This is a genomic window from Pseudomonas sp. EA_35y_Pfl2_R111 (genome assembly GCF_963970955.1).
Classification (GTDB): domain Bacteria; phylum Pseudomonadota; class Gammaproteobacteria; order Pseudomonadales; family Pseudomonadaceae; genus Aquipseudomonas.
Genome location: NZ_CAXAOM010000007.1, coordinates 55,613 through 112,379 on the forward strand (window position 1 = coordinate 55,613; position 56,767 = coordinate 112,379).

Here is a 56,767-nt window from a genome sequence, read left to right on the forward strand (position 1 = left end):
GCTCGCGGCCACGCCCTTGCGCCCGCGTAGTTTGTCTTCGTACCAACTGATGATGCTCTGGTAGAGGTTGATCGCCCGACCGTCGCAGTGCAACACAGCCTCGTTATTGAACGGCGGCAGGCCACTCCAGCGTTGCATGGGTGGCGGCAGAATATGCCCGCCCTGCATGCCAAGCAGGCGCACATCACGCTCGCCCTGTTGCAGGCAATCACGAATCGCCAGGCCCTGATTGAGCGGGAACAGCGTGTCGCGCATGCCCTGGATCAGCAGGGCATCGGCTTGCGGGCGCTGGCCGCGTGAGCAGTAGCTGGTCAGGCTGTGGGCCTTGAGTTCGGCGCGCACCGCTTCACGCATACGACCGTCAGCGCTTTTCAGATAGGGCGCCTGAACGAACTTACCCAGATCATAGCCGGTGGAAAGCCCCAGGCTGAGCAGCACGCTGGTCCAGCCAACTTTCATATGGCTGTCCGGGGCCAGGGCTTCGCTCAGGTCGTACCAGGTGGCAATCGGCACAATGGCGTCGATACGTGGATCGGTCGCCGAAGCCATTAGCTGCACGGCGCCGCCATAACTTTCACCGAGCATGCCGACCTTGGGGTCATTCGGTGCGTCCATGCTAAGGCGCGGCAGATTGGCTGCGGCCCAGTCGATTATCGCCAGGGCGTCTTGCACCTCGTACTCAGGGTTCATCATTTCGATGTCGCCTTCGCTGCCGCCCCAGCCGCGCTGGTCGTAGCTGATCACCCAGTAACCGGCTTGCCAGGCTTTGACTGCGGCGCGCCCAGACATCATCTGAGTGCCGTAGAAGCCGTTCGGCCGGGTTACGCGCCAGCCGCCCCAGCCGTGGGTATGCACGATTACGGGCGCCTGTTCGCCGACCTTGAGCGCGGGTTGGAATACGGTGGCGGATAGCCGAGTGCCGTCGCGGCCATAAATCACGGCGTCGAAATAGCGGGCAGGCAGGTCCTGCTGCGCTCTGGTGCTGAAATCCGGTAGCTGGTCGCGGGCGGCGCAGGCGCTGAGTAGCAGGGCGACGAGGAGCAGGACAAGGCGCATATATGGCTCTTATTGGACTAGTTGGCGCTGCGCAGCCTGCCTGATCGGGACCTGGCTGCCTGCCCATCCAAGGTTGTGTTGACCTGTTGTCGGGTCAACTTCCACTCACGGCTGTTTTCCATCAGACGCTAGATGACCTTGGGGTCAGCTTTGCGCGAGAATAGCGGCCTGCTACTGGAGCCCGCCGATGTCTTTGCAAACCACCGCCATTCCCGATGCCACCCTCGACGCCACTGGGCTCAATTGCCCCGAGCCAGTGATGATGCTGCACAACAAGGTGCGCGACCTGCAGGCCGGTGGCCTGCTCAAGGTGATTGCCACCGATCCCTCGACCCGTCGTGATATTCCCAAGTTCTGTGTGTTTCTAGGCCATGAACTGGTGGAGCAGGCCGAAGACGGCGCGATCTACCTGTACTTGATCCGCAAGAAGCTCGATTAATGCCAGACGATGTGAGCACTACTGCGCTCGACCATGCTGCGTTTAAAACAGGCTCGGACGCTCATTTACAGCCAGTAAACTCGGCGTCCTCGCCTGTTTTTGCCTTGCCCGGCCTTCGCTCGTTACATGCTCACAGCGCCTCGGACAACTGGTACTTCGCCTACGGCTCGAATATGAATCCTGCGCGTATGCAGGCCCGCGGCCTGACTGTGCTGGAGGTGATGCAAGGACGTCTGCCGGGCTACAGCCTGTGCTTTAACAAGCGGGCGGCGGATCGGGCTCCGGGGCGGGCCTATGCGAATATCCGTTATCAGCGCGATGGGCTGGTTGAAGGGGTGCTTTATCGCCTGCAGTGCGCAAATGAGATCCGCAAGTTGGATCACTTCGAAGGGACGCCGATCTATTACAGCCGCGAGCGTCTAGCGGTTATCGCGCCCCACGGCGTACAGCCAGCGTGGGTTTATATCGCCAACCCAGCCTTTCGCGAAGAAGGTCTGCTGCCCAGCGTCGACTACCTGGCCCATCTGTTGGCGGGGCGCGAGCTGTTATCCGAGGCCTACTGGTCGACGCTATCGGCGTTGCCGTTCCATCCCGACTGACCGGGTGCCAGGCCACAGCTGTTTAGCAACTCCTGCCAACTGCGCACATGACGTGCAGTCGCCTGCTGAAAGTCCGCCCATAACGAAGCCTCTGGGCCGCTCAGGCGTTGCAGGTACTGACGGGTTGCGGGCGGTATCTGCGTCACCTCGCTGAGGGCGCGCAAGCTTCTGCTCCAGGCCTGCCCTTGTTGATCCACCTGCGCCAGATAGGGTTGCAGGCTGCCGGCGTAATACTTGACGAAGATGTTTTGCACTATGCGCCCGCGCTCGGTGGCCCCCCCTGTGGGGCAGAGCGGACGCTGCTGTTGGCGGATTTTTAACATATCGCTGCCTTGATTAAGGCTGTGGGTCAGGCTGGCCAGGCTGCTGATCAGCTGGCCGCCCTGATCGCTGGCATGCAAGGCGAAGAATAGTGGATCAAGCTGTTCGGCACTCGGCGGCAATGTGGCGGGCAGGGCGCCGCCGATAGCGGCCAGCTGCGCCAGGGCATCCAGAGCAGCGTTGTCTTCGCCTGCACTTGGCGGCAGGGCCTGGTCAGCAAAGCGCAGGTAGCGCTCGACTTCGGGGCTGGCATTCAGTGCATTCCAAAATACGCCGGGCAGTTGCGCACGTTTTTCCTGTGCCAGTTGCTCAAGGGTGTTGCGCAGGGGTTGCTGGTCCTGACTGCGCAGGTATGCGCTGCAGTCATCCAGCGCGCGTAGCAGATCCCCCTCGTAAGCCAAGCGGCTGCTGGGCGTCAGCTGTTTGCCCAGGCTGTTGTTGCGCAGGCTGATTTGCTGTTGCAGGGCTGGGCAATGACGCGCATCAACCAGCAGATCCAGCAGGCTGATGCGCACTTCGGCAATGTTAAGCAGACGGTCACGGCGGGCTGGCAGGCGGTAACGGGTTAGCTCGCTGGAGTCGAAAGCCGTTGCCGATTCGACGTCCAGGGCATTGCTCAAACGCTGCAGGTAATCGACCTGCAGCGCCAGGCCATCATCGGCGGGCGCGCAGGCACCTAGGGAGAGTACAGCGAGCAGAAGCAGTGAGCGGAAATTCATTAGGCCATCTTAGCGACTCGAATGCGTTTGCGCGCGCTGCTAGCCAGGCGCACAGCGAGCATGCCACCCGCGCAGGTCAGGCCAACCACCAGGCCTTGCCAGAGCCCGCTGGGGCCACTGGGCTCGCCGAACCAGTCGGTCAGACCGAGCACATAACCCACCGGCAGACCGATGCCCCAATAGGCGAAGAGGGTCAGGATCATTGTTACGCGGGTGTCCTGATAGCCGCGCAGCGCACCGGCTGCGGTGACCTGAATCGCATCGGAGAACTGGAACAGCGCCGAATAAATCAGCAGCGTGGTGGCTACCGCGATCACCGCGCGGTCCGGGGTATAGATCTGCGCAATCTCTTCGCGCAACAACAGCATCAGGCTGGCCGACAGGCAGGCGTAGCCCAGCGCCGCTGCCATGCTCACTCCGGCCGCAAAGCGTGCGTCACGCGGTTCGCCACGGCCCAGCGCCTGGCCGACGCGCACGGTGGCGGCCATACCCAGCGAGTAGGGGATCATAAACACCATGGAGCTGAAGTTAAGCGCGATCTGGTGCCCGGCTACCACGGTGGCACCCAGGCCGCCAATCAGCAGGGCAATCACTGCGAAGATGCTCGACTCGGCAAACACCGCGATGCCAATCGGCAAACCGACCGAGAGCAGGCGCTTGAGCACCGGCCACTGCGGCCATTCGAAGTGGCTGAAGATCTTGCTTGGCTGATAGAAGGGTGCCCATTTCACCCACCAGAGCATGCTCAGAAACATAAAGCCCATGACCAGTCCGGTGGCCCAGCCGCAGCCGACGCCGCCCATGGCCGGCAGGCCGAGCTTGCCGTAGATGAAGATGTAATTGAGCGGAATGTTCAGTGCTAGGCCGCACAGACCTATAACCATGCTCGGCCGGGTATGACCAAGGCCGTCACTGAAGCAGCGCAGTACGTGGTACAGCGCCACGGCCGGGAAACCGCAGGCCACCGCGCGCAGGTAACCCATGGCGGGCTCGATTAGTACCGGGTCGACGTTCATCAGGCTGAGGACGATTTCCGCATTCCACAGAAGCACCGCCGCCGCTATACCAACGGCCAGGGCCAACCACAGCGCCTGACGCACCAGTGGGCCGATCTCGGTATGCGCACCTGCGCCGAAGCGCTGCGCGACCTTGGGCGTGGTGGCCAGCAGAATCCCGGTCATCAGCAGAAAAACCGGCACCCAGATCGAATTGCCCAGCGCCACGGCGGCCAGGTCCTGCGGGCTGACCCTGCCGGCCATGACGGTATCGACGAAGCCCATGGCGGTGTTGGCCAGTTGGGCAATGATGATCGGCGTCGCGAGCTTCAGCAGGCCGTAGAGTTCGGTGCTGGCGCGTTGCAAGCGGGTTTGGGCACGCATGGATGAGTATCCGGCAGGGTGTCGGGAAACCGCGCAGTCTACGCCTTGACAGGGTGGTCAGGAATCCTAAAGGCGACATCTTTAAGCAATTGCTGATTGGAGGCGCAGCGTCCTAGCCAACCGCATATGTCAGGTTAGAATGCCCGCCTGATTTAGGGAGCGTGCCATGCGCATAGTCGCCGATGAAAATATCCCACTGCTTGATGAGTTCTTTGCCGGTTTTGGCGAGATTCGCCGCCTGCCCGGCCGCAGCATCGATGCGGCGGCCGCCGCCGATGCGGACCTGTTGCTGGTGCGCTCGGTAACCCAGGTGAATCGCGCGCTGCTCGACGGCTCGGCGGTTAAATTTGTCGGCACCTGTACCATCGGCACCGATCATCTGGACCTGGATTACTTCCAGCAAGCGGGCATTGCCTGGGCCAGTGCACCGGGTTGCAACGCCCGTGGCGTGGTCGACTATGTGCTGGGTAGCCTGCTGGTATTGGCCGAGCAACAGGGTGTCGATCTGGCGAGCCGCACCTATGGGGTGATCGGTTCGGGCCAGGTTGGCAGTCGTTTGCTCAAGGTGCTGCGCGGCCTGGGCTGGCGTGTGCTGGTCTGCGATCCGCCGCGTCAGGCTGCTGAGGGCGGTGATTATGTAAGCCTGCAGCAGGTGCTGGATCAGTGTGATGTGATCAGCCTGCATACCCCGCTGGAGCGTCTGGGCGAACATGCGACTTACCACCTGTTGGATGCCGCACGCCTGGCGGCCCTCAAACCGGGCAGCTGGTTGCTTAACGCCAGCCGCGGCGCGGTGGTGGATAACCAGGCTTTGCGCGAGTTGTTGTCGCAAGGCAGCGATCTGCAGGTGGTGCTGGATGTCTGGGAAGGCGAACCGCAGGCGGATGTCGAGCTGGCCGCCTTGTGCCGTATTGCCACGCCGCATATTGCTGGTTATAGCCTGGACGGAAAATTACGTGGCACCGCACAGATCTATCAAGCGTTATGTCGGCATTTGAGCGTTGCGCCCAGCGTTGAGCTGGCGCACCTGATGCCGGCGCCCTGGTTACATGAGTTGGTTATCGATGCCAGCGCCGATCCGGCCTGGGCTCTGGCTAGCATCTGCCGCGCCGTGTATGACCCGCGCCGCGATGATGCGGACTTTCGCCGTAGCTTGCAGGGTGATGCCGCGACCCGGCGTGCGGCGTTTGACAGGCTGCGCAAGCACTACCCGATGCGTCGGGAAATCGACGGGGTAGAGGTCTGCGTGAAGGGTAATGCGCCGGCGTTGGTCAGCCTGGTGCAGGCGTTGGGCGCGCAGCTGAAGGGGTAGGGTGGATGGCGCGTTACTCATCCACCATCAGCGGCCTCAATGGTGGATGAAAAACGTCATCCACCCTACAAAAGGCATGCTTACTTGGCTTGAGGTTCTTCTTTTTGAGCTTTTTCCAGCGTGTTGCAGGCCTGCTGGATCATCTCTTCGGTGATCGGGATTTCGCGGCCCTGGGCGTCGATGACGAAACCACCAATCGGCATTGTTGTGGCTTTTTGCGAATTCTGTTGTTGGCTGTGCATGGCTTGTCTCCTCATCGGTTAGCGCGATTTTATGAGTGTTAGATGAAGGCGCTATGACAACTGCGACGGCAGAAAACCGCCGCAAGACACAGGACAAGTTAGCCATTGCAGGCACTGTGCCAGGGCCGGCAGGCATTGAGCAGACAGGTATTGAATTAGAGGGTGTTATGGGGCTTTTCCATATTGGCTTGATCATCAACCCATTGGCCGGCCTGGGCGGCCCGGCTGGGTTCAAGGGTAGTGACGGCATGGCCGAGCAGGCCCTGGCTTTGGGTGTTGAGGCCAAGTCGGCGCTGCGTACGCAGACCGCCCTTGAGGTACTGCTGCCGCTGCGCGAACGCCTGGAGTTCGTCACTTTTCCCGGTGCCATGGGCGCCGATCTGCTGAGCGAGATGGGCTTTGCCCACCGCGTGGTCGGTGAACTGCAGGATGGCCCGAGCAGCGCAGCCGATACCCGCCAGGCTGTGGAGCTGCTGCAGGATGCTGGTGTAGCCCTGATTCTGTTCGCCGGTGGCGATGGTACAGCGCGGGATATCTGCGCGGCAGTGCGCGAAGGCCAGCCGGTGCTGGGGATACCGGCTGGGGTGAAGATTCAGTCCGGGGTCTATGCCATCAGCCCACGTGCTGCAGGAGAACTGACCGCGCGGCTGATCGAAGGCGGCCTGGTGCGACTGAGCAGTGGCGAGGTGCGCGATATTGACGAAAGCGCCCTGCGCGAGGGCCGCGTGACCGCACGCTGGTACGGCGAACTGACGGTGCCGCAGGAAGGCGGCTATGTGCAGCAGGTCAAGCAGGGCGGTGTGGAGTCCGAAGAGCTGGTCCTGGGTGATCTGGCCGACTGGCTGCAGGACAGCTGGGAAGACAATGTGCGCTATGTGTTCGGCCCCGGTTCGACCCTGCATGGCCTGGCGCAGAACCTCGGCTTGCAGACCACCTTGCTCGGCGTCGATGTGATCGAAAACGGTCAGCTTCTGGCAAGCGATGTAACCGAAGCACAGCTGTTCGAGCTGATTGATGGCCATCCCGCGCGGCTGCTGGTCACCGCCATCGGCGGTCAGGGCCATATTATCGGCCGTGGCAACCAGCAGATCAGCCCTCGGGTGCTGCGCGCTATAGGCTTGGACAACCTGCGGGTGGTCGCCACCAAACGCAAACTTGGCACGCTAGAAGGCCGGCCGCTGTTGGTGGACAGCGGTGACGTCACGCTGGACGATGCCTTTCCCGATGTCGTGCGTGTTTGGGCCGGTTATAAGGAAGAGCTGCTCTATCCCGTGGGCAAGTAGCCGCTGAACTATTAAGGAGGCGTTATGCGGGCGATTCTGCTGTTCGCGCTGAGTATTCTGTTGAATGCCCAGACCTGGGCGCTGCAGGCCGATACCTTGGTTACGGCCGCCCGCGAGCAGGTTGGCGTGACTCTGAGTTATGACCCGGCCTATCGCCGCCTGAGTTACCCCAATGGCGATGTGCCGCTGAATACCGGCGTGTGTACCGATGTGGTAATCCGCGCGCTGCGCCAGCAAGGCTTGGATTTGCAGCAGGCGGTGCATCAGGACATGCGCGCGAATTTTCGCCTGTACCCAAAGAACTGGGGGCTAAGCCGGCCCGACAGCAATATCGACCACCGTCGTGTGCCGAACTTGATGACCTGGTTTAAACGCCAGGGCTGGGGGCTACCAGTCAGCCAGGATGTGGCGGGCTACCGCGCTGGCGATATTGTCACCTGGGATTTGGGCGGCGGCCTGACCCATATCGGCATTATCAGTGATCGCCAAGCCGGCAGCGGCGTACCCCTGGTGCTGCACAATATCGGTCGCGGCACCCAGGAAGAGGACATTCTCTTCAGCTTCAAGATTACTGGCCATTACCGTATTCCCGCCGCCTAGCAGTGCGTTGAAAACGTAGGCGAAGCAGGCAAGCCAATACCGATGGCGGCCCCACAAAAACGGCCGAGGAAGCGGACTGGGCTCGCACGCGAGTTTACGGCTGTAAATGAGCATTCCGAGACGGCGCGTCCCGGGCCGTTTTTAACGCAGTATTGCCAACGCAGGTAGTTTTCAAAGGAGTTGGGTATGCAGGAGCAAACACTTCCACCCCTTATCCAGCCCGGCGAGCGCGTGGTGCTGTTTGATGGGGTGTGTAAGTTGTGTAACGGCTGGGCGAAGTTTCTGATTCGCCATGATACTGAGCAGCGCTTTCGCCTGGCTTCGGTGCAGTCGGCCGAGGGCCAGGCGTTGTTGGCGTGGGGCGGTTTGCCGACCGAGCGCTTCGATACCATGGCGCTAATCGAGAATGGCCAGATGCTGCTGCGTTCGGATGCCGTGCTGCGTATCGTTGCGCAATTGCCCAGTCCATGGCGTTTTCTAGCGTGGCTGCGGCTGATTCCGCGTCAGCTGCGTGACTGGTGCTATGACCGTATCGCGTTAAATCGCTACCGGCTATTTGGTCGCTACGACAGTTGCCTGATACCCAGCGCCGACCATGCCCGGCGCTTTCTGCATGACTGATCCCCGTCTACAGCAGATCGCCTGGGTCGCGCGTATCGCCCTGGCCCTGGTGTTTATCTGGCACGGCCTGGTGCCGAAGATTCTCTGGTTGAGCCCGGATGAGCTGGCGATGATCCAGGCCCACGGCTTACCTGCCCCCGAGTGGGTGGCGCGTATTGCCGGGCTGGCGGAAATCATTCTGGGTCTTCTGCTGCTTTGGCGGCGTCAGCTCTGGCCATTGTTGCTGGCTGGTGTGCTGTTGATTGGGTTGCTGCTTGATGTGGCGCTATTCAGCCCCCATCTACTGCTGCAGGCGTTTAATCCGCTGACCACCAATCTCGCCGCCTTGGCGCTGTGTTGGCTGGCCTGGCGGGCGGAAACGCCGCAATCGCCTCCTAATTAACCGGCGTTAGCGCCCCAGCGAGCCTTCATGCTTTCGATCCTGTCTTCTCGTCAGCGCAATGCCCTGTGCATGGCCTGGCGCTTTATTGCGCCGTACCGTGGTCGCGTGTTCGGGGCCTTGCTGGCGCTGATGTTTACTGCCGCGATCACCCTGTCCATGGGCCAGGGCATCAAACTGTTGGTCGATCAGGGCCTGGCGACCCAGTCGCCGGCGGCGCTGCAGCAGTCCATCGGGCTGTTCTTCGTGCTGGTGCTGGCGCTGGCCATCGGCACCTTTACCCGTTTCTACCTGGTGTCGTGGATTGGCGAGCGCTTTGTCGCCGATATCCGCAAGCGCGTGTTCAACCACCTGATCGAACTGCATCCGGGCTTTTATGAGAGCAACCGCAGCTCGGAGATTCAGTCGCGTCTGACCGCTGATACCACGTTGTTGCAGTCGGTGATTGGCTCGTCGCTGTCGATGGCGCTGCGTAACGTGATCATGCTGGTGGGCGGCAGCGTGCTGCTGGTGGTCACTAACGCCAAGCTCAGCGGGATCGTGCTGATGGCGCTGCCGCTGGTGGTCGCTCCGATTCTGATTTTCGGCCGCCGCGTGCGTGCGCTGTCACGGCAGAGCCAGGATCGGGTTGCGGATGTCGGCAGCTATGTTGGCGAGGTGCTGGGGCAGATCAAGACCGTGCAGGCCTATAACCACCAGAATGAGGACAAGCGCCGTTTCGGTCTGTCCGCCGAGGCAGCCTTCGACACTGCGCGCCAGCGCATTGCCCAGCGTGCCTGGCTGATCACTGTGGTGATCGTGTTGGTGCTCGGTGCGGTGGGGGTGATGCTTTGGGTTGGCGGCATGGACGTAATTGCCGGGCGGATTTCCGGCGGTGAGTTGGCTGCCTTTGTGTTTTACAGCCTGATCGTCGGCTCGGCCTTTGGCACCCTGAGTGAGGTGATCGGTGAACTGCAACGCGCCGCCGGCGCTGCGGAGCGCATCGCCGAGCTGTTGCAGGCGCGTAATGAAATCACCTCGCCGGCTACGGATGCTTTGCATCTGACCCAGCCGGTGCAGGGCCGTATCGAGCTGCAAGGGTTGCGCTTCGCCTACCCATCGCGCCCCGGCAGTTTTGCCGTGGACGGCATCGATCTAAAGGTTGCAGCGGGGGAAACCCTGGCGCTGGTCGGGTCGTCCGGTGCGGGTAAATCGACGCTGTTCGATTTGCTGCTGCGCTTTTTCGACCCGCAGCAGGGCAGTATCCTGATTGACGGCGTGCCAATCCAGCAGCTCGACCCTCGTGAGCTGCGCAGCAGCTTTGCTCTGGTGTCGCAGAACCCGGCGCTGTTCTTCGGCTCGGTGGAAGACAATATTCGCTACGGTAAAACCACTGCGACGCTGGCCGAGGTCGAAGCGGCGGCTAAGGCCGCGCATGCTCACGAATTCATCATGAAGCTGCCGGATGGCTACCAGACTCATCTGGGCGACGCTGGTCTCGGCCTGTCCGGCGGTCAGCGCCAGCGTCTGGCGATTGCTCGGGCATTGCTGGTGAACGCGCCGATTTTGCTGCTCGATGAAGCGACCAGCGCGCTGGATGCCGAGAGCGAACATCTGATTCAGCAAGCCTTGCCGCCGCTGATGCAGGGGCGCACCACCCTGGTGATCGCCCACCGCCTGGCCACGGTAAAAAGCGCTGACCGCATCGCCGTTATCGAACACGGCAAGCTGGCGGCTATCGGTACTCATAGCGAGCTGGTCAGCAGCAGCCCGCTGTATGCGCGCCTGGCTGAACTGCAGTTCAGCAACGAGGCCGAAACCGCAGTTTAGAGCGGCTTGGCTTTCGGCTTGATGGTCGCCGCCGCACCGGCCGAGGCGAGGATGATTGCGCTGATCGCTAGCCATTGGCTGAGGGTCAGGCGCTCACTAAGGAACAGCAGACCGGAGAGGGCGGCAATCGCGGGCTCCATGCTCATCAGGACACTGAAAGTGCGCGCGGGCAGGCGGGTCAGGGCGACCATTTCCAGGCTGTAGGGCAGGGCCGAGGACAGCACGGCCACGGCCAGCGCGATGGGCAGCAAGTCCATTGAAAACAGGCCACTACCGGCTTGCCACAGACCAATCGGAAACACCAGCAGGGCCGCGACTATGGTGCCCAGGGCCACGGTCTGCTTGCCGTGCTCGGCCCCGGCTTTTTGCCCGAAAACGATATACAGCGCCCAGCACAGCCCGGCCGCCAGGGCCAGGGCCATGCCGACCGGGTCCAGCGGCACATCGCTTTGTCCGGTCGGTAACAGCAGCCAAAGGCCGAAAACCGCCAGGGCAATCCAGACGAAATCCACCAGGCGGCGCGACGATAACAGCGCCAGGCCCAGCGGGCCGGTAAATTCCAGGGCCACGGCGATGCCCAGCGGAATGGTTTTCAGCGAGAGGTAGAACAGCAGGTTCATGCCGCCCAGTGACAGCCCGTATGCCAGTAACGATCGACTGGACTTCAGCGTCAGCCTAGCCTGCCACGGGCGCATCAAGATGCACAGAATCAGCGCGCCCAGGCTCAGGCGTAGGGCCGTGGTTCCGCTGGCGCCAATTTCCGGAAACAAGCCTTTGGCCAGGGACGCACCGCTCTGGATTGAGGTCATGGCGATCAGCAGCAAAATGATCGGCAGGATCACCAGTGAGAATTGCGTTGAGCGCGGCATGGGCTGTTCCTTGTGGATTTTCTATCCATTAATGAAAAAGCCGGCCACTGGGGCCGGCTTTTAAGCATCACGGCAAAGGCTTAGCGGTATTCACACAGGTAGGCAGTATCGGCTGCCACCTTGAGCTGAAATTTGCTGTCGGCCGGTACGGTGAATTTGCTGCCGCTGGTAAAGGTTTCCCAGTTTTCGCTGCCTGGCAGTTTCACGGTCAGGGCGCCGGCGACCACGTGCATGATTTCCAGCTGGCTGGTGCCGAATTCATACTCGCCTGCAGCCATCACGCCAATGGTGGCCGGGCCTTCAGCCATGCCGAAGGCGATGGATTTGACGGTGCCGTCGAAGTATTCATTGACCTTGAACATCTGCAGTTCCTCGAAAGGGTATTAAAAAGGCTGGCTGCCTTGAGCGGCAGACCATAAAAAGGGTGGCCAGTATGCCCAAGCGGTTTTTCTTCGTCATCTGCTTTGCACCGGCAATACCAGAGGTAGCAGCCGAGCGGTATTACGTGCGTCGGTCAGGGCGCGATGCTGCTGGCCCTGGAACTGCAAACCCGCCAGATTAAGTGCCATCTTCAAGCCAATCGGACTGGGCAGCTGGCGTGCTTCGGCGAAGCGTTTTTTCAGATTGATATGCGGGATCTGGCTCAGGTAGCTCTTCAGGCCATGTGTGCGCCATTCCTGTTCGAACTGGCGGCGGTCGTAGTCGCCCCAGCTGGCCCAGCCTGCTAGCTGCCCTTGATGGGCCAGCAGCCAGCGTTCGAATTGCACCCACACTGTACTCAGCGGCGCGGCGGCATCGACATCGGCCTGGCTGATTTGGGTGAGCTGGCGGCAGAAGTGAGTCAGGTACGGGCGCCGCGTGGGTCGCACAACGCGCTGGAAATACTCGACTTCATGGCCGTCGGCGTTGACCAGGCTGGCGCCAATTTCGATGATTTCCATATCTGTGACTGGCCAACCGCCTTCTTCGGTGGTGGCCTCCAGGTCGATTACCAGCCAATGCTGCATAAGCCCTCCTTAGCGTGCCCGCGAGTATGAAAGCAGGATTGGCATTGGGTAAAGCCTGCTAAGTGAGCCTATCCATACAGTTTTGCCCTATGGCTGTACTGGCGCTGGCCTTATGTGGCGGGCATGCTTGCAGCCGGGTTCGTATCTGCCGTGTAGCGCGGATATGCGGTTAAGCGAAAACGCGCGCTGTGATAGCGCTCGAAAGGTAGAGGTGGATATGGCAAAGCTGGCGTTTATCGGGCTAGGCGTGATGGGTTACCCGATGGCCGGGCATCTGGCGCGCGCCGGGCATCAGGTGTGTGTGTACAACCGCACCGCAGCCAAGGCTGCGCAGTGGGCCGCCGAATACGCCGGCAGCCACGCGCCAACCCCGCGTGAAGCGGCCGCAGGGGCTGAGTTTGTGATGGTCTGCGTGGGCAATGATGATGATTTGCGCGGCGTGGTACTGGGCGAGCAGGGCGCCTTCGCCGGCATGCAGGCCGGGGCGGTGCTGGTCGATCACACCACCGCCTCGGCGCAGGTAGCGCGCGAACTGGCCGAGCAGGCTGCCGCGCGCCAGCTGGGCTTTCTCGATGCACCGGTATCTGGCGGTCAGGCGGGCGCGCAAAACGGCGCGTTGACCATTATGGTCGGCGGTGAAGCGGCAACCTACGCCAAGGCTGAGCCGATCATTCAGGCTTATGCACGTATGGCTCGGTTGATGGGCGAAGCCGGCAGCGGTCAACTGACCAAGATGGTCAACCAGATCTGTATCGCCGGGCTGGTGCAGGGCTTGTCCGAGGCGCTGCATTTCGCTGAGTGCGCTGGGCTCGACGCGCATGGCGCGATGGAGGTGATCAGCAAGGGCGCGGCGCAGTCCTGGCAGCTGGAAAACCGCCACAAAACCATGCTGGCCGGCGAGTTCGAGCACGGTTTCGCCGTGGACTGGATGCGCAAGGATTTGTCGATCCTGCTGACCGAAGCCCGCAGCAATGGCGCGCAGCTGCCGGTTACCGCGCTGGTCGATCAGTTCTATGCCGATGTGCAGGGCATGGGCGGCGGCCGTTGGGATACTTCAAGTCTGTTTGCCCGCCTGCACAAGCCATGACTGGCAGCTGAGAACTGCCGTCTATACTGCGTTAACCCAGCCAGTATTTGGCGTTGTTCTCACCCTTCGTACATGCGGGTACTGTTCATGGATGATCAATTTGCATTCAGTGACGATGATTTACCCAGCATCCCCTCTCAGCCTGTATGGCGTGTGTTGGCCGTTGATGATGACGCCGATTTTCAGCGCGCCACGGCTTTTGCCCTGAGTGACCTGGAGCTGCTGGGGAGGCGCATTGAGCTGATCCAGGCCTTCAACTGCCGCGAAGCTTCGATGTTGCTGGCCAAGCACCACGACATTGCCCTGGTATTGCTTGATGTGGTGATGGAAACCGAGGATGCCGGCCTGCGCCTGATCAAGGCGTTACGCGAGGTGATCGGTAATCGCGAAACCCGCGTGGTGATGCTGACCGGTGAGCCAGGTCTGGCGCCGGCCCATGAAGTGATGCGCGATTACGACATCAATGACTATTGGACCAAGAGCGAGCTCAGCGCCGAGCGCTTGCTCACGGTGCTCACCGCTGCGGTGCGTGGATATTCCCAGCTTAAGGCGGTGGCCAACGCTCGGCGTGGCTTGCAGATGATTGTTGAGTCGAGCAATGCCCTGTTCTGCTCGAAGAACACTCGTGAGCTGTCGGCGAAAATTCTCTCGGAAATCTCCTCGCTACTCAATGTGCAGACCGAGGGGATTGTTTGCGTTCGGGCCGAAGAGAGGGATGCTAATGCGCCGCCGAATGCGCGAATTGTCAGTGCCAGCGGGCGCTTCCTCAAGAGCATTGATAGCAACCTCGATGCCCTCGATTATCCCCTGGTGGTCGCAGCCTTGCGTCGTAGTCTGCAGGAGCAGAAAACCTTGCGCCTGAGCGATTGCACGGTGTTGTTCTTCCCGCGCTTTCAGGCTGGTGCCGACTACGCCTGTTATATCTCCAGTGCACGTGCGCTGAACGACACCGAGCTGGAGTTGCTTAAGGTGTTCAGTGCCAGCATCAGTCGTGGGCTATATAACGTTGCGCTATTCAGCCGTCTTGAAGAAATGGCCTACCAGGACGATCTGCTGAAGATCCCCAACCGTAATGCGCTTATCCGCATGCTGGATATGACGCTGACTTCCGAGGCCAAGGATCAGCGTGTGCTGGTATTGATCGATATTGACAACTTCTCCGGTGCCAACACCGCCTTTGGTACCGGTTATGGTGATTTCATCCTCGGCCTGGTGGCGAAGAAACTCTGCGATGCCTTCTCCCATGATGTGCTGATTGCACGGGTGCGTGATGACCTGTTTGCCATCCTCGGCCCACAGGCGCAGGTCAATGCGGCGGAAGTGGTGGCATTGTTTCGCCGACATAAGCGCCCCTATGAGATGGGCCAGGTGCATAGCCTGAGTAGCGTGACCATGAACCTGGCTGATTTTACCGGTAGCGCCAGCGTGGCCTTGCAGGATGCTTTGCTGACCCTGAAGCAGGCAAAGCGCCTGGGTCATGATCAGCACGGGGTGTATGACCCGCGATTGCAGAGCGCACATGCCGAGTCTTACCGTCTGTTGCTGGCTTTGCGCGATGCGGTAGAAGCGGGGCAGATCAGCGTCGAGTTGCAGCCGCAGATTGACCTGAAAACCCGCCGTGTTATCGGTGTTGAGGCCCTGGCGCGCTGGCGCAAGGCAGACGGAAAAATGGTCCCGCCACTGAGTTTTATCCCTCTGGCCGAGGCCACCGGTTACATCTTGCCGCTGGGTGATCTGCTGATGCGTTTGGCCCTGCAAGCGGCAAAACAGCTGGCCGATGCGGGTTACCCGCATATCCGCGTGGCAGTCAACGTCTCTGCGCCGCAGCTGCTGCAGCATGATTTTATCGAGCGATTCAATTCGCACATACAGGCTGCGGGAGTAGCGCCTGAGCAGATCGAAGTGGAAATTACCGAGTCGGTAGCCATGCGCACCTTCGATACCGTTTGTGAAAAGCTGCGTGCGCTGCGCGCCATGGGTGTTGAGGTGGCCATTGATGATTTTGGCACCGGCTTCTCATCGCTCAGCTACCTGCGTTTGCTGCCGGCCGACCGTTTGAAAATCGACCGCAGCTTTGTTCTGGAAATCGGTGAGGTCAGCGACCAGCAGATGATTGCTGAAGCCGTTATCCAGATTGCTGCTCGGGTCGGCATGCAAGTCATTGCTGAAGGTGTTGAGACTCAGCAACAGGCCGACTGGATTCTTAACCATGGTTGCCGGCAGGCGCAGGGTTATCTGTTTGCCAAGCCGATGGCTTGTGCAGACTTACTGACCTGGCTGGATGGTTGGCCGGGGCGCCAGGGGTGATGCGCGAGCACTGGCGAAAACGCTTGTTCAGCGCGCCGGTTAGACGCAACTTGTTGTTGCTGTTTCTACCCTGGGCGTTCCTGATTCTGTTGCTGACGCTGCTGCTTCACGAGCGGTTGCTGGATGCCAAGCTGGCACCGTTGCTGCGTGACCAGCAGAGCAGCTTGAATGAGGGTGGCGGGGTGCTCAATCGGCACCTGGCAACCCTGCGCGGCAATCTTCAGTTTCTCATCCGCCAACCATTGTTTGCCGATGTCCTGGCCTATCCCAGTGCTGACAATAGAGATGCACTGGGCCAGCTGTTTATCGAGTTTGCGCGCAGCACTGAGTTGTACGACCAGATTCGTTGGTTGGATGAAACGGGTGTAGAGCAGGTGCGGGTCGACTGGCTGGAGGATTCGCCAGTGCTGCGTGACTACGCACAACTGCAGAACAAGGCGAACAATTACTATTTTGTTGAAGCTATGAGCCTGGGAAAAGGGTCATTCTATCTTTCGCGATTCGACCTCAATAAAGAGTATGGAGTGGTCGAGCAGCCTCTCAAGCCAACCTTGCGCAGTGCTGCGCCGGTATTCGATGGTGCGGGCAAGCGACGCGGCATTCTGGTGTTGAATTACCGTGGGCATGCGCTGCTGCAGCGCCTTAGCCAGGTTTCCGTCAGCTATGGTGGCAACCTGACCCTGGTCGATCATGAGGGATACTGGATGTTGGCGGTCGACCCGCAAGATGCCTGGGGTTTTATGCTGGGTAAGGCCGAGGCGACATTGGCCAGCCGTCACCCGGCCAGTTGGCAGCGTATGAAGGCGCAGAACAGTGGCGTGTTTAGTGATCATTCAGGTTATTGGGCGTTCAACCATTTCGACCCCTATCAGCGCGCAGATAAGAGCCTGGCTACGAGTGAGCAATGGTTATTGGTCTCGCATCTACCCAGTGAGCAGGTGCAGGGCTTGCGCGCCGAGGTGCTCTGGCAGGTTCTGCTGTTTACTTGTGTGATGCTGCCGCTGGGTTTTCTCGTGGCGCTGCGTCTGGGGTTGAGTGAGTTTGAGCGCGATCAGGTGCGCCAGGCACTGGAGGACAGCAGTCAGGCGTTGCAGCAGAGCAATGGCGAATTGCGCGAGACGGTAGAGCAACTGCAGCGAACCCGCGGTGCGTTGCTGCAGGCGGAGAAGCTCTCGTCGCTCGGTACGCTGGTTGCCGGCGTGGCACACGAGCTGAATACGCCCATCGGCGCAGCCAGCGTAGCGGCCTCTACGCTGGAGAAAGCAACTCAGGGGGTGCAGCAGAGTCTGAACGACGGGCTACAGCGATCAGTGCTTGAGCGCTTTTTGCAGCGCAACGGCGAAGGTATGACGATCATCCTCAACAATCTGATGCGTATGGCGCAACTGACGCGTGCCTTCAAGCAGTTGGCTAGTGATCGAGCCAGTACCGAACGGCGCCTTTTCGATCTGGTCGAGCTGGTGCACGAGGTCATGCTGCTGTTTACCCCTAAGCTTAGGCAGTCAGCGCATCAGGTGATTCTTGAGATGCCTGAGCGCCTGCAGTTGGATAGCTACCCTGGGCCGCTTGGGCAAATTCTGCAGAATCTGATCGACAATGCCTTGATTCACGCCTTCGAACCAACGGTGCATGGCATCGTTACCGTACGTATTGATCATGATGCACTGCGCCACGAGTGTGTGATCGAGGTGCAGGATAATGGCTGCGGTATGAGCGAAGACGTTTTGGCGAAGATCTTCGACCCCTTCTTTACCACCCGGCGTGGTCGTGGTGGTACCGGGCTGGGGCTGCATCTCACCCATCAACTGGCGGTGGACATTCTGGGGGCGGAGTTACAGGTGTGCAGTGCACTGGAGCAGGGCACACGGTTTCGCATGCGCCTACCGCTCGCCTGAATCTGCACTGCCAGGCTGCCAAGCCGTTTGTGCCCGCGTAGAATCGTCGACTTATGTTCGCGTGCTAATGCCTTTGAGGTTTCCTGTCATGAATTGCCGTGCCGGTTGCGGCGCCTGTTGCATCGCCCCCTCGATTAGTTCTCCCATCCCAGGTATGCCGGACGGTAAGCCTGCGGGTGTGCGCTGTGTGCAGCTGGATGCCAACAACTACTGCCTGCTCTTTGGCCAGCCTGAGCGGCCAGCGGTATGTTCGGCGTTTCATGCCGCCGAGTATGTGTGCGGCAGCAATACGGCGGAGGCCCTGCAGTTGATTGGCTGGTTGGAGCAAAGCACGGCGGTTGCAGTCTGATACTGTGGCGCAGGATTATCGGCTGCCGGAGGCATGATGGTGCGGTTTACAGGGTTGCTCTTGGGGGTTGCCGCGTTGCTGGCGGCGAGCGGGGCGCAGGCGGCGCAATGGCGCCTGGTCAAGGATGAAGCGGGGATTCAGGTCTATTTGCAGCAGATCCCGGGCTCAAGTTTTCAAGCGTTTCGTGGCATCACCCGTATACGGACCGATATGTCGCGGTTATTGGCCTTACAGGATGATGTCAGTGCAGCGTGCGCCTGGATTCATGCCTGTAGCGAGCAGAGGCTGCTCAAGCATGAGGGCGATCAGAGTTGGGTCTACAGCCGCTTTCATACGCCCTGGCCAGTACAGCCGCGGGACTCGATCCTGCGGGTGACAACCACACTCGACCCCGAAGGTCGGGTAACTCGAGCCCTGCACGGGGTTGCCGATTATTTGCCGCTGCAGCAAGGCTTTGTGCGGGTGAGCAAAGTGGAGGGTTTCTGGAGCCTTACGCCGCGCGATGGCGAAATCGAGGTGATCTACCAGGTGCATTCCGAACCGGGCGGCAGTGTGCCGGCCTGGTTGGCCAATAGCTTTGTTGTGGATGCGCCATTCAATACCTTGCAGGGTCTGCGTCAGTTGGCTGAACAGCCATAAAGCTGGCTTATTCAACGCAATAAAAAAGGCTGCCCGAGGGCAGCCTTTTTTGTCCGGCGAGAACTGAGTTACTTCTTCAGATCGCGCTGCGGATAGCCTGTGTACAGCTGGCGCGGACGGCCAATCTTGTACGGGCTGGAGAGCATTTCCTTCCAGTGCGAGATCCAGCCGACGGTCCGCGCCAGAGCGAAGATCACGGTGAACATGCTGGTCGGAATACCGATAGCCTTGAGGATGATGCCCGAGTAGAAGTCTACGTTCGGGTACAGGTTGCGCTCTTTAAAGTACGGGTCGGTCAGGGCGATTTCTTCCAAACGCATGGCCAGGGCCAATTGCGGATCGTTGGTTATGCCCAGCTCTTTCAGTACTTCGTCGCAGGTCTGCTTCATCACGGTGGCGCGCGGGTCGCGGTTTTTGTAAACGCGATGACCGAAGCCCATCAGCTTGAACGGATCGTTCTTGTCCTTGGCCTTAGCGATAAAGGTGTCGATGTTCGAAACATCGCCAATCTCGTCAAGCATGGCCAGAACGGCCTCGTTGGCGCCGCCGTGCGCCGGGCCCCACAGGGCAGCGATACCGGCAGCGATACAGGCAAATGGGTTAGCACCCGAAGAGCCGGCCAGGCGGACGGTGGAGGTAGAGGCGTTCTGCTCATGGTCGGCGTGCAGGATAAAGATCTTATCCATGGCCTTGGCCAGTACCGGGCTGATCGGTTTGATCTCGCACGGGGTGTTGAACATCATGTGCAGGAAGTTTTCCGCGTAGTTCAGGTCGTTACGCGGATACATCATCGGCTGACCCATGGAGTACTTATAGGTCATGGCGGCGATGGTTGGCATCTTGGCGATCAGGCGCATGGCCGAAACTTCGCGGTGATGCGGGTTATTGATGTCCAGCGAGTCGTGGTAGAAGGCCGAGAGGGCACCCACTACGCCACACATGATGGCCATCGGGTGAGCGTCGCGGCGGAAGCCGTTGAAGAAGGTCTTCAGTTGCTCGTGAACCATGGTGTGGTTCTTGATGGTGCTGACGAACTTGGCTTTCTCTTCTGCGTTCGGCAGTTCGCCGTTCAGCAGCAGGTAGCAGGTTTCCAGGTAATCGGATTGCTCTGCCAGCTGTTCGATGGGGTAGCCGCGGTGCAGCAGGATGCCCTGGTCGCCGTCGATATAGGTGATCTTCGACTCGCACGAGGCGGTGGACATAAAGCCAGGATCAAAGGTGAAACGGCCCGTGGCGGTTAAGCCCCGCACGTCAATTACATCGGGACCAACGGTGCCGGTTAAAATGGGCAGCTCGACGGGGGCTGCGCCCTCGATGATCAACTGCGCTTTTTTGTCAGCCATGTTTGGCCTCCTAGTTATGCTTGAAATCATCTGACTGCCCCCCACGCAGGGCCCGCACCACTATAGTGAGATAAATCCGAATGTCAATTTGCGAAAACCCAGGCGGCAGAAGGGTTTGCGGCTGGTTTTCGGGCTTTTAAAGCGGCTCTTTACGCCATTTATTAGAGGTGTGCAATGCGCTTTTAGGTAGGGGCCTTTGCGTTGTCATTAGTAACCTAACTGTCTATACTCTGCGCCCAGCTGCCAAGGGCTTTAGCCTGTCTTTTGGCGGTTGTCACTCCTTGGGTGATGGGTACCTGACCAGTGCACTTCCCGACAACTTTGCCCTGATAGTTAGGGGCTCTCAGTGTGATAAAAAAGCCGTGAATAGCCAAAGACCTGTAAACCTAGACCTTAGGACTATCAAACTCCCAATCACTGCTTACACGTCCATTCTTCACCGTATCTCCGGTGTCATCCTCTTTGTCGGTATCGCCATTCTGCTGTATGGCCTCGACAAGTCGCTGTCGTCCGCAGAGGGCTTTGCCCAGGTGCAGGAATGCTTGACCAGCCCGCTGGCCAAGTTTGTGATTTGGGGTCTGTTGTCCGCTCTGCTGTACCACCTGGTGGCCGGTGTACGCCACTTGATCATGGACATGGGCATCGGTGAGACGCTGGAAGGCGGCAAGCTGGGTTCGAAAATCGTTCTCGTCGTGTCGACGATCGTGATCGTGCTGCTGGGGGTGTGGATATGGTAACCAACGTTACGAACTTCTCGCGTTCGGGTCTTTATGACTGGATGGCGCAGCGTGTATCTGCTGTCGTCCTCGCGGCTTATACGCTGTTTTTGCTTGGCTACGTGGTATGCAACCCAGGTCTGGGTTACGCCGAATGGCAGGCGCTGTTCTCCAATAACGCAATGCGTATCTTCAGTCTGTTGACCCTGGTGGCGCTCAGCGTTCACGCCTGGGTGGGCATGTGGACAATTTCCACCGACTACCTGACGCCGATGGCGCTGGGTAAGTGGGCGACTGCCGTGCGTTTTCTGTTCCAGGCTGCGTGTGGCGTTGCCATGTTCGCGTTCTTCGCCTGGGGCGTGCAGATTTTTTGGGGTAACTGATCCATGACAAGCATTCGCACTCTTTCTTATGACGCCATCATTGTTGGTGGCGGCGGCGCCGGTATGCGCGCTGCACTGCAGTTGGCTCAGGGTGGTCATAAAACCGCAGTCGTGACCAAGGTCTTCCCGACCCGTTCGCACACTGTCTCCGCTCAGGGTGGTATCACCTGCGCCATCGCTTCGGCCGATCCAAACGACGATTGGCGCTGGCACATGTACGACACCGTCAAGGGCTCCGACTATATCGGTGACCAGGACGCTATCGAATACATGTGTTCTGTTGGGCCCGAAGCCGTATTTGAACTGGAACACATGGGTCTGCCGTTCTCCCGTACTGAGCAGGGCCGTATTTATCAGCGTCCGTTCGGCGGCCAGTCCAAAGGCCCAAACAACCCAACTCAGGCTGCCCGTACCTGTGCTGCTGCTGACCGTACCGGTCACGCGCTGCTGCACACCCTCTACCAAGCCAACTTAAAAGCTGGCACCTCGTTCCTTAACGAGTGGTACGCGGTGGATCTGGTGAAGAACCAGGACGGCGCCATTGTGGGTGTTATCGCCATCTGCATCGAAAACGGCGAAACCGTTTACATCCGCTCCAAGGCCGTGGTTCTGGCCACTGGCGGTGCGGGTCGTATATACGCCTCTACTACCAACGCCCTGATCAACACCGGTGATGGAGTGGGCATGGCCCTGCGTGCTGGCGTGCCGGTGCAGGACATCGAAATGTGGCAGTTCCACCCGACCGGTATTGCCGGCGCTGGTGTACTGGTTACTGAAGGTTGTCGTGGTGAAGGTGGTTACCTGATCAACGCTCACGGCGAGCGCTTCATGGAGCGTTATGCGCCGAACGCCAAAGACTTGGCCGGTCGTGACGTGGTTGCGCGTTCGATGGTTAAAGAAGTAATCGCCGGTAATGGCTGTGGCCCTGACAAGGACCACGTACTGCTCAAGCTCGATCACCTCGGCGAAGAAGTACTGCACAGCCGTTTGCCAGGCATCTGTGAGCTGTCGAAGACCTTTGCTCACGTTGACCCGGTGGTTGCTCCGGTTCCTGTGATTCCAACCTGCCATTACATGATGGGCGGCGTGCCGACCAACATTCACGGTCAGGCCATCACCCAGGATGCCAACGGCAACGACAAGATCATCGAAGGCCTGTTCGCTGTAGGCGAAGTGGCCTGCGTATCGGTACACGGCGCCAATCGTCTGGGCGGCAACTCGTTGCTCGATCTGGTGGTGTTTGGCCGCGCGGCGGGTATCCATTTGGAAAAAGCGCTGAAAGAAGGCGTGGAAGTCCGTGGTGCCAGCGAAACCGATATCGAGCTGTCGCTCAAGCGTCTGGCGGGCGTCAACGAACGCACCACCGGCGAAGATGTCGCGCCGCTGCGTAAAGAACTGCAACAGTGCATGCAAAACTACTTCGGTGTGTTCCGCACCGGCGAATACATGCAAAAGGGCATCGCCCAACTGGCCGACCTGCGTGAGCGGATCGCGACTGTCAAAATCGCGGACAAGAGCCAAGCATTCAACACTGCGCGTATCGAAGCATTGGAGCTGCAAAACCTTCTCGAAGTGGCTGAGGCCACCGCGATCGCTGCTGAGGTTCGTAAAGAATCCCGTGGTGCTCACGCTCGTGAAGACTTCGAGGAACGTGACGACGAAAACTGGCTGTGCCATTCCCTGTATATCCCAGGTGAAAAGCGCGTGAGCAAGCGTTCGGTCAACTTCTCGCCGAAGACAGTTCCAGCGTTTGAACCCAAGGTCCGGACTTATTAAGGGTGCCTGATATGTCGCAAGCCAATCTGTTGCAAGTAAGCGTTTATCGTTACAACCCGGAAAAAGATGCTGCGCCGTTTATGCAGGATTTCCAGATCGACACCGGCGGCAAGGACATCATGGTTCTTGATGTCCTGGCGCTGATCAAGGAGCAGGACGAGGGTTTCTCCTATCGTCGCTCCTGCCGTGAAGGCGTGTGCGGTTCTGATGGCATGAACATCAACGGCAAGAATGGCCTGGCCTGCATCACGCCGATCTCGGCGGCTGGCCTCAAAGGCGGCAAGCTGGTGATTCGTCCGCTGCCTGGTCTGCCGGTCATTCGTGACCTGGCTGTTGATATGAGCATCTTCTACAAGCAGTACGAGAAGGTGCAACCATACCTGCAGAACAACACACCAGCACCGGCCATTGAACGCCTGCAAACCCCGGAAGAACGTGAAAAGCTGGACGGTCTGTACGAGTGCATCCTGTGCGCTTGCTGCTCCACCAGCTGCCCGTCGTTCTGGTGGAATCCAGACAAGTTCCTCGGCCCGGCTGCATTGCTGCAGGCTTATCGTTTCCTGGCGGATAGCCGTGATACCCAGACCGAACAACGTCTGGCGTCGCTGGATGATCCGTTCAGTGTGTTCCGTTGCCGCGGCATTATGAACTGCGTCAGCGTTTGCCCTAAGGGTCTTAACCCGACTAAGGCAATCGGCCACGTACGTAACATGTTGCTGCAAAGCGGTACCTGATTCACGGTTGTTTGCTAGATCTGTAACACCTGCGGCACTGCTTTCAACCCAGTGCCGCGGTTTAGCCAGGGCTGCTGCTCACAAAGCGGTGGTTCTTAATTTGAAAAATATGACGACCAGCAGGGGCATCCGGGCTGGTGCCCGGACTATCTGCGGGATCCGTAGTGGCTTACCAGTCGCTGCTTCAGGACTGACAGCCATGCGGTTTCTTCGCCGGTGGTGTCCCCTTACCGAGGGTGACCAAGCATGCAAGAAAGCGTGATGCAGCGCATGTGGGACAGTGCCCACCTATCCGGTGGTAACGCTGCCTATGTGGAAGAGCTCTATGAGCTTTACCTGCACGATCCCAACGCTGTGCCAGAAGAGTGGCGCACTTACTTCCAGAAGTTGCCGACCGACGGCAGCGCCGCCACAGACGTATCGCACTCCACGATTCGCGATCATTTCGTCCTGCTCGCTAAAAATCAGCGCCGCGCCCAACCGGTGTCCGCTGGTAGCGTGAGCAGTGAGCACGAGAAGAAGCAAGTCGAAGTGCTACGCCTGATTCAGGCTTATCGCATGCGCGGCCATCAGGCTGCCCAGCTCGATCCGCTTGGCCTCTGGCAACGTCCTGTGCCGGCTGATCTGGCAATCAATCACTATGGTCTGACCGATGCCGACCTGGACACCACCTTCCGTACCGGTGGGCTGTTCATTGGCAAGGAAGAGGCTACTCTGCGCGAAATTCGCGATGCGTTGCAGCAGACATATTGCCGCACCATCGGTGCCGAGTTCACCCATATCGTTGATTCCGAGCAGCGCAGCTGGTTCCAGCAGCGTCTGGAAAGCGTGCGCGGTCGCCCTGAGTTCTCGGTCGAGGTGCAAAGCCACTTGCTTGAGCGCCTGACCGCAGCCGAAGGTCTGGAAAAGTACCTGGGTACCAAATACCCGGGCACCAAGCGTTTCGGTCTGGAAGGCGGCGAGAGCCTGATTCCGCTGCTCGATGAGTTGATCCAGCGTTCCGGCTCCTATGGCACCAAGGAAATCGTTATCGGCATGGCCCACCGTGGCCGTCTCAACGTGCTCGTCAACACCTTCGGCAAGAACCCGCGCGACCTGTTCGACGAGTTCGAAGGCAAGAAAACTGAAGGCCTGTCTTCCGGTGACGTGAAATACCACCAGGGTTTCTCCTCCAACGTGATGACTGCGGGCGGCGAAGTGCACCTGGCGATGGCGTTTAACCCATCCCACCTGGAAATCGTTTCTCCGGTGGTCGAAGGTTCGGTACGTGCCCGTCAGGATCGCCGCAACGACGCTATCGGCGAGAAGGTGCTGCCGGTTTCCCTGCACGGTGACGCGGCATTCGCCGGTCAGGGTGTGGTCATGGAAACCTTCCAGATGTCGCAGACCCGTGGCTTCAAAACGGGCGGCACCATCCATATCGTGATCAACAACCAGGTCGGCTTTACCATCAGCAACCCGCTGGACTCGCGTTCCACCGAGTACTGCACCGACGTTGCCAAGATGATTCAGGCGCCGATCCTGCACGTTAACGGCGATGACCCGGAAGCGGTGCTGTTTGTCACCCAGCTGGCTGTCGATTACCGCATGCAGTACAAGCGTGATGTGGTCATCGACCTGGTCTGCTACCGCCGTCGCGGTCACAACGAGGCCGACGAGCCGAGCGGCACTCAGCCGATCATGTATCAGCAGATCACCAAACAGCGCACCACCCGTGAACTCTATGCAGACGTTCTGACCACCGCCGTGCGTCAGTCGGTGGATGATGTTCAGGCCAAGATCGACGAGTACCGTACTGCGCTGGATAACGGTCAGCACGTGGTCAAGAGCCTGGTCAAGGAACCAAACAAGGAGCTGTTCGTTGATTGGCGTCCGTACCTGGGCCACGCCTGGACTGCGCGCCATGACACGCGTTTCGAGCTGAAAACCCTGCAGGAACTGTCCAACAAGCTGCTGGAAATTCCAGAAGGCTTTGTGGTGCAGCGCCAGGTCGCAAAGATTCTCGAAGACCGCCAGAAGATGAGCGCAGGTGCACTGCCGATCAACTGGGGCTACGCCGAGACCATGGCTTACGCCACCCTGTTGTTTGAAGGTCATCCGATCCGCATGACCGGCCAGGACATCGGCCGCGGCACCTTCTCGCACCGTCACGCGGTGCTGCACAACCAGAAGGACGCCGGCACCCATCTGCCACTGCAGAACCTCTACCAGGGTCAGCCGCGTTTCGACCTGTATGACTCCTTCCTCTCGGAAGAAGCCGTATTGGCCTTCGAATACGGCTATGCCACCACCCAGCCGCAGTCGCTGGTGATCTGGGAAGCGCAATTCGGCGACTTCGCCAACGGCGCCCAGGTAGTGTTCGACCAATTCATTTCCAGCGGTGAGCACAAATGGGGCCGTCTGTGCGGTCTGACCATGCTGCTGCCGCACGGTTATGAAGGGCAGGGGCCTGAGCACAGCTCGGCGCGTCTGGAGCGGTATCTGCAGCTGTGCGCAGAGCACAATATGCAGGTTGCCGTACCGACCACCCCGGCGCAGATCTACCACTTGTTGCGTCGTCAGGTGATCCGTCCACTGCGCAAGCCATTGGTCGTATTGACGCCGAAGTCGCTGTTGCGCCACAAATTGGCCATCTCGACGCTGGAAGATCTGGCCGAAGGCTCGTTCCAGACCGTGATCCCGGAGATCGATGCAATCGATCCGAAGAAAGTCGAACGCCTGGTCCTGTGCAGCGGCAAGGTTTACTACGACTTGCTGGAGAAGCGCCGCAACGAAGGCCGCGAAGACATCGCCATTGTGCGTATCGAGCAGCTCTATCCGTTCCCGGAAGATGATCTGGCCGAGGCAATTGCCCCGTACAAGAATCTCAAGCACATCGTCTGGTGTCAGGAAGAGCCGATGAACCAAGGCGCCTGGTACTGCAGCCAGCATCACATGCGTCGCGTAGCGACAGCGCACAAGAAAGCGCTGTTCCTCGAGTATGCCGGTCGTGATGCGTCTGCTGCACCTGCCTGTGGTTATGCATCGATGCACGCCGAACAGCAGGAAAAACTCCTGCAAGACGCCTTTACTGTTTAACGCCTTCGCGCAGCAGGCGGCCAACTGGGCCGCCTGCTAGAAGAAACCGAATTTAAGGAACCACACACAATGGCTATCGAGATCAAAGCCCCTACTTTCCCGGAATCGGTTGCCGACGGCACCGTGGCCACTTGGCACAAGAAGCCGGGCGATGCGGTCAAGCGCGACGAGCTGATCGTTGACATCGAAACCGACAAGGTAGTGATCGAAGTGCTGGCCGAGGCCGACGGCGTCCTCGCAGAAATCATCAAGAATGAAGGCGACACCGTCCTGTCCAACGAACTGCTCGGCACTCTGGGTGAGGGTGGCGCTGCTGCACCCGCGCCGGCTGCTGCCGCTCAGGCTGCTGCCCCTGCGGCTGCCGCTCCTGTCGCTGCCGCGGGCGACGATCAGATCCTGTCCCCAGCTGCTCGCAAGATTGCCGAAGAAAACGGCATCGACCCGAACAGCATTGCTGGCACCGGCAAAGGCGGTCGTGTCACCAAGGAAGACGTTGTGGCTGCCGTTGAAGCGAAGAAGAACGCGCCGGCCGCTGCACCGGCCGCCAAACCTGCTGCACCGGCTGCTGCCGCTCCAGTATTCGCCACCGGCGACCGTACCGAGAAGCGTGTGCCGATGACCCGTCTGCGCGCCAAGATCGCCGAGCGTCTGGTCGAAGCACAATCCTCTATGGCCATGCTGACCACCTTCAACGAAGTGGACATGAGCGAAGTCATGGCGCTGCGCTCGAAGTACAAGGACCTGTTCGAGAAGAGCCACAACGGCGTGCGCCTGGGCTTTATGTCGTTCTTCGTCAAGGCCGCTACCGAAGCGCTCAAGCGTTTCCCGGCAGTTAACGCCTCGATCGACGGGACCGACATCGTTTACCACGGCTACGCCGATATCGGTGTTGCCGTGTCCAGCGACCGTGGCCTGGTAGTTCCGGTGCTGCGTAACGCCGAGCTGATGAGCCTGGCTGAAATCGAGAACGGCATCGCCACCTTTGGCAAGAAAGCCAAAGACGGCAAGCTGTCGATCGAAGAAATGACCGGCGGCACCTTCACCATCACTAACGGTGGTACTTTTGGCTCGATGATGTCGACGCCGATCGTCAACCCGCCGCAGGCCGCGATTCTGGGGATGCATAACATCATCCAGCGCCCGATGGCAGTGAATGGACAGGTGGTTATCCGTCCGATGATGTACTTGGCGTTGTCCTACGACCACCGCCTGATTGATGGTAAGGAAGCCGTGACCTTCCTGGTAACCATCAAGAACTTGCTAGAAGACCCAGCACGCCTGCTGCTGGACATCTAAAAGCCAGTTTCTCCCACGGCGGCCCTCTCACCAGGGCCGTCCGGTTTATTCGAGAAGGAATACGTTATGACCCAGAAATTCGACGTGGTAGTCATCGGTGCCGGCCCTGGTGGCTATGTAGCCGCCATCAAAGCAGCTCAGCTCGGTTTGAAGACTGCATGCATCGAGAAGTACCAGGACAAAGAGGGCAAGATCGCCCTCGGCGGTACTTGCCTGAACGTCGGCTGCATTCCGTCCAAGGCGCTGCTCGACAGCTCCTGGAAGTATCACGAAGCGCATGAAGGCTTTGCCATTCACGGTATCGAAGCCAAAAGCGTGACTATCGACGTGCCTGCGATGATCGGTCGTAAGGCCAACATCGTGAAAAACCTCACTGGCGGCGTTGCCACTTTGTTCAAGGCCAACGGCGTGACCCTGCTTGAAGGCCACGGCAAGCTGCTGGCGAATAAGCAGGTTGAGGTCACCGGCTCCGATGGCAAGACGCAGATCGTTGAAGCCGAGAACGTGATTCTGGCCTCCGGCTCCAAGCCGATCGACATTCCGCCAGCTCCGGTTGATCAGGACGTAATTGTCGACTCCACCGGCGCTCTGGAATTCCAGAGCGTACCGAAGAAGCTTGGCGTGATCGGCGCTGGCGTAATCGGCCTGGAATTGGGATCGGTCTGGTCGCGCCTGGGTGCTGAAGTGACTGTGCTGGAAGCTCTGGACAAGTTCCTTCCAGCCGCTGACGAGCAGATCGCCAAAGAAGCGCTGAAAACTCTGACCAAGCAGGGCCTGAAAATCCGGCTGGGCGCTCGCGTTACCGGTTCGGAAGTGAAGAAGAAGCAAGTTACCGTCAACTTCACCGACGCCGAAGGCGAGCAGAAGATTGTATTCGACAAGCTGATCGTCGCGGTCGGCCGTCGTCCGGTGACCACCGATCTGCTGGCCGCCGATAGCGGCGTCGACCTTGACGAGCGTGGTTTCATCTTTGTTGACGACCAGTGCACCACCAGCGTACCGGGTGTTTACGCCATTGGTGACGTGGTGCGTGGCGCAATGCTGGCCCACAAGGCCTCGGAAGAGGGCATCATGGTCGCCGAGCGTATCGCCGGCCACAAAGCCCAGATGAACTACGACCTGATCCCGTCGGTTATCTACACCCACCCGGAAATCGCATGGGTTGGTAAAACCGAGCAGCAACTTAAGACCGAAGGCGTTGCCGTTAACGTCGGCACCTTCCCGTTTGCTGCCAGCGGTCGCGCCATGGCGGCCAACGACACTGGCGGTATGGTCAAGGTTATCGCTGATGCCAACACCGACCGCGTTCTGGGTGTACACGTGATTGGCCCAAGCGCTGCCGAACTGGTGCAGCAAGGTGCAATCGGTATGGAATTCGGTACCAGCGCCGAGGATCTGGGGATGATGGTGTTCTCCCACCCAACGCTGTCCGAAGCCCTGCACGAAGCTGCTCTGGCAGTGAATGGCCATGCCATCCACATCGCCAACCGTAAAAAGCGTTAAGTCGTTGTTTGTTTGAGCGGATGCCTTCACCGGCGTTGTGTACCGGTGAAGGTGCAGCTCAACAGGAAGAACCACGGCCGACTGCCCGCGTTGAACTCAGGTTTTGCGCGGAAGGTCAGCCGGATTGCTCCCGAAGCAGTCACAGGTGGTGCGGCATCACAAGTGCAGCACCGTATGCGCAATACCTAAACGAAGACGGTAGACAAGCATGAATCTCCACGAGTATCAGGGTAAGCAGCTGTTCGCTGAATACGGCCTGCCCGTATCCAAGGGCTTCGCGGTAGACACCCCGGAAGAAGCCGCAGCAGCCTGCGAAAAAATCGGTGGCACCGAGTGGGTCGTCAAGGCTCAAGTCCACGCTGGTGGCCGCGGTAAAGCGGGCGGCGTGAAGCTGGTGAAGAACAAAGAAGACGCCAAAGCCTTCGCCGCCAACTGGCTAGGCAAGCGTCTGGTGACTTACCAGACCGATGCCAATGGTCAGCCAGTGACCAAGATCCTGGTCGAGTCCTGCACCGACATCGCCAAGGAGCTGTACCTGGGCGCGGTCGTTGACCGTTCCAGCCGTCGCATCGTGTTCATGGCTTCCACCGAAGGTGGCGTGGACATCGAGAAAGTTGCGCACGACACCCCTGAGAAGATCCTCAAGGCGACCATCGACCCACTGGTCGGCGCTCAGCCGTTCCAGGGCCGCGAGCTGGCATTCCAGCTGGGCCTGGAAGGTGATCAGATCAAGCAGTTCACCCAGATCTTCGTTGGCCTGGCCAAGCTGTTCCAGGACTATGACCTGGCTCTGCTGGAAGTGAACCCGCTGGTGATCAAGGCTGACGGCAACCTGCATTGCCTAGACGCCAAGATCAACATCGACAGCAACGCCATGTACCGTCAGCCGAAGCTGCGTGCCATGCACGATCCGTCGCAGGACGATCCGCGTGAAGCCCACGCTGCCAAGTTCGAACTGAACTACGTCGCGCTGGAAGGCAACATCGGTTGCATGGTCAACGGTGCTGGCCTGGCTATGGGCACCATGGACATCGTCAACCTGCACGGCGGCAAGCCAGCCAACTTCCTCGACGTAGGTGGCGGCGCAACCAAAGAGCGCGTGACCGAAGCCTTCAAGATCATCCTGTCCGACAGCAACGTCGCTGCCGTACTGGTCAACATCTTCGGCGGTATCGTTCGTTGCGACATGATTGCCGAAGGCATCATCGGCGCAGTGAAAGAAGTCGGCGTGAAAATCCCAGTTGTCGTCCGTCTGGAAGGCAACAACGCTGAACTGGGCGCTAAAGTCCTGGCAGAGAGCGGCCTGAACATCATCGCGGCAACCAGCCTGACCGACGCTGCTCAGCAAGTCGTCAAAGCTGCGGAGGGCAAGTAATGAGCGTCCTGATCAATAAAGACACCAAAGTTATCTGCCAGGGCTTCACCGGCTCGCAGGGCACTTTCCACTCCGAACAAGCCATCGCCTACGGCACCAAGATGGTTGGCGGCGTGACTCCGGGCAAAGGCGGCACCACTCACCTGAATCTGCCGGTGTTCAACACCGTGCGTGAAGCAGTTGAGCAGACTGGCGCCACCGCCAGCGTGATCTACGTTCCTGCTCCGTTCTGCAAGGACTCGATCCTCGAAGCGGCCATGGGCGGCATCAAGCTGATCGTCTGCATCACCGAAGGCATCGCGACCATCGACATGCTCGAAGCCAAGGTCAAGTGCGACGAGCTGGGCGTGGTCCTGATCGGCCCGAACTGCCCAGGCGTTATCACTCCGGGCGAGTGCAAGATCGGCATCATGCCGGGCCACATCCACTTGCCAGGCAAAGTAGGCATCGTGTCGCGTTCCGGCACCCTGACTTACGAAGCTGTTAAGCAGACCACTGACGCCGGTTTCGGTCAGTCAACCTGCGTCGGCATCGGTGGTGACCCGATCCCAGGCTCCAACTTCATCGACATCCTGAAGCTGTTCCAGGAAGACCCGAAGACTGAAGCGATCGTGATGATCGGTGAGATCGGCGGTTCGGCTGAAGAAGAAGCTGCTGCTTACATCAAGGCAAACGTGACCAAGCCAGTGGTGTCCTACATCGCTGGTGTGACCGCTCCTGCGGGCAAGCGTATGGGCCACGCCGGCGCAATCATCTCCGGCGGCAAGGGTACTGCAGACGAGAAGTTCGCAGCCCTGCAAGACGCTGGTGTGAAAACCGTGCGTTCCCTGGCTGACATCGGCAAGGCTCTGGCCGAGCTGACCGGCTGGGAAGTGAAAAAAGCCTAAGGCTTTTTGATCTGAGAAAAGGCCACCTTCGGGTGGCCTTTTTTATTCAGCTGTCCAGTGGCCAACCGACGTAGAGCGAGTTCGTCGATGGTGGCGCTAAGCCGCCATCATCTATAACCACGGAGGCCGCACCTGGCCCTGAATACAAAACGCCCGATGCTGCGCATCGGGCGTTCTGAGGGGCAAGCCTGGCTAGAACCAGACACGCTTTGACTGCTTACTCTTCCATGGCGCCCATGGCGGTGGTGTTGAAGCCGCCGTCGACGTACATGATCTCGCCGCTGACGCCCGAGGCCAGGTCTGAGCAAAGGAAGGCACCAGCGTTGCCGACTTCATCGATGGTCACATTGCGGCGCAGTGGAGTCTGCTTCTCGTTGGCGGCGAGCATTTTGCGGAAGCTCTTGATGCCGGAAGCCGCCAGGGTACGGATCGGGCCCGCGGAAATGGCGTTGACGCGAGTGCCCTCAGGGCCGAGGCTGCCGGCCAGGTAGCGTACACCGGCTTCCAGGCTGGCCTTGGCCATGCCCATGACGTTGTAATTCGGCATGGTGCGTTCGGCACCCAGGTAGGACAGGGTCAGCAGGCTGCCATTGCGGCCTTTCATCATCTCGCGGCCGGCTTTAGCCAGGGCGACAAAGCTGTAGGCGCTGATGTCGTGAGCAATGCGGAAGCCTTCACGGGTGGTGACGTCGGTGAAGTCGCCGTCCAACTGGTCGCCCGGGGCGAAACCAACGGAGTGGACGATGCAATCCAGGCCGTCCCATTTCTTGCTCAGGGCTTCGAATACCGAGGCGATTTCCTCGTCGTTGGCCACATCGCACGGGAAGCACAGGTCAGCGTTTGAGCCCCAATCAGCTGCAAAACCCTCAACGCGGCCTTTGAGCTTCTCGTTCTGGTAGGTGAAGGCCAGTTCGGCGCCTTCACGGTGCATGGCTGCCGCGATGCCGGAGGCGATGGACAGTTTGCTGGCGACGCCAACGATCAGTACGCGCTTGCCGCTTAGAAAACCCATGGGTGTGATTCCTCTTCCTGTTTTCAAGAATTAATCAGCTGGGACCATAAAGGCCGCTTCCAGCAACTGCTGTGTATAGATGTCCTGTGGCGCGGCAAAGACACGTGCCGCTGGGCCTTGCTCCACCACTTTGCCCTGTTTGACCACCATCACCTGGTGGCTTAGGGCCCTGACTACTGCCAGGTCGTGACTGATAAACAGGTAGGTCAGGTTGTATTTGGCCTGCAGCGAGCGTAGCAGCTCGACCACCTGGCGCTGCACGGTGCGGTCGAGGGCCGAGGTCGGCTCATCCAGCAGAATCAGCGCGGGTTTCAGCACCAGAGCGCGGGCGATGGCGATGCGTTGGCGCTGGCCACCGGAGAACTCGTGGGGGTAGCGATGGCGGGTTTCCGGGTCCAGGCCGACTTCCACCAAGGCGTCGATAATCGCCTGTTCCTGCTCGGCAGCGCTGCCCATGCGGTGAATCTGCAAACCCTCACCGACAATCTGGCCAACGCACATGCGTGGGCTGAGGCTGCCGAAGGGGTCCTGAAACACCACCTGCATCTGTCGGCGCAGTGGCCGCACATCGTGCTGTGACAACTGCTCAATCGCCTGGCTCTGGAAGCGGATGCCGCCCTGGCTGCCGAGCAAGCGCAGAATCGCCAGACCCAGGGTGGATTTACCCGAGCCGCTTTCGCCGACGATGCCCAGGGTATGACCCTGCGGCAGGCTGAAGTTGATGCCGTCCACGGCTTTGACATGGTCGACCGTGCGGCGCAGCAAGCCCTTTTTAATCGGGAACCAGACGCGCAGGTCATCGATTTCCAGCATGGTTTTGCCAGGTGGCTGATCGACCGGGCCACCAGTGGGCTCGGCGCCCAGCAGTTCGCGGGTGTAAGGGTGTTGTGGGCCTTTAAACAGCGTTTCGCATTCGGCCTGCTCGACGATATGCCCGTGCTGCATCACGCAGACGCGGTGGGCAATGCGTCGCACCAGGTTTAGGTCGTGGCTGATCAGCAGAATCGCCATGCCCAGACGCGCCTGCAGATCCTTGAGCAACTCAAGGATCTTCAACTGCACGGTGACGTCAAGCGCAGTGGTTGGTTCGTCGGCGATCAGTAGTTCCGGCTCGTTGGCCAGGGCCATCGCAATCACCACGCGCTGGCGTTGGCCGCCCGATAGCTCGTGCGGGTAAGCCTTGAGGCGCTTGTGCGGTTCGGGAATGCCGACCAACTCGAGCAGCTCCAGGGTGCGCGCCGTTGCAGCCTTGCCGCGCAGGCCTTTGTGCAGGGCCAGCACCTCGTTGATCTGCTTTTCGATGCTGTGCAGCGGGTTAAGCGAGGTCATGGGCTCTTGGAAGACCATGGCGATGCGGTTGCCGCGAATACCGCGCAGCTTGTTCTCGTTCAGTTTGAGCAGGTCTTGCCCAGCGTAGTGGATGCTGCCGCTGGGGTGCTGGGCCAGCGGGTAGGGCAGCAGGCGCAGGATGGAGTGTGCGGTGACCGATTTACCCGAGCCGCTTTCGCCGACCAGAGCCAGGGTTTCACCGCGCTTGATGTCGAAGCTGACGCCTTCCAGCACACGCTGTTTCAAGCTGCCGCTAACGAATTCGACAGCCAGGTCGCGGACTTCGATGAGGGTTTTGGAGTCGGTCATGTCATTTCCTCGGATCGAAGGCATCGCGCGCCGCTTCGCCGATAAACACCAGCAGGCTGAGCATCAGGGCGAGTACGGCAAAGGCGCTGATCCCCAGCCAGGGCGCCTGCAGGTTGGATTTGCCCTGGGCCACCAATTCGCCGAGTGACGGTGCGCCTGGCGGCAGGCCAAAACCGAGGAAATCCAGAGCAGTGAGGGTGCCAATCGCGCCGGTGAGGATAAACGGCATAAAGGTCATGGTGGAAATCATCGCGTTGGGCAGAATATGGCGGAACATGATCGCGCCGTTCTGCATGCCCAGGGCACGGGCTGCGCGTACATATTCCAGGTTGCGCCCGCGGAGGAACTCGGCACGCACCACATCCACTAGGCTCATCCAGGAGAACAGCAGCATGATGCCCAGCAGCCACCAGAAATTCGGCTGCACGAAGCTGGCGAGAATGATCAGCAAATAGAGCACCGGCAGACCGGACCAAATTTCCAGAAAACGCTGGCCGACCAGATCGACCCAACCGCCATAGAAGCCTTGTAGAGCCCCGGCAAATACGCCGATTACCGAGCTGGCCAGGGTCAGAATCAGGGCAAACAGCACGGAAATGCGGAAGCCATAGATCACCCGCGCGAGTACATCGCGGCCCTGGTCATCGGTGCCCAGCAGGTTTTCCGCCGAGGGTGGCGCGGGCGCGGGCACTTGCAGGTCGTAATTGATGCTGGAGTAGCTGTAGCGGATCGGCGGCCAGATCATCCAGCCGTTCTTTTCCTTGATCAGATCCTGGATATAGGGGCTTTTATAGTTGGCTTGCAGCGGGAATTCGCCGCCAAAGGTGGTTTCCGGGTAGCGCTTGAATACCGGGAAATACAATTCGCTGTCGTAGCTCACCACCAGCGGCTTGTCGTTGGCGATCAGCTCGGCGCCGAGGGTGACGAAGAACAGCGCAAGGAAGATCCACAGCGACCACCAGCCGCGCTTGTGCGCCTTGAACAGCTGGAAGCGGCGTTGATTGATTGGGGAAAGTGTCATCTCAACCCTCCCGGCTTTCGAAGTCGATACGCGGATCGACCAGGGTATAGGTAATGTCGCCGATCAATTTCACCACCAGGCCCAGCAACGTGAAGATAAACAGGGTGCCGAACACCACCGGATAATCGCGGTTGATCGCGGCCTCAAAACTCATCAGGCCCAAGCCGTCGAGGGAGAAGATCACCTCGATCAGCAGGGAGCCGGTAAAGAAGATGCCGATAAAGGCCGCTGGGAAGCCGGCAATGATGATCAGCATGGCGTTGCGGAACACATGGCCATACAACACGCGGTTGTTGCTCAGGCCCTTGGCCCGGGCTGTGACCACGTATTGTTTGTTGATCTCATCGAGAAAGCTGTTTTTGGTCAGCAGCGTCAGGGTGGCGAAGTTGCCGATTACCAGGGCGGTAACGGGCAGCGCCAGGTGCCAGAAGTAGTCGAGCAGCTTGCCGGTAAAGCTCAGTTCATCGAAGTTGTTCGAGGTCAGCCCGCGCAGCGGGAACCAGTCCCAGTAACTGCCGCCGGCAAACAGTACGATCAGCAAAATGGCGAAGAGGAAGGCGGGGATGGCGTAGCCGACGATGATCAGTGAGCTGGTCCAGACGTCAAAGGCGCTGCCGTGGCGGGTGGCCTTGGCGATGCCCAGCGGAATCGACACCAGGTACATGATTAGCGTGCTCCACAGCCCCAGGGAGATCGACACTGGCATCTTTTCTATGATCAGGTCGATGACCTCGGCATCGCGAAAGAAGCTCGAGCCAAAGTCCAGCTGCGCGTAGCTTTTGAGCATCAGCCAGAAGCGTTCTGGGGCGGATTTATCGAAGCCGTACATGCGCTCAATTTCCGCCACCAGCTCGGGGTCGAGGCCCTGGGCGCCACGGTAGTTTGAACCAGCCACTGAGACTTCGGCACCACCGCCGGCAATCCGGCTGGTCGCGCCGTCAAAGCCTTCCAGCTTGGCGATCATCTGCTCGACCGGGCCACCTGGGGCGGCCTGGATGATGATGAAGTTGATCAGCAGAATGCCGAACAGCGTTGGGATGATCAGCAGCAGCCGACGAAAGATATACGCCAGCATCTTATTGCTCCACGTCGGCAGTGTTCTGCGCGGCAGCTTCGTCGGCCGCCGCTTCAGGTGATTTTGCCCGGGCCCACCAGGTGTGCAGGCCTATATCGTATTGCGGGGTGACTTTGGGGTGCTCGAAGCGGTTCCAGTAGGCCACGCGCCAGGTCTTGATATGCCAGTTGGGCACCACGTAATGGCCCCACAGCAGCACGCGGTCGAGGGCGCGGGTATGGGTGATCAGGCTCTTGCGCGAGTCGGCGTTGATCAGGCCCTCAACCAGCTTGTCCACCGCCGGGTCTTTCAGACCGATAAAGTTGCGGCTGCCAGGATTGTCGGCGCTGCTGGAGTGCCAGTATTCGCGCTGCTCGTTACCGGGCGAGTTGGACTGACCAAAGCCACCGACGATCAGATCAAAGTCGCGCGAACGCAGGCGGTTGATGTACTGGGAAACGTCAACGCGGCGGATTACTAGCTCAATACCCAGATCCGCCAGGTTGCGCTTGAATGGCAGCAGGATGCGTTCGAATTCGGTTTGCGCCAGCAGGAACTCGAAGCTCACCGGCTTGCCCGTGCTGTCGAGCATCTTATCGCCGTCCACGCGCCAGCCGGCCTCCTGAAACAACTGGTATGCGCGGCGTTGCTGCTCACGAATAATGCCGCTGCCATCAGTCACCGAAGGCTGATATTCGTCGGTAAATACCTGGGGTGGAACCTGCGCGCGCAATGGCTCCAGCAGCTTCAACTCATCTGCCGACGGTAGGCCGACGGAGGCCAGCTCGGAGTTGTCGAAGTAACTGCGGGTGCGAGTATAGGCACCGTTGAACAACTGGCGATTGGCCCATTCGAAATCAAACAGCAGGCCCATGGCTTCACGCACGCGGCGGTCAGTGAACAACGGGCGGCGGGTGTTGAAGATAAAGCCCTGCATGCCCGTGGGGTTGTGATTGGCAATCTCTTCCTTGATCAGCTGACCGTTGGCAACCGCGGGGGTGTTGTAGGCGGTGGCCCAGTTCTTTGCGCTGGTTTCCAGCCAATAATCGAATTGCCCGGCTTTGAGTGCTTCGAGTGCGACGGTGTTATCGCGGTAGTAGTCGATTTCCAGGGTGTCGAAATTGTAGAAGCCGCGATTGACCGGCAGGTCCTTGCCCCACCAGTCTTTGACCCGCTCATAGCGGATCGAGCGGCCGGCCTGCACGTCCGCAACCCTGTAGGGGCCACTGCCCAGCGGCACGTCGAGGTTGCCTTTGCTGAAGTCACGCTCTGCCCACCAGTGTTTTGGCAGCACCGGCAGCTGTCCGACGATCAATGGCAGCTCGCGGTTGCCGGCCTGCTTGAAGATAAAACGTACCCGGTGAGGGCTTTCAACCTCGACCTTGTCGACATCGGCGTAGTAGCCGCGGTACATCGGCGCGCCTTTGCTCATCAAGGTATCGAAGCTGAATTTGACGTCTTCGGCGGTCACCGGTTGGCCATCGTGAAAGCGTGCCTCGGGACGCAGGTAGAAGCGTACCCAGGCATTGTCTGGCGCTTTCTCGATTTTCTCGGCAAGCAGGCCGTACTCGGTAAAGGGTTCGTCCAGGCTATGGCGGGTGAGGGTGTCGTAGATCACGCCGATGTCGTCGGCCGGCACGCCCTTGTTGATAAACGGGTTGAGGCTGTCGAAGCCGCCAAAACCGGCCTGGCGTAGGGTGCCGCCTTTGGGTGCATCCGGGTTGACGTACTCGAAGTGCTTGAAGTCAGCCGGGTACTTGGGCGGTTCGTCATACAAGGTTTGTGCGTGCTTGGGGACGGCCAGTGCCAGGCTGGCGACACCAAGCAGGGCAATGCTGCTGACGTGGATAAACAGGGCGCGCAATGCATGGGTCATTCAGCGTTCTCCATGGATTTCAGCCACCAGGTACGCAGGCCCAGGGTGTAGGGCGGCGTGGTGACGAAGGCAAATCGGTTGCGGTAAGCCAGGCGGTGGTAGTCGATATACCAGTTCGGGATGCTGTAGTGCTGCCACAACAGGACCCGGTCGAGGGCGCGGGTGGCGGCAATCTGCTCGTCACGGCTCTGCGCTGACAGCAGTTTTTCAATCATTGCATCGACCACCGGATGGGTGACTCCGGCGTAGTTTCTACCGCCTTTGATCTTGGCTTGGGACGAGTGGAAATACTGCGATTGTTCAAGCCCTGGGCTGAGGGTTTGCGGCAGGGTCAGCAGAATCATGTCGAAATCGTATTGATCGAGGCGCTGCTTGTACTGGGCGCGGTCGACGGTGCGCAGGTTGGCTTGTATGCCAATGCTGGCAAGGTTGTCGGTAAATGGCTGGAGAATACGTTCAAGGTTGGGATTGACTAGCAATATTTCGAAGCGCAGCGGCTGCCCGTCACTGTTGAGCAGGTATTGGCCGGATGGCTTCCAGCCGGCTTCGGCCAATAGACCGAGGGCGCGGCGCAAGGTTTCCCGCGGGATACCCCGGCCATCGGTCTGCGGCATGCTGAAAGGCTCGCTGAACAGGCGCGCCTGCAACTGCTTGCGGTAGGGCGAGAGCAGCAGCCATTCCGCGCCTTCCGGCTTGCCACGCGCCGAGAACTCGCTATTGGGGTAGTAGCTTTTGGCGCGGGTGTAGGAACTGTTGAACAGGGCGCGGTTGGCCCACTCAAAGTCGAACATCAGGCCCAGCGCTTCACGCACCTGGCGGTCGGCAAATACCGCGCGGCGAGTGTTCATAAACAGCGCCTGGGTCTGGGTAGGAATCTGGTGCGGGATTTCCGCTTTGACGACTTCTCCACGGCTCAATGCCGGGAAACGGTAGCCGTTGGCCCAGTTCTTTGCTTGTTGCTCGATATAAATGTCGAACTCACCGGCCTTGAACGCCTCGAAAGCCACATGGCTGTCGCGGTAGAACTCCACGTCGACCCGGTCGAAATTGTACTTGCCGCGGTTGACCGGCAGTTTCGCGCCCCACCAGTCCTTGACCCGCTCGAACCTCAGGCTGCGTCCTGGGCTGACCTGAGTAATGCGGTAGGGCCCGCTGCCCAGCGGCGGTTCATAGGTGGTGGCCTTGAAGTCGCGGTCTTTCCAGTAGTGCTGCGGCAGCACCGGTAATTCACCGAGGCGCAGGATCAGCAAGGAATTACCGGCGCGTTTGAGAACAAAGCGGACGCTGTGACGATTGAGAATATCGACCCGTTTTACTTCCTGAAGATTGGTGCGGTATTGCGGGTGGCCTTCTTTGAGCAGCAGGCGGTAGGAGAAGGCGACGTCATAGGCGGTGATCGGCTTGCCGTCGTGGAAGCGTGCTTCGGGACGCAGGTTGAACACCACCCAGCTGCGGTCATCGCTGTATTCCAGCGATTCGGCGATCAAACCATAGCTGGAGGCCGGCTCGTCACCGGAAGGGTCATAGGCGCCGGTGCCGACCATCAACGGCGCGTTGAGCTCGTTGACTCCGTACTGCAGGAAATTGGCGGTGCTGATCGGGCTGCTGCCCTTTAGGGTGTAGGGGTTGAGCGTGTCGAACGTGCCGTTGGCCATCATCCGTAGCGTGCCGCCTTTGGGGGCTTCCGGGTTGACCCAGGCGAAGTGGGTGAAGCTCGCGGGATACTTCAATTCGCCAAACTGGGCATAACCGTGGCTTTTATACAGAGTGGCCCAGGCAGATGAACTGATGGCCATGCAGAAAAGTAACGGGAGGAGGGGACGTATCAAGTGAAATATCCGATCCGTGGCGTCTTGTGGGCTGCTGGTCAGGCACATTAACAGCTTGTATCGGCTGGAAAAAGGGTAGGCTCCGCAGCAGCCGATAGCGGCACTTTGACTACACTGAAATCACTAGAATATGAGGACGCCACTTTGGTAACAGCTTGCCATGGTTTGCAGTCATGGATTGATCGCTTCAACCAAGCCGAATTACCCGCCCTGGCCGCTGTGGTGCAGGACCTGCATCGTTTGACCCTGGGCGACAAATCGTCTGTGCAGCAACTGGCAGATGTGCTGCTACGCGATGCGGCCTTGACCACCAAGGTGCTGCGTATCGGCAATAGTGTGTATTACAACCCCTCTCAGGAACCCATCCGCACGATTTCCCGGGCCATCGTGTTGATCGGCTTCGATAACGTGCGGCAGATTGGCCTGTCGGTCAGCCTTATCGATGGCCTGCTGGCGCGCAGCTCACGCGATCAGCTTGCCGAACTGCTGGCGCGCTCGTTTCATGCCGCCGTGCAAGCGCGCAATATCGCCGGCTACGTGCTGACTAAGAATGATGAGGAAGTGTTTATCGCCGCCTTGCTGCATAACGTCGGTGAGCTGGCGTTCTGGGGCTGCGGCGGTGATGCGGCGGATGATCTGGCCAGTGCGCTGGCTCAGCCAGGTGTTGATGAAGATGAAGTGGTGATGCAACAGCTGGGCACCAGTTTTCGCCAACTAAGCCTGGCGCTGGTAAAAAGTTGGAACCTGGGCGACACAGTCAGCCTCGCACATCAATCGACCAGTCAGAATGATCCGGCCGTCAAAGCGGTAACCCTGGGAGCGAAGATCAGTCAGGCGGCGCTGGACGGCTGGGATACTCCAGCTATGGAAGCGCTGGTCGGGCAACTGGCGAGTTTTATCGGAGTGACACCGCAGGAGGCCATGCAGCAAGTTCTGGCTAGTGCCGAGGAGACCGTGAAAATGGCCGCGACCTTCGGTGCGAGTCAGCTGTGCAAGCTGATTCCTAATACCGATCCGGAACAGATTCGCTTGCAGCAGGAGCAGCGCAAGGCGCGCTTGCTGCAACCCAATCTGCTGATTTTGCAGCAGGCGTTGCAGGATCTCGGGTTGATGGTCTCGCGCCGCGCCGATCTTGGTCTGGTGCTCGACACCTTGTTCAAAGGGCTGCATCAAGGCGCCGGGCTGGAGCGCATCATGCTGGTGGTGCTGGCGGATGGGCAGAGCTGCTTTCGCGCCAAGCGGGTGATTGGTGAGGGAACCGCGAGTTGGAGCCAAGATTTCGTTTTGCCTGTGGCGCAGCACGAGCAGCCGCATATTTTCAGTTACGCGCTGCGCAATAAAGAAGCCTTATGGATGGGCGTGCCGGCCAGTTACAACCTCAATGAGCTAGTCACTCAGCCGATTCGCCAGCGCCTGGGGCAGGGCATGTTCTTTATTGCACCGCTGTTGGCCGGCACCCGGGAAATTGGCTTGCTGTATGCCGACAGTCGAGTATCGGGGCGGGCATTGAAGCACGAGCAGTTTGTCGCCTTTCAGCGCTTTACCCAGCTGACAGGGCGCTGCCTGGAGGCGATGAGTAAAAAGGCCTGATCAGTTAAGGCTATACAGGGTCAGGGTCTGCCCTGGCTTGAGCGCTTTGCCGGCTTTCGGGTTCCAGTTCTGCAGGCTTTTCATCGGCACCTTGAAGCGTTTGGCAATCAGGTACAGCGAATCGCCCTGGCGCACCTTGTAATAGGTCGCGCTCTGCCGGGCGGCACTACCATTCCCGCCACTGCTAGGTCTGCCGGCTTGCAAGGTGAGCACCTGACCGACCCGCAGGCTGTTGCCGGAGAGCTTGTTCCAGCGCTGTACATCCTTGACGGCAACCTTGTGGTTCTTGGCGATCTGCCAGAGGTTGTCGCCGCTTTTTACCCGGTAGGTAAGGCTCGCAGCACTAGGTGCCACGCTGCGCTGGAAGACCGGTTCGTGCGCCACTACACCGGGTTGCGCGGGAATACTGAGCAGCTGGCCAATGCTCAGGTTGTTGCTCGACAGCTTGTTGATGTCTTTCAGGGTGTTCACGGTCAGCTGATGACGGTTGGCGATGCTATGCAGGCTATCGCCTGAGCGCACTCGATATTGCTGCCAGTCCACCAGCTCCTGCGGCTTCATCAATGACAGGTTGGCGGTCAGCAGCTCCGCCTTGTCGGTGGGCACCAGCAAATGCTGCGGTCCGTCCAGGGTTATGCCTTTCTTGAATGCGGGGTTGAGCAGGTACAGCTCATCTTCATCCAGGTCGGCCATGGCCGCGACGCGGGCGAGGTCCATGCGTTGCTTAAATTCAACCTTCTCGAAGTACGGCTCGTTGGCAATCGGGTTAAGGCTGACGCCATAGGCTTGCGGCGTCATCACTACTTGCGAGAGGGCCAGCAGCTTGGGCACGTAATTCTGGGTTTCCACCGGCAGCGTGAGGTTCCAGTAGTCGGTCGGCAGGCCGAGTTTCTGGTTGCGCTCAATCGCCCTGCTGACGCGGCCTTCACCGGCGTTATACGCCGCCAGGGCCAGTAGCCAGTCGCCGTTGAACATTTCCTTGAGGCGGGTCAGGTAGCTGATTGCCGCATCGGTTGAGGCCATCACATCGCGGCGGCCGTCATACCAGTTGGTTTGGCGCAAGTTGAAGCTGCGGCCCGTCGAGGGGATGAACTGCCACAGCCCAACGGCATGAGCATGAGAGTAAGCCAGCGGGTTGTAGGAGCTTTCGATCATCGGCAGCAGCGCCAGCTCCATGGGCATATTGCGCTGTTCCAGGCGCTCAACGATGAAATGGATATAGGGGCTGCTGCGCTCGCCGGCTTTCTCGATAAACGAGGGGTTGCTGACGAACCACAGGCGTTGCTGCTCGATACGCGGGTTGAGGGTGATGGTGTCCTGCAACTGATAGCCGTTGCGCACCCGCTCCCAGATATCTTTCGGCTCTTCGGGGGGCGCCACCGCGCTGCTGTCGAGCCATTCTGGCTCTTGCTCAAGACCGACCGCGCGGTCGGTATCGCGGCCGCTGTCAGGGCGGTATTGGTTGCTGGTCTGGCAACCGGCCAGGGTTACGCACATGATCACCACAAGCGTCTGAGCGCTTTGTGCCAATGCCTTTAAATTCAAGGGTTTGCGTGGTGATAAGGGCATTGGCGGCGATGTGCTTCCCGGCGAAAAGGTCGGGCGATTCTAGGAACCAGTCTGCCCCTGGTCAAGTTTTAACCAGCCTTTTGTGTGGTTGTCGAGGTTTAGAAATGGTCCTTCCAAGCGCGTAGTGCGGCAAAAACCTGCGCTGGTGAGCGGTTTGCAGCCCCCTCGCGTTCGCTGATCCGGGCGCCGACCGACGGTTGTGCGCTGCGCAAAAAAGGATTGGTGGCACGCTCCAGGCCAATCGATGATGGCAGGCTGATCTGCCCAGCTTCACGCCATTGGCTGACCTGCGCCAGGCGTTGTTGGATTTCAGGATTGCCCGGCTCCGCGGCTACCGCAAAGCGCAGATTGCTCAGGGTGTACTCATGGGCGCAGAACACCTGAGTCTGTTCGGGAAGGGCGGCCAGACGGTTTAGCGAGTTGTACATCTGCTCGGGGCTGCCCTCAAACAGGCGGCCACAGCCGCCAGCAAACAGTGTATCGCCACAGAACAGCCAGTGCTGTTCGGGCTGGATATAGGCGATATGCCCCAAGGTATGCCCGGGCACTTCGTAGATATCGAAACGCTGGCCCAGCACTTCTGTTTGGTCGCCGTCGCGCAGCGCCACATCTCGGGCAGGGATCTTTTCGTTGGCTGGGCCCAGTACCCGCGCACCGGTAATCGCCTTCAGTCGTTCAACCCCACCGACGTGATCGAAATGGTGATGGGTGATCAAAATGTCGCTCAACTGCCAGTCGGGGTTAGCCGCCAGCCAGGCCTCGACCGGTGCGGCATCACCGGGGTCTACAACCGCGCAGCGGCGCTGTGCTGCGTCTTGCAGCAGCCATATATAGTTGTCGGAGAATGCAGGTAAGGCGTCGATTTTAATCATGAGCGGGTCGCTAAGCAGGGCACAAAGGTGCATCTTAGGTGTCATCGGCGGCGCTGACTACTTGGGTGCCGCGGTGAATGAAACGGGAGCAGTCTTTATGTCCGATCATCCATTTGCCCTCGCCGACAGTGATTGGCTCGATCTTATCGCTGCGGCGCGCAGTTGGCTGAGCGGCCCGCTCGGTCAGTTGCTGCTAGAGCAGGAACGGCAGCTGTTAGAGGAAGAGCTGGCGCGCTTCTTCGGTGGCTACCTGGTGCATTACGGCCCAGCTGCCGACACGCCGCCGGATGCCCAGCAGATTCAGCGCAGCGTGCGCCTGGGGGCACCGTTTAAGGGCGTGGAGATTGTTTGTGAGGAGCATTCCTGGCCGCTGACCGAACATGCCGCCGACGTGGTGGTGTTGCAGCATGGCCTGGATTTCAGTCTGTCGCCCCACGGCCTGCTACGTGAGGCGGCGCGTAGTGTGCGCCCGGGCGGTCATCTGCTGATCGTTGGCATCAACCCGGTGAGCAGTTGGGGGCTGCGTCATCTGTATACCCGCGACGCGCTGCGCCAGGCCCGCTGTATTGCATCCAACCGGGTCAGCGACTGGTTGCACCTGCTGGGCTTCGCGCTGGAGAAACGCCGCTTCGGGTGCTATCGTCCGCCGCTTTCTGCGCCGGCCTGGCAAACGCGGCTGGCTGGGTTGGAGCGACTGGGCGCGGCCTGGCAGCCACCCGGTGGCGGTTTTTACGTGCTGGTAGCCCGCAAACTGGTGGTGGGGCTGCGGCCCTTACGCCAACCCAGCCGGCAGGCTGTTGGCAAGTTGATCCCCATGCCCGTGGCCAAAGTCAGCCGGCGCGAAACGTCAGATGAACAGCATCGGCCGATTAATTGAGCGAGAGATTGCAGATACATGAGTGAACAGGTCGAGATCTACACCGATGGTGCCTGCAAGGGTAACCCTGGCGTCGGTGGCTGGGGCGCTTTGTTGATTTGCAAGGGTGTGGAGAAGGAGCTGTGGGGCGGTGAGCCCAACACCACGAATAATCGCATGGAGCTGATGGCAGCGATCTGTGCCCTGATCGCGCTGACTCGGCCTTGTTCGGTACGCCTGATTACCGACTCGCAATATGTGATGAAGGGTATCCAGGAGTGGATGCCGAACTGGAAGAAGCGCGGCTGGAAAACCGCCGCCAAAGAGCCCGTGAAGAACGCCGATCTATGGCAGGCGCTGGACGAACAGGTCAATCGTCATGAGGTGACGTGGCAATGGGTGCGCGGCCATACCGGTCATCCGGGTAACGAGCGCGCCGACCAATTGGCCAATCGCGGTGTGGATGAAATAAGAGGGTTGAAGCATGCGTAGTGTGGTTCTGGATACTGAAACCACGGGTATGCCGGTGGCCGATGGTCATCGGGTCATCGAAATCGGTTGTGTAGAGCTGATCGGCCGGCGCCTGACCGGGCGGCATTTTCACGTTTATCTGCAGCCAGATCGCGAGATCGATGAAGGTGCAATCGCTGTCCACGGCATCACTAATGAGGCGCTGAAAGACAAACCGCGCTTCAAGGAAGTCGCTGATGAGTTCTTCGAGTTCATCAAAGGCGCACAGTTGATCATCCACAACGCGGCGTTCGACGTTGGCTTTATCAACAACGAATTCGCGCTGATCAAGCAGGACGACCGCGCCGATATCAGCGAGCACTGCTCAATCCTTGACACCCTGATGATGGCCCGCGAGCGCCACCCGGGGCAGCGCAACAACCTCGACGCCCTGTGCAAACGCTATGGCGTCGACAACTCCGGCCGTGACCTGCACGGCGCCTTGCTCGACGCCGAGATTCTTGCTGACGTCTACCTGACCATGACCGGCGGGCAGACCAATCTGTCCCTGGCAGGCGATGGCTCGGAAGGCGACAGCAATGGCCGTCAGCAACCTAGTGCGATCCGCCGCCTGCCTGCTGAGCGCGCGCGTACACGCGTGATTCAGGCCAGTGCTGCCGAGCTTGCCGAGCATGCAGCGCGTCTGGCGATTATCGAAAAGTCCGCTGGCGCGCCGCCGCTCTGGGTGCAGATGGAGCAGCCCACGGCTGAGGCCTGAGAGCCTAGGGTGTGTTGCCGTTTCATCGCGAGCCGCGTTGCCGCGCAAAATCTCGCCAGGCTAGGCGTGGGACGCAGGGAATGGAAGTATCACAACACCGCATGGCGAGATTTTGCGCGCAACCCGAAGGGTCGGGACTGTTTTAGCGCGATGCGGCGTTTCTCGACGCTCATTTGGAACACCAAACTTCGCGTCTCGTGCCTTACCTCGCGCTAAAACAGGCTCCGGCGCGGCCGCGCTGAAACGGTAACAGACCCTAACGAGTTATCCACTCGCGACCTTTTCGTACAGCGTCACGCAGAGGGGGGTTCCGCCTGGCGGAGCCAGCCTCTACCCTGAGGCGATAGGCAGGTTCAGCCTGTCACTCTCAGGGACGCCACAATGTATAAAGACCTCAAGTTCCCCGTCCTGATCGTGCACCGTGACATCAAGGCCGATACCGTGGCCGGTGACCGGGTACGCGCCATCGCCCAAGAACTGGAGCAGGACGGCTTCAGCATTCTTTCCACCGCCAGCTCCGCCGAGGGGCGCATCGTGGCCTCTACGCACCACGGTCTGGCCTGCATTCTGGTCGCCGCTGAAGGTGCGGGTGAAAACAAGAACCTGCTGCAGGACATGGTCGAGCTGATTCGCATCGCTCGCCGCCGCGCACCGCAGCTGCCGATTTTCGCCTTGGGCGAACAGGTGACCATCGAGAACGCACCGGCCGAGGCCATGGTCGATCTCAACCAGCTGCGCGGCATTCTCTATTTGTTCGAAGACACCGTGCCGTTCCTCGCCCGCCAGGTGGCCCGCGCCGCACGCAATTATTTGGATTGTCTGCTGCCGCCATTTTTCAAGGCGCTTGTGCAGCACACTGCGCAGTCCAACTATTCCTGGCACACACCGGGTCATGGCGGCGGCGTGGCCTATCGCAAGAGCCCGGTGGGGCAGGCGTTTCACCAGTTCTTCGGGGAAAACACCCTGCGCTCGGATCTCTCGGTGTCGGTGCCGGAACTCGGCTCGCTGCTCGATCACACCGGCCCATTGGCTGAAGCAGAAGCCCGTGCCGCGCGCAACTTCGGTGCCGATCACACCTATTTCGTGATCAACGGCACCTCGACTGCCAACAAGATCGTTTGGCACAGCATGGTCGGCCGCGACGACTTGGTGCTGGTGGATCGCAACTGCCACAAGTCGATCCTGCATTCGATCATCATGACCGGCGCGATCCCGCTGTACCTGTGCCCAGAGCGTAACGAACTGGGAATTATCGGGCCGATTCCGCTGAGCGAATTCAGCCGTGAGTCGATTCAGGCGAAGATTGATGCCAGTCCGCTTGCCCGTGGTCGTGTGCCGAGCGCTAGCGGGGCGATGGTCAAACTGGTGGTGGTGACCAACTCGACCTACGACGGCCTCTGCTACAACGCCGAGCTGATCAAGCAGACCCTGGGCAATAGCGTCGAAGTGCTGCATTTCGACGAAGCCTGGTACGCCTATGCGGCGTTCCACGAGTTTTACGCCGGGCGTTACGGCATGGGCACCGCGCGCACCGAAGACGCGCCGCTGGTATTTACCACCCATTCCACCCACAAACTGCTGGCCGCGTTCAGTCAGGCCTCGATGATCCATGTGCAAGATGGCGGTGCGCGCCAACTGGATCGGGATCGCTTCAACGAAGCCTTTATGATGCACATCTCCACCTCGCCGCAGTACGGCATCATCGCCTCGCTGGACGTGGCTTCGGCGATGATGGAAGGCCCGGCGGGCCGCTCGCTGATTCAGGAAACGTTTGATGAAGCGCTGAGCTTCCGTCGTGCCCTGGCCAATCTGCGGCAGAACCTCAGCGCTGATGATTGGTGGTTCAGTATTTGGCAGCCTGCCAAGGCCGAAGGCACCGATGATGTGGTTACTCAGGATTGGCTGCTGCAGCCGCAAGCCGATTGGCACGGCTTTGGCGATGTGGCCGAAGATTATGTGCTGCTCGACCCGATCAAGGTGACCCTGGTGACCCCGGGGCTGACCGCCGATGGCAAGCTGGACGCGCGCGGCATTCCGGCCGCTGTGGTCAGCAAGTTCCTTTGGGAGCGCGGCCTGGTGGTGGAGAAAACCGGGTTGTATTCCTTCCTGGTGTTGTTCTCCATGGGCATTACCAAGGGCAAATGGAGCACGCTGCTGACCGAGCTGCTGGAATTCAAACGCAGCTATGACGCCAACCTGCCATTGAGCGATGTACTGCCTTCGATTGCCCAGGAGGGCAAGACCTTCTATCAGGGTATGGGGCTGCGCGATTTGTGCGATTCCTTGCATGCTTGCTACCGCGAGAATGCCACGGCCAAGGCGCTAAAGCGCATGTACACCGTGCTGCCAGAAGTGGCAATCAAACCTGCTGATGCCTATAACCAGTTAGTGCGCGGCGAGGTAGAGGCGGTGCCGATTGAGCAGTTGGAAGGTCGAATTGCCGCCGTGATGCTTGTGCCATATCCGCCAGGTATTCCGCTGATTATGCCGGGCGAGCGTTTTACCGCGCAGACGCGCTCGATCATCGATTACCTGGCCTTTGCCCGCACGTTTGACCGCAGCTTCCCCGGCTTCGATGCCGATGTGCATGGACTGCAGCGTGAAGAAGGGATCTACACCGTGGACTGCATCAAGGCCTGATTCCGTCCTGGCCTGCGGCTTTATCTGGCGGCGCCGGTGTTGTTCACCGGCTTTCCGCCAGTGTTTCTCAGTAGATCAAGCGCTTATCGCCGATAAGTCAAAATTGAGCTTAACTTTGATGACGTGTTCTACGTCACAGTGACCAGCATCGACATTTGTCGGTTGGTTGTTATAGTTGCTCGATTTTTAGCATAAGAAAATTTTCATTGTGCGCTTGCACCCCAGCTGAGGATGACTGCCGTGTCCGACTACAAAGCCTTTAATGTCGTGTTGGCAGATAAGGTCGCCCATGTGGTGATCAATCGCCCGGAGAAAGTCAACGCGATGAACGCGGACTTCTGGCGCGAAATCATCGAGATTTTCCGCTGGGCCGATGACACTGATGAAGTGCGCGCAGTGGTGATCTCCGGTGCAGGCAAACACTTCTCCTCAGGCATCGACCTGATGATGCTGGCCTCGGTTGGCAGCCAACTGGGTCCGGATGTCGGCCGCAATGCCGAAAAATTGCGGCGCAAGATTCTTGAACTGCAAGCCTCGTTCAATGCCGTCGACAACTGCCGCAAGCCGGTTCTCGCGGCCATTCAGGGCTATTGCCTGGGTGGCGCGATTGATCTGATCTCGGCCTGTGACATGCGGTATTCGACGGCTGATGCGCAGTTCTCGATCAAGGAAATCGACATTGGTATGGCCGCCGACGTTGGCACATTGCAGCGCCTGCCGCGCATTATTGGTGACGGCATGATGCGCGAGCTGGCCTTTACCGGCCGCACCATCGATGGTGAAGAGGCGCGTAGCATTGGCCTGGTCAACCGTACCTATGCCGATACTGATGCCTTGCTTGATGGCGTGATGGGCATCGCCCGTGAGATTGCTAGCAAGTCGCCGGTGGCGATTCGCGGCACCAAGGAAATGCTTCGCTACATGCGTGATCACCGGGTCGATGACGGCTTGGAATATATCGCCACCTGGAACGCCGCCATGCTGCAATCGGCGGATCTGCGGGTGGCCATGACGGCTCATATGAGCAAGCAGAAACCGGAGTTCGCTGACTGATGCTGTCCTTCCACCTGTTTTTATTGCCGACGCGGGAGGCGCAATAGCTCATGGTTTCTGGAGCCACGTCGCTTAATTTGGTGCGCGATGAACTGTTCACCACCATGGAAGAGGCAGAGTCGAGCCTCGAACACTTTATCGCCGACCGTCACAATGGCAGCCTGCTGCAACAGGCCGTGGAAAACCTGCATCAGGTACGCGGCACACTGAACCTGATTGAACTGGCCGGTGCCGAGTTGCTGGCCCAGGAAGTGCTGGATCAGGCCACCGATATTCCCGCAGGCGCCGGTGAAGAACGCGATGTGCAGCTTTCTGCCCTGAGCAACGCGCTGCACGTACTGCGTCGTTACCTGGAAAACGTTGAAGCACATCGCCAGGAAATGCCGGAGCTGCTGCTGCCGGCAATCAACGACCTGCGGCAAGCGGGCGGTCAGCCAGCCTTGCCGGAAAGCTTCTTTTTTAGCGTGCGCCTTGACCACGCTCGCCCGCGTACCGCGCCGCCATCGGTTGATGGTGCCGCGCGTGAAAATGAAGGGCGTCGTCTGCGGCATATGTATCAGGTGGGGTTGCTGGGCTTTATCCGTGAGCAGAATCCGCAGGCCAGCCTCAAGCTGATGGGCCGCGCACTGACCCGTCTCGATAGCCTGTTTGCCAACGAACCGCGCGGTCGCCTGTGCTGGGTTGGTGCGGCGGCCGTTGAGGCGCAGGTCGATGGCCAGCTACTGGCGCGCAAGTCGCGTAAACAGCTGTTCTCGCGGATTGATCGCGAACTCAAGCAGATGCTCGCCAATGGACAGTACGAAGCGCCCCGCGGTCTGCTCAAAGAGTTGCTCTATCTGGTGGCCCTGGCAGATGCCCGTGGCCCGCAGGCGGCAGCCCTGAGTGAAGTATTTGGCCTGACGCCGTTACCCTTTACCGATCACTTGTTGGAAGAGGAATACCAGCGCCTCGCTGGCCCGGGGCAGGCCGTCATGCGCTCGCTGAGCTCGGCAATCCGTGAAGAGCTTAATAGCGTCAAGGACATGCTTGACCTGATCGAGCGCGGGACGTTGCAAAGCGATAGCCTCAATAGCTTGCATGCCTTGCTCGGAAAGTTGAGCAAGACCCTTGGCATGGTCGGCCTGAGTTCGGCCGGCAACTCCCTTAATGCCCAGCTGCAAACCGTTGCCAACTGGAGCGAAGAAAGCGCCCCCGCACCGGAGGAGTTGCACAAGCTGGCCGATGCTGTGCTGTACGTCGAAGGTATGGTCGCCAGCCTGGAGCGTGGCGAGCGCCGTGAAGCGCGGCCTGCCCAGGCTAAACCGGGTGATGAGGCTGAGTCGTTCGCCCTGCATCAACTCAACGAGGCACGCATAGTCGTCGTCGATGAGGCCCAGGCTGGCCTGGCGTTAGCCAAGCGTGCAATTACCGCATACCTGGAGTCGGGTGGTGATCGTATGCACCTATCCAACGTGCCGTTCAGCCTACAAGCCGTTCGCGGTGGGCTGTGGTTCCTCGGTCAAGAACGCGCCGCATTATTAGTCGGTGCCTGCGCCGATTACATCCAGCAGCATATGTTCGATGCGCCGCAAATGCCGTCCGAACAGATGCTGGAAACCTTGGCTGATGCTCTCAGTAGTCTTGAGTACTACCTCGAGGCCGGGGCGGTGATGCGTCCGGAAACCCAGCCAAGCGTGCTTGATCTTGCTGCGGAAAGCGTGCGAGCCCTGGGCATGCCGCTGGGGGCTTGAGCATGCAACGTTGGCAAGCCACGCTGCTCGACAGCCAGCAACCCGGTGGCTGGGTGGTCGCGCACTGCAAGCAGCACTTTCTAGCGGACAGCAATGGTGTGCTGTTTCCCCGTGAATGGCTGAAGAAGCAGGATTTGCCAATCATTGCTGAGCACGGCCTCGGCCATTTTGATGGTGATGCGATCTACCTGCTGGAACTGAGTCAGCCGTTCGACATGCCTGGCTGCGCTTGGCAGAGCCTGCGCCAGTTTATGCTGCAGGGCGATGCCGATACCTTCAAGTTGCTCAGCTATGCCACGCAGATTGGCACCTGGGCCAGCCAGCACCGCTTCTGTGGCAGCTGCGGTGGGGCGATGCAGCATATTGCGGGTGAGCGCGCGATGCACTGCGTGCGCTGCGAGCTGCAGCATTACCCTCGGCTTTCACCAAGCATGATCGTGCTGGTCACCCGCGGTGATGAGATTCTTCTGGCGCGCTCGCCGCGCTTTGTTGCCGGGGTCTACAGCACCCTGGCCGGCTTCGTCGAAGCGGGTGAGTCGGTGGAGCATTGCGTGGTCCGTGAGGTACGCGAAGAGGTTGGGGTCGAGATCAGCAGCCTGCAGTACCTGGGCAGCCAAGGCTGGCCATTCCCGCATTCACTGATGCTGGGCTTTCATGCCGAATACGCTTCGGGCGATATCGTTATGCAGGTCGATGAAATCGAGGATGCCCAGTGGTTCAGCGTGCATGACCTGCCGCCGTTGCCGGCTTCGCGTTCGATTGCCCGTTACCTGATCGACGTCTATGTGGCGCGCCGCTTAGGCCAGCCCGAACCAGTGCTGCCAGGCTAGGCGCACGGTCAACGCCAGTACCACCAGAATAAATACCGGGCGGATAAACTTCGAACCGCCCTTGATCGCCGTGCGCGCGCCGAGAAACGCGCCGACCATTAGCGCCAACCCCATGCATATGCCCAGCAGCCAGGCCACTTGCCCGCTGATTATGAACACCGTTAGCGCGCAGATATTGCTAACGAAATTCATGCTGCGGGCCACGCCGCTGGCTTTGACCAAATCAAGCGGGTAAAGCAGCAGGCTGCTGACTGTCCAGAAAGCGCCAGTGCCTGGGCCTGCCACCCCATCATAGAAACCCAGGCTGAGGCTCTGTGGCCATTGCCTGCCTTTGGCAATCGGCGCCTCGGCGAGCAGTGGAGCGGCTGGGGTTTTGCCAAACAGCAGGTACAGGCCGCAAGCAAATACCACGGCCGGTAACAGCTGGTTCAACCACTCTGAAGGCAGCCATTGCGCCATGGCGGCGCCCAGCAGGGCGCCGACAGCTGTACCAATCAATGCGTTGCGCCATTGGCTGGGGTCAAACAGTTTGCGCCGGTAGAAGGTGTAGCTCGCGGCGGCCGCGCCAAAGGTCGAGCTGAGTTTGTTAGTGCCCAGGGCCAGGTGCGGCGGCAGACCGGCAGTCAGCAGTGCGGGAATGGTGAGCAAGCCCCCACCGCCGGCAATTGCATCGATAAAGCCGGCAATAAACGCGACCAGGGCGAGAATCGCCAAAGTGCTTAGATCAACACTGAGCTCAAACGGGAAAGCCATTAAAAAACACGTCCTGTGTCTAATTGTGGTGTTCTCTGGCTGTTCGCCAGCCAGGTAGCTGCGCATAATGCCGGCAATTTCAAGCATAAGGAATGCACAGCAATGCAATACGGCGGACTGGCATGGGCAATGGCATTGCTGGCGTTACTGGCAGCGTTTGTTGCGGCGCGCATTCTGTTCAATCGGCAGTGGTTTCTTGGTTGGTTGCGTGGCACCTGCGGCCTGGCATTTCTTGCCCTGGCGGCGCTGATTGGCCTGCTGGCCAACGATTTGCGCAGCTATGCACCAATCCCTGAAGGAAAACCGCTGGCCACGCTGAGCTTCAAGGCTGACGGCCCGCTCTATCGAGTCAGTGTGCTGGAGGGCGGTCGTGAGCGCACGCTGACCATGGAAGGCGATCTCTGGCAGCTGGATGCGCGCTTTCTGCAATGGAAGGGCCTGGCGGCATTGATTGGTTTGCAGCCGGGTTATCGCCTGGAAAAGCTCTCGGGGCGTTTCCTTTCCATCGAGCAGCAGAGCCTGGCGCAGCACACCCGTGTCGAACTGGCGCGCAGCCCTTACGGCATCGATCTCTGGCGCTGGCTGCGGCTGGGCCAGCATGACCTGTTTATCTTCGATCCACAGGCGCACCGGGTGACTTACCTGCCGCTGGCTGACGAAGCGGTGTACAGCATCAACTTGACGCCCGCGGGTTTGCTAGCAGAGCCGATGAACCCGGCGGCCAAGCAGGCGTTGAAAGACTGGCAGTAAATTTCTGTGGATGTAAAAAAGGCGACCCTAGGTCGCCTTTTTTATGGGGCAGGTTTTTCTTAAGAGAGGAAGCCGCCATCCACGTTCAGCGCTACGCCTGTGGTGTAGCTGGACGCATCGCTCGCCAGGTACAGCACGGTGCCGGCCATTTCGCTTGGGTCTGCTACGCGCTTGAGCGGGATGCGCTGCAACGCGAGGTTGAGAATGGCATCGTTCTTCACCAGCGCCGAGGCGAACTTGGTGTCGGTCAGACCCGGCAGCAGGGCGTTGCAGCGAATGCCGAACTGCGCGCATTCCTTGGCGAAGACCTTGGTCATGCTGATCACCGCAGCCTTGGTCACCGAATAGATGCCCTGGAATTCGCCGGGCGAAACGCCGTTGATCGACGCGACGTTGATGATGCTGCCACCACCGTTGGCCTTCATCAGCTTGCCGCCTTCGATGGACATAAAGTAGTAGCCACGGATATTCACATCGACAGTCTTCTGAAACGCGCCCAGGTCGGTGTCTAGTACGTTGCAGAACTGCGGGTTGGTGGCGGCGTTGTTGACCAGGATGTCGAGGCGGCCGAACTGCTCTTTGATCTGCGCGAAGACGCTGCGGATCTGTTCCATCTCGCCGATATGGCAGGCCACCGCGGTGGCCTTTCCGCCGTCGGCGATGATCGCGTCGGCAACTTTCTGGCAGTCGTCGATCTTGCGGCTCGAGACGATCACGTGAGCGCCTTGCTGGGCCAGCAGTTTGGCGATGGCTTCACCGATGCCACGGCTGGCGCCGGAGACGAAAGCGATCTTGCCGTCGAGGTCGAACAGTTGGGTCTTGGACATGGCTTTTCTTTCCTATTTTTGGGGCCTGTTCGGCCGTTTACAGCTGCGATTTATTAATGACCTGCAGGCTCATCTGCTCCAGCAGCTTGTTCATGTGAATGAACTGCGCGAAGCGTTTGTCCTGAGTCTGGCCATGGAAGTAGCGGTAGTAGATCTGCTGCACGATGCCGGCCAGGCGGAACAGGCCGTAGGTGTAGTAGAAGTCGATGCTCTTGATCTCGATGCCCGAGCGGTCGGCGTAATAGTCCGCGAACTGCTGACGGGTGAGCATGCCCGGCGCGTTGCTTGGCTGGCGGCGCATCATCTGGATCGGTGCGGAATCGCCGGCTTCGATCCAGTAGGCGAGGGTGTTGCCCAGGTCCATCAGCGGGTCGCCGATGGTGGTCAGTTCCCAGTCCAGTACGCCGATAATCTGGCTCGGATTCTGTGGATTGAGGATCACGTTATCGAAGCGGTAATCGTTGTGCACGATACCAGGCTTGTGGTGATCGGCAGGCATCTTGTCCTTGAGCCAGGCCTTGACCGGCTCCCACAGCGGCGCGTCGGGGGTCAGGGCCTTGTCGTAGCGATCACTCCAGCCAGCGATCTGCCGTTGCACATAACCTTCGGGCTTACCCAGGTCGCCCAGGCCGCAGGCCTGATAGTCGACGTTGTGCAGTTCGACCATTTTGTCGATAAAACTCTTGCACAGCTCGCGAGTCTGCTCGGCGCTGAAGTTCAGCTCGGCCGGCATGTCCGAACGCAGGATGATGCCGTTGACTCGTTCCATGACATAGAACTCGGCACCGATCACCGACTCGTCGGTGCAATGCACGTAGGCTTTTGGGCAATAGGGGAAGCCGGCGTTGAGCTGATTGAGGATGCGGTACTCGCGACCCATGTCGTGGGCGGATTTAGCCTTATGACCAAAAGGCGGACGGCGCAGCACAAATTCTTTGTCTGGGTATTCGAGCAGGTAGGTCAGGTTCGAGGCGCCGCCGGGGAACTGGCTGATGCGTGGCTCGCCCGTCAGACTGGGGATATGCGCCTTGAGGTACTGGTCGATGACCGCGGCGTCGAGTTCTTCGCCTTCGCGGATTCGGGTGGACTGGTCAGTAAGCGCCATGTTTATCCCTTCTGCTTATGATGGGTGCCTAAGATAATTAGCTAATCTAATGCTGCAACCTACGGCTCACAAGGATTACCCGCCGTTATAGGCGGGCGTGTTGCTACCCAATCAAGCTGCCTGATTGGTCATTCAAGCTTAGTTTTTAGCCATAAAACAATGGTCGGGAGCCAGTGTTAACGTCGCGTGGCGACGGCCTGCAGGGTGGCCGCCATGGATGGCGGCCATAAAAAAACCGGAGTCGAGGACTCCGGTTTGTTTTGTATCTTCGTTGCCTTGACGCTTAAACCGGGAACAGCTCGCCCAGTTTCATGGCCAGCATCATGTCGCCTTCGGCGCGCAGTTTGCCGGACATGAACGCTTGCATACCGTCGGTTTCGCCGCTGGTGATGCCTTTCAAGGTTTCGGTGTCCATGATCAGGGTCACGTTGGCGTTGGCGTTGTCGCCTTTCTCAACGGCGCAGGTGCCGTCTTTGACGATCAGCGCATAGTTTTCGCCGTCTTCGATGTTGAATTGGAACACCAGATCCA

51 protein-coding genes (2 of these 51 cut by a window edge) are annotated in these 56,767 nt (G+C 59.6%); 31 read left to right on the forward strand and 20 right to left on the reverse strand.

Features of this window, described 5'->3' with window-relative positions:
- Window positions 1-1,056, reverse strand: partial view of an alpha/beta hydrolase family protein gene (locus AACY25_RS20245; protein ID WP_339527089.1) — the 5' portion only. 486 nt of this gene lie to the left of the window's left edge; 1,056 of the gene's 1,542 nt are visible here — the first part of the coding sequence; the start codon lies at window positions 1,054-1,056; the stop codon falls past the left edge of the window.
- A gap of 187 nt (window positions 1,057-1,243) precedes the next feature.
- Here AACY25_RS20245 and tusA point away from each other — a divergent pair, with 187 nt between their 5' ends.
- Window positions 1,244-1,495 (forward strand): sulfurtransferase TusA, encoded by a 252-nt coding sequence (gene tusA / locus AACY25_RS20250; protein WP_339527091.1) that lies wholly within the window; start codon window positions 1,244-1,246, stop codon window positions 1,493-1,495.
- Window positions 1,495-2,094: a gamma-glutamylcyclotransferase family protein gene (locus AACY25_RS20255; protein WP_339527093.1), complete on the forward strand. Its 600-nt coding sequence runs from the start codon at window positions 1,495-1,497 to the stop codon at window positions 2,092-2,094. The genes tusA and AACY25_RS20255 overlap by 1 nt, the downstream gene beginning before the upstream one ends.
- Here AACY25_RS20255 and AACY25_RS20260 read toward each other — a convergent pair.
- Window positions 2,052-3,134: a DUF3080 family protein gene (locus AACY25_RS20260; protein ID WP_339527094.1), complete on the reverse strand. Its 1,083-nt coding sequence runs from the start codon at window positions 3,132-3,134 to the stop codon at window positions 2,052-2,054. The two genes, AACY25_RS20255 and AACY25_RS20260, sit on opposite strands and share 43 nt — an antisense overlap.
- On the reverse strand, window positions 3,134-4,513 hold the full coding sequence (locus AACY25_RS20265) for an MATE family efflux transporter (protein ID WP_339527095.1): 1,380 nt from the start codon (window positions 4,511-4,513) through the stop codon (window positions 3,134-3,136). Before AACY25_RS20265 ends, AACY25_RS20260 begins: the two co-directional genes overlap by 1 nt.
- A 166-nt stretch (window positions 4,514-4,679) precedes the next feature.
- On the opposite strand from AACY25_RS20265, the gene pdxB reads away from it, so the two are divergent.
- On the forward strand, window positions 4,680-5,825 hold the full coding sequence (gene pdxB / locus AACY25_RS20270; RefSeq protein WP_339527096.1) for a 4-phosphoerythronate dehydrogenase PdxB: 1,146 nt from the start codon (window positions 4,680-4,682) through the stop codon (window positions 5,823-5,825).
- An 80-nt stretch (window positions 5,826-5,905) separates the two neighbouring features.
- Here the strand turns inward: pdxB and AACY25_RS20275 are convergent, their stop codons facing one another.
- Window positions 5,906-6,082, reverse strand: a complete 177-nt coding sequence (locus AACY25_RS20275) for a PA1571 family protein (protein ID WP_339527098.1) — start codon at window positions 6,080-6,082, stop codon at window positions 5,906-5,908.
- A gap of 152 nt (window positions 6,083-6,234) precedes the next feature.
- Between AACY25_RS20275 and AACY25_RS20280 the strand changes: the two genes are divergently transcribed.
- The 5 genes from AACY25_RS20280 (at window position 6,235) to AACY25_RS20300 (ending at window position 10,759) form a co-directional block, all read left to right on the forward strand.
- A complete protein-coding gene (locus tag AACY25_RS20280) occupies window positions 6,235-7,350 on the forward strand; it encodes an ATP-NAD kinase family protein (protein WP_339527100.1) in 1,116 nt (371 codons plus the stop codon).
- Window positions 7,351-7,374: 24 nt separating this feature from the next.
- Window positions 7,375-7,950 (forward strand): DUF1287 domain-containing protein, encoded by a 576-nt coding sequence (locus tag AACY25_RS20285; protein WP_339527102.1) that lies wholly within the window; start codon window positions 7,375-7,377, stop codon window positions 7,948-7,950.
- 186 nt (window positions 7,951-8,136) lie between these two features.
- Complete coding sequence (locus AACY25_RS20290; protein WP_339527104.1) at window positions 8,137-8,571, forward strand: thiol-disulfide oxidoreductase DCC family protein; 435 nt, start codon at window positions 8,137-8,139, stop codon at window positions 8,569-8,571.
- A complete protein-coding gene (locus AACY25_RS20295) occupies window positions 8,564-8,953 on the forward strand; it encodes a DoxX-like family protein (protein ID WP_339527106.1) in 390 nt (129 codons plus the stop codon). The genes AACY25_RS20290 and AACY25_RS20295 overlap by 8 nt, the downstream gene beginning before the upstream one ends.
- 27 nt (window positions 8,954-8,980) lie before the next feature.
- Window positions 8,981-10,759, forward strand: coding sequence for an ABC transporter transmembrane domain-containing protein (locus AACY25_RS20300; protein WP_339527108.1), 1,779 nt, complete (start codon window positions 8,981-8,983; stop codon window positions 10,757-10,759).
- Here AACY25_RS20300 and rhtA read toward each other — a convergent pair.
- The 3 genes from rhtA to AACY25_RS20315 all read right to left on the reverse strand — a co-directional run bounded on the left by rhtA (window position 10,756) and on the right by AACY25_RS20315 (window position 12,635).
- A complete protein-coding gene (gene rhtA, locus AACY25_RS20305; protein WP_339527110.1) occupies window positions 10,756-11,628 on the reverse strand; it encodes a threonine/homoserine exporter RhtA in 873 nt (290 codons plus the stop codon). The genes AACY25_RS20300 and rhtA overlap by 4 nt on opposite strands.
- Before the next feature lie 80 nt (window positions 11,629-11,708).
- Window positions 11,709-11,990, reverse strand: a complete 282-nt coding sequence (gene ppnP, locus AACY25_RS20310) for a pyrimidine/purine nucleoside phosphorylase (protein WP_339527112.1) — start codon at window positions 11,988-11,990, stop codon at window positions 11,709-11,711.
- Window positions 11,991-12,083: 93 nt separating this feature from the next.
- Window positions 12,084-12,635 (reverse strand): exonuclease domain-containing protein, encoded by a 552-nt coding sequence (locus AACY25_RS20315; RefSeq protein ID WP_339527114.1) that lies wholly within the window; start codon window positions 12,633-12,635, stop codon window positions 12,084-12,086.
- Window positions 12,636-12,798: 163 nt separating this feature from the next.
- On the opposite strand from AACY25_RS20315, the gene AACY25_RS20320 reads away from it, so the two are divergent.
- The 5 genes from AACY25_RS20320 to AACY25_RS20340 all read left to right on the forward strand — a co-directional run bounded on the left by AACY25_RS20320 (window position 12,799) and on the right by AACY25_RS20340 (window position 18,912).
- Window positions 12,799-13,722, forward strand: a complete 924-nt coding sequence (locus AACY25_RS20320) for an NAD(P)-dependent oxidoreductase (protein WP_339527115.1) — start codon at window positions 12,799-12,801, stop codon at window positions 13,720-13,722.
- Window positions 13,723-13,809: 87 nt separating this feature from the next.
- Entirely contained in the window at window positions 13,810-16,029 is a 2,220-nt protein-coding gene (locus AACY25_RS20325) for a putative bifunctional diguanylate cyclase/phosphodiesterase (RefSeq protein ID WP_339527116.1), read from the forward strand.
- Window positions 16,029-17,924, forward strand: a complete 1,896-nt coding sequence (locus AACY25_RS20330) for a sensor histidine kinase (protein WP_339527117.1) — start codon at window positions 16,029-16,031, stop codon at window positions 17,922-17,924. The genes AACY25_RS20325 and AACY25_RS20330 overlap by 1 nt, the downstream gene beginning before the upstream one ends.
- Window positions 17,925-18,012: 88 nt before the next feature.
- Entirely contained in the window at window positions 18,013-18,273 is a 261-nt protein-coding gene (locus tag AACY25_RS20335; RefSeq protein WP_339527118.1) for a YkgJ family cysteine cluster protein, read from the forward strand.
- Window positions 18,274-18,309: 36 nt separating this feature from the next.
- Window positions 18,310-18,912 (forward strand): START domain-containing protein, encoded by a 603-nt coding sequence (locus tag AACY25_RS20340; RefSeq protein ID WP_339527119.1) that lies wholly within the window; start codon window positions 18,310-18,312, stop codon window positions 18,910-18,912.
- Between the two features lie 68 nt (window positions 18,913-18,980).
- Here AACY25_RS20340 and gltA read toward each other — a convergent pair whose 3' ends face one another.
- Window positions 18,981-20,255, reverse strand: coding sequence for a citrate synthase (gene gltA / locus AACY25_RS20345; RefSeq protein WP_339527121.1), 1,275 nt, complete (start codon window positions 20,253-20,255; stop codon window positions 18,981-18,983).
- A gap of 362 nt (window positions 20,256-20,617) precedes the next feature.
- Here gltA and sdhC point away from each other — a divergent pair, with 362 nt between their 5' ends.
- The 9 genes from sdhC (at window position 20,618) to sucD (ending at window position 32,003) form a co-directional block, all read left to right on the forward strand.
- Window positions 20,618-20,992, forward strand: coding sequence for a succinate dehydrogenase, cytochrome b556 subunit (gene sdhC, locus AACY25_RS20350; protein ID WP_304867789.1), 375 nt, complete (start codon window positions 20,618-20,620; stop codon window positions 20,990-20,992).
- Window positions 20,986-21,354, forward strand: a complete 369-nt coding sequence (sdhD, locus tag AACY25_RS20355) for a succinate dehydrogenase, hydrophobic membrane anchor protein (protein WP_339527126.1) — start codon at window positions 20,986-20,988, stop codon at window positions 21,352-21,354. The genes sdhC and sdhD overlap by 7 nt, the downstream gene beginning before the upstream one ends.
- Before the next feature lie 3 nt (window positions 21,355-21,357).
- A complete protein-coding gene (gene sdhA / locus AACY25_RS20360; RefSeq protein ID WP_339527129.1) occupies window positions 21,358-23,130 on the forward strand; it encodes a succinate dehydrogenase flavoprotein subunit in 1,773 nt (590 codons plus the stop codon).
- 26 nt (window positions 23,131-23,156) lie between these two features.
- Window positions 23,157-23,864: a succinate dehydrogenase iron-sulfur subunit gene (locus AACY25_RS20365; RefSeq protein ID WP_339414112.1), complete on the forward strand. Its 708-nt coding sequence runs from the start codon at window positions 23,157-23,159 to the stop codon at window positions 23,862-23,864.
- 246 nt (window positions 23,865-24,110) lie between these two features.
- Window positions 24,111-26,942 carry a 2-oxoglutarate dehydrogenase E1 component gene (locus tag AACY25_RS20370; RefSeq protein WP_339527131.1) on the forward strand — a complete coding sequence of 944 codons (2,832 nt, stop codon included), beginning with the start codon at window positions 24,111-24,113 and terminating at the stop codon, window positions 26,940-26,942.
- A gap of 69 nt (window positions 26,943-27,011) precedes the next feature.
- Window positions 27,012-28,238, forward strand: coding sequence for a 2-oxoglutarate dehydrogenase complex dihydrolipoyllysine-residue succinyltransferase (gene odhB / locus AACY25_RS20375; RefSeq protein WP_339527133.1), 1,227 nt, complete (start codon window positions 27,012-27,014; stop codon window positions 28,236-28,238).
- A 66-nt stretch (window positions 28,239-28,304) separates the two neighbouring features.
- Window positions 28,305-29,741 (forward strand): dihydrolipoyl dehydrogenase, encoded by a 1,437-nt coding sequence (lpdA, locus tag AACY25_RS20380; protein WP_339527135.1) that lies wholly within the window; start codon window positions 28,305-28,307, stop codon window positions 29,739-29,741.
- 208 nt (window positions 29,742-29,949) lie between these two features.
- Entirely contained in the window at window positions 29,950-31,116 is a 1,167-nt protein-coding gene (sucC, locus tag AACY25_RS20385) for an ADP-forming succinate--CoA ligase subunit beta (RefSeq protein ID WP_090253289.1), read from the forward strand.
- Window positions 31,116-32,003: a succinate--CoA ligase subunit alpha gene (gene sucD, locus AACY25_RS20390; RefSeq protein ID WP_090242057.1), complete on the forward strand. Its 888-nt coding sequence runs from the start codon at window positions 31,116-31,118 to the stop codon at window positions 32,001-32,003. Before sucC ends, sucD begins: the two co-directional genes overlap by 1 nt.
- 217 nt (window positions 32,004-32,220) lie before the next feature.
- Here sucD and fabI read toward each other — a convergent pair whose 3' ends face one another.
- From fabI to AACY25_RS20420, 6 genes are read right to left on the reverse strand one after another with little or no spacing between them, the layout of a single operon-like run.
- Entirely contained in the window at window positions 32,221-33,015 is a 795-nt protein-coding gene (gene fabI / locus AACY25_RS20395) for an enoyl-ACP reductase FabI (RefSeq protein ID WP_274086671.1), read from the reverse strand.
- A 30-nt stretch (window positions 33,016-33,045) separates the two neighbouring features.
- Entirely contained in the window at window positions 33,046-34,653 is a 1,608-nt protein-coding gene (locus AACY25_RS20400; RefSeq protein ID WP_339527138.1) for an ABC transporter ATP-binding protein, read from the reverse strand.
- Window position 34,654: 1 nt separating this feature from the next.
- The gene (locus AACY25_RS20405; protein WP_339527140.1) at window positions 34,655-35,674 is read right to left on the reverse strand and encodes an ABC transporter permease; all 1,020 of its coding nucleotides are present in this window, start codon (window positions 35,672-35,674) and stop codon (window positions 34,655-34,657) included.
- 1 nt (window position 35,675) lies between these two features.
- The gene (locus AACY25_RS20410) at window positions 35,676-36,749 is read right to left on the reverse strand and encodes a microcin C ABC transporter permease YejB (protein ID WP_275962623.1); all 1,074 of its coding nucleotides are present in this window, start codon (window positions 36,747-36,749) and stop codon (window positions 35,676-35,678) included.
- 1 nt (window position 36,750) lies between these two features.
- Complete coding sequence (locus tag AACY25_RS20415; protein ID WP_339527145.1) at window positions 36,751-38,604, reverse strand: extracellular solute-binding protein; 1,854 nt, start codon at window positions 38,602-38,604, stop codon at window positions 36,751-36,753.
- On the reverse strand, window positions 38,601-40,400 hold the full coding sequence (locus AACY25_RS20420; protein ID WP_445262173.1) for an extracellular solute-binding protein: 1,800 nt from the start codon (window positions 40,398-40,400) through the stop codon (window positions 38,601-38,603). The genes AACY25_RS20415 and AACY25_RS20420 overlap by 4 nt, the downstream gene beginning before the upstream one ends.
- Window positions 40,401-40,598: 198 nt before the next feature.
- Here AACY25_RS20420 and AACY25_RS20425 point away from each other — a divergent pair, with 198 nt between their 5' ends.
- Window positions 40,599-42,023 carry an HDOD domain-containing protein gene (locus AACY25_RS20425; RefSeq protein ID WP_339527147.1) on the forward strand — a complete coding sequence of 475 codons (1,425 nt, stop codon included), beginning with the start codon at window positions 40,599-40,601 and terminating at the stop codon, window positions 42,021-42,023.
- Here the strand turns inward: AACY25_RS20425 and AACY25_RS20430 are convergent, their stop codons facing one another.
- Together AACY25_RS20430 and gloB are read right to left on the reverse strand one after the other, a co-directional pair.
- Entirely contained in the window at window positions 42,024-43,592 is a 1,569-nt protein-coding gene (locus AACY25_RS20430; protein WP_339527149.1) for a lytic transglycosylase domain-containing protein, read from the reverse strand.
- A gap of 98 nt (window positions 43,593-43,690) precedes the next feature.
- Window positions 43,691-44,464, reverse strand: a complete 774-nt coding sequence (gene gloB, locus AACY25_RS20435) for a hydroxyacylglutathione hydrolase (protein ID WP_339527151.1) — start codon at window positions 44,462-44,464, stop codon at window positions 43,691-43,693.
- A 97-nt stretch (window positions 44,465-44,561) separates the two neighbouring features.
- Here gloB and AACY25_RS20440 point away from each other — a divergent pair, with 97 nt between their 5' ends.
- The 7 genes from AACY25_RS20440 to nudC all read left to right on the forward strand — a co-directional run bounded on the left by AACY25_RS20440 (window position 44,562) and on the right by nudC (window position 52,801).
- Window positions 44,562-45,341: a class I SAM-dependent methyltransferase gene (locus AACY25_RS20440; RefSeq protein ID WP_339527154.1), complete on the forward strand. Its 780-nt coding sequence runs from the start codon at window positions 44,562-44,564 to the stop codon at window positions 45,339-45,341.
- An 18-nt stretch (window positions 45,342-45,359) separates the two neighbouring features.
- A complete protein-coding gene (rnhA, locus tag AACY25_RS20445; protein WP_339527156.1) occupies window positions 45,360-45,812 on the forward strand; it encodes a ribonuclease HI in 453 nt (150 codons plus the stop codon).
- The gene (gene dnaQ / locus AACY25_RS20450; protein ID WP_339414059.1) at window positions 45,805-46,548 is read left to right on the forward strand and encodes a DNA polymerase III subunit epsilon; all 744 of its coding nucleotides are present in this window, start codon (window positions 45,805-45,807) and stop codon (window positions 46,546-46,548) included. The genes rnhA and dnaQ overlap by 8 nt, the downstream gene beginning before the upstream one ends.
- 381 nt (window positions 46,549-46,929) lie before the next feature.
- Window positions 46,930-49,188, forward strand: a complete 2,259-nt coding sequence (locus tag AACY25_RS20455; protein ID WP_339527158.1) for an Orn/Lys/Arg decarboxylase N-terminal domain-containing protein — start codon at window positions 46,930-46,932, stop codon at window positions 49,186-49,188.
- Between the two features lie 240 nt (window positions 49,189-49,428).
- Window positions 49,429-50,241 (forward strand): crotonase/enoyl-CoA hydratase family protein, encoded by an 813-nt coding sequence (locus AACY25_RS20460; protein ID WP_339527160.1) that lies wholly within the window; start codon window positions 49,429-49,431, stop codon window positions 50,239-50,241.
- Window positions 50,242-50,291: 50 nt separating this feature from the next.
- Window positions 50,292-51,971 carry a ferrous iron transporter B gene (locus AACY25_RS20465; protein ID WP_339527162.1) on the forward strand — a complete coding sequence of 560 codons (1,680 nt, stop codon included), beginning with the start codon at window positions 50,292-50,294 and terminating at the stop codon, window positions 51,969-51,971.
- Between the two features lie 2 nt (window positions 51,972-51,973).
- A complete protein-coding gene (gene nudC / locus AACY25_RS20470; RefSeq protein ID WP_339527165.1) occupies window positions 51,974-52,801 on the forward strand; it encodes an NAD(+) diphosphatase in 828 nt (275 codons plus the stop codon).
- Here the strand turns inward: nudC and AACY25_RS20475 are convergent.
- Entirely contained in the window at window positions 52,769-53,554 is a 786-nt protein-coding gene (locus AACY25_RS20475; RefSeq protein WP_339527168.1) for a TSUP family transporter, read from the reverse strand. The genes nudC and AACY25_RS20475 overlap by 33 nt on opposite strands.
- A 102-nt stretch (window positions 53,555-53,656) precedes the next feature.
- Here AACY25_RS20475 and AACY25_RS20480 point away from each other — a divergent pair, with 102 nt between their 5' ends.
- On the forward strand, window positions 53,657-54,304 hold the full coding sequence (locus AACY25_RS20480; protein ID WP_339527171.1) for a hypothetical protein: 648 nt from the start codon (window positions 53,657-53,659) through the stop codon (window positions 54,302-54,304).
- A gap of 59 nt (window positions 54,305-54,363) precedes the next feature.
- Here the strand turns inward: AACY25_RS20480 and AACY25_RS20485 are convergent, their stop codons facing one another.
- The 3 genes from AACY25_RS20485 to AACY25_RS20495 form a co-directional block, all read right to left on the reverse strand.
- The gene (locus AACY25_RS20485) at window positions 54,364-55,131 is read right to left on the reverse strand and encodes an SDR family oxidoreductase (protein ID WP_339527172.1); all 768 of its coding nucleotides are present in this window, start codon (window positions 55,129-55,131) and stop codon (window positions 54,364-54,366) included.
- 37 nt (window positions 55,132-55,168) lie between these two features.
- On the reverse strand, window positions 55,169-56,236 hold the full coding sequence (locus tag AACY25_RS20490) for a phosphotransferase family protein (protein WP_339527173.1): 1,068 nt from the start codon (window positions 56,234-56,236) through the stop codon (window positions 55,169-55,171).
- A 283-nt stretch (window positions 56,237-56,519) separates the two neighbouring features.
- Window positions 56,520-56,767, reverse strand: partial view of an SCP2 sterol-binding domain-containing protein gene (locus AACY25_RS20495; RefSeq protein WP_090255840.1) — the 3' portion only. The gene runs 64 nt beyond the window's last position; only the last 248 of its 312 coding nucleotides appear in the window; its start codon lies beyond the right edge, outside the window; the stop codon is at window positions 56,520-56,522.

Bases quoted from the DNA above. Each gene is read 5' to 3' on its own strand.
- AACY25_RS20420 (WP_445262173.1), bottom strand. From the start codon at position 40,400: ATGGCCATCAGTTCATCTGCCTGGGCCACTCTGTATAAAAGCCACGGT.
- AACY25_RS20415 (WP_339527145.1), bottom strand. From the start codon at position 38,604: ATGACCCATGCATTGCGCGCCCTGTTTATCCACGTCAGCAGCATTGCC.
- AACY25_RS20320 (WP_339527115.1), top strand. From the start codon at position 12,799: ATGCGGTTAAGCGAAAACGCGCGCTGTGATAGCGCTCGAAAGGTAGAG.
- sucC (WP_090253289.1), top strand. From the start codon at position 29,950: ATGAATCTCCACGAGTATCAGGGTAAGCAGCTGTTCGCTGAATACGGC.
- AACY25_RS20465 (WP_339527162.1), top strand. From the start codon at position 50,292: ATGGTTTCTGGAGCCACGTCGCTTAATTTGGTGCGCGATGAACTGTTC.
- AACY25_RS20260 (WP_339527094.1), bottom strand. From the start codon at position 3,134: ATGAATTTCCGCTCACTGCTTCTGCTCGCTGTACTCTCCCTAGGTGCC.
- tusA (WP_339527091.1), top strand. From the start codon at position 1,244: ATGTCTTTGCAAACCACCGCCATTCCCGATGCCACCCTCGACGCCACT.
- lpdA (WP_339527135.1), top strand. From the start codon at position 28,305: ATGACCCAGAAATTCGACGTGGTAGTCATCGGTGCCGGCCCTGGTGGC.
- AACY25_RS20315 (WP_339527114.1), bottom strand. From the start codon at position 12,635: ATGCAGCATTGGCTGGTAATCGACCTGGAGGCCACCACCGAAGAAGGC.
- AACY25_RS20475 (WP_339527168.1), bottom strand. From the start codon at position 53,554: ATGGCTTTCCCGTTTGAGCTCAGTGTTGATCTAAGCACTTTGGCGATT.
- AACY25_RS20295 (WP_339527106.1), top strand. From the start codon at position 8,564: ATGACTGATCCCCGTCTACAGCAGATCGCCTGGGTCGCGCGTATCGCC.
- AACY25_RS20485 (WP_339527172.1), bottom strand. From the start codon at position 55,131: ATGTCCAAGACCCAACTGTTCGACCTCGACGGCAAGATCGCTTTCGTC.
- AACY25_RS20455 (WP_339527158.1), top strand. From the start codon at position 46,930: ATGTATAAAGACCTCAAGTTCCCCGTCCTGATCGTGCACCGTGACATC.
- AACY25_RS20280 (WP_339527100.1), top strand. From the start codon at position 6,235: ATGGGGCTTTTCCATATTGGCTTGATCATCAACCCATTGGCCGGCCTG.
- AACY25_RS20480 (WP_339527171.1), top strand. From the start codon at position 53,657: ATGCAATACGGCGGACTGGCATGGGCAATGGCATTGCTGGCGTTACTG.
- nudC (WP_339527165.1), top strand. From the start codon at position 51,974: ATGCAACGTTGGCAAGCCACGCTGCTCGACAGCCAGCAACCCGGTGGC.
- ppnP (WP_339527112.1), bottom strand. From the start codon at position 11,990: ATGTTCAAGGTCAATGAATACTTCGACGGCACCGTCAAATCCATCGCC.
- AACY25_RS20290 (WP_339527104.1), top strand. From the start codon at position 8,137: ATGCAGGAGCAAACACTTCCACCCCTTATCCAGCCCGGCGAGCGCGTG.
- fabI (WP_274086671.1), bottom strand. From the start codon at position 33,015: ATGGGTTTTCTAAGCGGCAAGCGCGTACTGATCGTTGGCGTCGCCAGC.
- gloB (WP_339527151.1), bottom strand. From the start codon at position 44,464: ATGATTAAAATCGACGCCTTACCTGCATTCTCCGACAACTATATATGG.
- AACY25_RS20370 (WP_339527131.1), top strand. From the start codon at position 24,111: ATGCAAGAAAGCGTGATGCAGCGCATGTGGGACAGTGCCCACCTATCC.
- AACY25_RS20265 (WP_339527095.1), bottom strand. From the start codon at position 4,513: ATGCGTGCCCAAACCCGCTTGCAACGCGCCAGCACCGAACTCTACGGC.
- AACY25_RS20340 (WP_339527119.1), top strand. From the start codon at position 18,310: ATGGTGCGGTTTACAGGGTTGCTCTTGGGGGTTGCCGCGTTGCTGGCG.
- rhtA (WP_339527110.1), bottom strand. From the start codon at position 11,628: ATGCCGCGCTCAACGCAATTCTCACTGGTGATCCTGCCGATCATTTTG.
- AACY25_RS20300 (WP_339527108.1), top strand. From the start codon at position 8,981: ATGCTTTCGATCCTGTCTTCTCGTCAGCGCAATGCCCTGTGCATGGCC.
- AACY25_RS20335 (WP_339527118.1), top strand. From the start codon at position 18,013: ATGAATTGCCGTGCCGGTTGCGGCGCCTGTTGCATCGCCCCCTCGATT.
- AACY25_RS20275 (WP_339527098.1), bottom strand. From the start codon at position 6,082: ATGAGGAGACAAGCCATGCACAGCCAACAACAGAATTCGCAAAAAGCC.
- AACY25_RS20405 (WP_339527140.1), bottom strand. From the start codon at position 35,674: ATGACACTTTCCCCAATCAATCAACGCCGCTTCCAGCTGTTCAAGGCG.
- AACY25_RS20400 (WP_339527138.1), bottom strand. From the start codon at position 34,653: ATGACCGACTCCAAAACCCTCATCGAAGTCCGCGACCTGGCTGTCGAA.
- AACY25_RS20325 (WP_339527116.1), top strand. From the start codon at position 13,810: ATGGATGATCAATTTGCATTCAGTGACGATGATTTACCCAGCATCCCC.
- AACY25_RS20430 (WP_339527149.1), bottom strand. From the start codon at position 43,592: ATGCCCTTATCACCACGCAAACCCTTGAATTTAAAGGCATTGGCACAA.
- AACY25_RS20410 (WP_275962623.1), bottom strand. From the start codon at position 36,749: ATGCTGGCGTATATCTTTCGTCGGCTGCTGCTGATCATCCCAACGCTG.
- pdxB (WP_339527096.1), top strand. From the start codon at position 4,680: ATGCGCATAGTCGCCGATGAAAATATCCCACTGCTTGATGAGTTCTTT.
- AACY25_RS20255 (WP_339527093.1), top strand. From the start codon at position 1,495: ATGCCAGACGATGTGAGCACTACTGCGCTCGACCATGCTGCGTTTAAA.
- sdhA (WP_339527129.1), top strand. From the start codon at position 21,358: ATGACAAGCATTCGCACTCTTTCTTATGACGCCATCATTGTTGGTGGC.
- AACY25_RS20440 (WP_339527154.1), top strand. From the start codon at position 44,562: ATGTCCGATCATCCATTTGCCCTCGCCGACAGTGATTGGCTCGATCTT.
- AACY25_RS20330 (WP_339527117.1), top strand. From the start codon at position 16,029: ATGCGCGAGCACTGGCGAAAACGCTTGTTCAGCGCGCCGGTTAGACGC.
- sucD (WP_090242057.1), top strand. From the start codon at position 31,116: ATGAGCGTCCTGATCAATAAAGACACCAAAGTTATCTGCCAGGGCTTC.
- gltA (WP_339527121.1), bottom strand. From the start codon at position 20,255: ATGGCTGACAAAAAAGCGCAGTTGATCATCGAGGGCGCAGCCCCCGTC.
- odhB (WP_339527133.1), top strand. From the start codon at position 27,012: ATGGCTATCGAGATCAAAGCCCCTACTTTCCCGGAATCGGTTGCCGAC.
- rnhA (WP_339527156.1), top strand. From the start codon at position 45,360: ATGAGTGAACAGGTCGAGATCTACACCGATGGTGCCTGCAAGGGTAAC.
- AACY25_RS20285 (WP_339527102.1), top strand. From the start codon at position 7,375: ATGCGGGCGATTCTGCTGTTCGCGCTGAGTATTCTGTTGAATGCCCAG.
- sdhD (WP_339527126.1), top strand. From the start codon at position 20,986: ATGGTAACCAACGTTACGAACTTCTCGCGTTCGGGTCTTTATGACTGG.
- AACY25_RS20490 (WP_339527173.1), bottom strand. From the start codon at position 56,236: ATGGCGCTTACTGACCAGTCCACCCGAATCCGCGAAGGCGAAGAACTC.
- dnaQ (WP_339414059.1), top strand. From the start codon at position 45,805: ATGCGTAGTGTGGTTCTGGATACTGAAACCACGGGTATGCCGGTGGCC.